43 protein-coding genes (1 of these 43 running past the window's edge) are annotated in these 57,671 nt (G+C 52.8%); 12 read left to right on the forward strand and 31 right to left on the reverse strand.

From position 1 onward, the window contains the following. The first annotated feature begins 411 nt into the window (after positions 1-411). Together DQG23_RS29490 and DQG23_RS29495 are read left to right on the forward strand one after the other, a co-directional pair. Positions 412-1,455: an HD-GYP domain-containing protein gene (locus DQG23_RS29490; RefSeq protein WP_113034642.1), complete on the forward strand. Its 1,044-nt coding sequence runs from the start codon at positions 412-414 to the stop codon at positions 1,453-1,455. Positions 1,456-1,711: 256 nt separating this feature from the next. Then, on the forward strand, positions 1,712-2,098 hold the full coding sequence (locus tag DQG23_RS29495) for a helix-turn-helix domain-containing protein (RefSeq protein ID WP_113034643.1): 387 nt from the start codon (positions 1,712-1,714) through the stop codon (positions 2,096-2,098). Positions 2,099-2,112: 14 nt separating this feature from the next. On the opposite strand, the gene DQG23_RS29500 is transcribed toward DQG23_RS29495, so the two are convergent. Beyond that, positions 2,113-2,493: a gamma-glutamylcyclotransferase family protein gene (locus DQG23_RS29500; RefSeq protein ID WP_113034644.1), complete on the reverse strand. Its 381-nt coding sequence runs from the start codon at positions 2,491-2,493 to the stop codon at positions 2,113-2,115. 124 nt (positions 2,494-2,617) lie between these two features. Then, positions 2,618-3,898, reverse strand: a complete 1,281-nt coding sequence (locus DQG23_RS29505; RefSeq protein WP_113034645.1) for an adenylosuccinate synthase — start codon at positions 3,896-3,898, stop codon at positions 2,618-2,620. A gap of 135 nt (positions 3,899-4,033) precedes the next feature. Here DQG23_RS29505 and DQG23_RS29510 point away from each other — a divergent pair, with 135 nt between their 5' ends. Further along, entirely contained in the window at positions 4,034-4,927 is an 894-nt protein-coding gene (locus DQG23_RS29510; RefSeq protein WP_113034646.1) for a LysR family transcriptional regulator, read from the forward strand. A gap of 153 nt (positions 4,928-5,080) precedes the next feature. Here DQG23_RS29510 and DQG23_RS29515 read toward each other — a convergent pair whose 3' ends face one another. From DQG23_RS29515 to DQG23_RS42320, 5 genes are all read right to left on the reverse strand, one after another. After that, positions 5,081-5,371, reverse strand: a complete 291-nt coding sequence (locus DQG23_RS29515) for a CD3324 family protein (RefSeq protein ID WP_113034647.1) — start codon at positions 5,369-5,371, stop codon at positions 5,081-5,083. A 632-nt stretch (positions 5,372-6,003) separates the two neighbouring features. Beyond that, positions 6,004-8,892 carry a PAS domain S-box protein gene (locus DQG23_RS29520; protein WP_113034648.1) on the reverse strand — a complete coding sequence of 963 codons (2,889 nt, stop codon included), beginning with the start codon at positions 8,890-8,892 and terminating at the stop codon, positions 6,004-6,006. 249 nt (positions 8,893-9,141) lie between these two features. Further along, positions 9,142-10,065 (reverse strand): polyprenyl synthetase family protein, encoded by a 924-nt coding sequence (locus DQG23_RS29525; protein WP_113034649.1) that lies wholly within the window; start codon positions 10,063-10,065, stop codon positions 9,142-9,144. Positions 10,066-10,067: 2 nt separating this feature from the next. Continuing rightward, positions 10,068-10,718, reverse strand: coding sequence for a response regulator transcription factor (locus DQG23_RS29530; protein ID WP_113034650.1), 651 nt, complete (start codon positions 10,716-10,718; stop codon positions 10,068-10,070). After that, positions 10,715-12,082: a sensor histidine kinase gene (locus DQG23_RS42320; protein ID WP_158560755.1), complete on the reverse strand. Its 1,368-nt coding sequence runs from the start codon at positions 12,080-12,082 to the stop codon at positions 10,715-10,717. Before DQG23_RS42320 ends, DQG23_RS29530 begins: the two co-directional genes overlap by 4 nt. Positions 12,083-13,121: 1,039 nt before the next feature. On the opposite strand from DQG23_RS42320, the gene DQG23_RS29540 reads away from it, so the two are divergent. Both DQG23_RS29540 and DQG23_RS29545 read left to right on the forward strand, forming a co-directional pair. Beyond that, positions 13,122-13,301 (forward strand): hypothetical protein, encoded by a 180-nt coding sequence (locus DQG23_RS29540; RefSeq protein ID WP_113034652.1) that lies wholly within the window; start codon positions 13,122-13,124, stop codon positions 13,299-13,301. Positions 13,302-13,699: 398 nt separating this feature from the next. After that, positions 13,700-13,852 (forward strand): sporulation histidine kinase inhibitor Sda, encoded by a 153-nt coding sequence (locus DQG23_RS29545; RefSeq protein ID WP_113034653.1) that lies wholly within the window; start codon positions 13,700-13,702, stop codon positions 13,850-13,852. A 432-nt stretch (positions 13,853-14,284) separates the two neighbouring features. Here DQG23_RS29545 and DQG23_RS43850 read toward each other — a convergent pair whose 3' ends face one another. Together DQG23_RS43850 and DQG23_RS29555 are read right to left on the reverse strand one after the other, a co-directional pair. Further along, positions 14,285-14,503, reverse strand: a complete 219-nt coding sequence (locus DQG23_RS43850) for a type II toxin-antitoxin system RelE/ParE family toxin (RefSeq protein WP_113034654.1) — start codon at positions 14,501-14,503, stop codon at positions 14,285-14,287. 67 nt (positions 14,504-14,570) lie between these two features. Next, complete coding sequence (locus tag DQG23_RS29555; protein ID WP_113034655.1) at positions 14,571-15,848, reverse strand: S-layer homology domain-containing protein; 1,278 nt, start codon at positions 15,846-15,848, stop codon at positions 14,571-14,573. Between the two features lie 421 nt (positions 15,849-16,269). Between DQG23_RS29555 and DQG23_RS29560 the strand changes: the two genes are divergently transcribed. Then, positions 16,270-17,931 (forward strand): FAD-dependent oxidoreductase, encoded by a 1,662-nt coding sequence (locus DQG23_RS29560; RefSeq protein WP_113034656.1) that lies wholly within the window; start codon positions 16,270-16,272, stop codon positions 17,929-17,931. Between the two features lie 128 nt (positions 17,932-18,059). On the opposite strand, the gene DQG23_RS29565 is transcribed toward DQG23_RS29560, so the two are convergent. From DQG23_RS29565 to DQG23_RS29575, 3 genes are read right to left on the reverse strand one after another with little or no spacing between them, the layout of a single operon-like run. Then, positions 18,060-19,211 carry a PAS domain-containing sensor histidine kinase gene (locus tag DQG23_RS29565; RefSeq protein ID WP_113034657.1) on the reverse strand — a complete coding sequence of 384 codons (1,152 nt, stop codon included), beginning with the start codon at positions 19,209-19,211 and terminating at the stop codon, positions 18,060-18,062. Next, positions 19,201-19,854: a response regulator gene (locus tag DQG23_RS29570; protein WP_113034658.1), complete on the reverse strand. Its 654-nt coding sequence runs from the start codon at positions 19,852-19,854 to the stop codon at positions 19,201-19,203. Before DQG23_RS29570 ends, DQG23_RS29565 begins: the two co-directional genes overlap by 11 nt. A 42-nt stretch (positions 19,855-19,896) precedes the next feature. Further along, entirely contained in the window at positions 19,897-20,346 is a 450-nt protein-coding gene (locus DQG23_RS29575; RefSeq protein ID WP_158560756.1) for a GAF domain-containing protein, read from the reverse strand. Between the two features lie 338 nt (positions 20,347-20,684). On the opposite strand from DQG23_RS29575, the gene DQG23_RS29580 reads away from it, so the two are divergent. Next, a complete protein-coding gene (locus tag DQG23_RS29580) occupies positions 20,685-21,437 on the forward strand; it encodes a Crp/Fnr family transcriptional regulator (protein WP_113034660.1) in 753 nt (250 codons plus the stop codon). Between the two features lie 77 nt (positions 21,438-21,514). On the opposite strand, the gene DQG23_RS29585 is transcribed toward DQG23_RS29580, so the two are convergent. The 12 genes from DQG23_RS29585 to DQG23_RS29640 all read right to left on the reverse strand — a co-directional run bounded on the left by DQG23_RS29585 (position 21,515) and on the right by DQG23_RS29640 (position 36,885). Then, entirely contained in the window at positions 21,515-22,300 is a 786-nt protein-coding gene (locus DQG23_RS29585; RefSeq protein WP_113034661.1) for a helix-turn-helix domain-containing protein, read from the reverse strand. A gap of 218 nt (positions 22,301-22,518) precedes the next feature. Then, on the reverse strand, positions 22,519-22,656 hold the full coding sequence (locus tag DQG23_RS43495) for a type II toxin-antitoxin system RelE/ParE family toxin (protein WP_113034749.1): 138 nt from the start codon (positions 22,654-22,656) through the stop codon (positions 22,519-22,521). Between the two features lie 23 nt (positions 22,657-22,679). Then, positions 22,680-26,036, reverse strand: a complete 3,357-nt coding sequence (locus tag DQG23_RS29595; protein WP_238178101.1) for a hypothetical protein — start codon at positions 26,034-26,036, stop codon at positions 22,680-22,682. After that, complete coding sequence (locus tag DQG23_RS29600) at positions 26,036-27,454, reverse strand: glycosyltransferase family 2 protein (RefSeq protein ID WP_113034662.1); 1,419 nt, start codon at positions 27,452-27,454, stop codon at positions 26,036-26,038. Before DQG23_RS29600 ends, DQG23_RS29595 begins: the two co-directional genes overlap by 1 nt. Then, the gene (locus DQG23_RS29605; protein WP_113034663.1) at positions 27,438-28,505 is read right to left on the reverse strand and encodes a HEAT repeat domain-containing protein; all 1,068 of its coding nucleotides are present in this window, start codon (positions 28,503-28,505) and stop codon (positions 27,438-27,440) included. Before DQG23_RS29605 ends, DQG23_RS29600 begins: the two co-directional genes overlap by 17 nt. 1 nt (position 28,506) lies before the next feature. Further along, entirely contained in the window at positions 28,507-30,126 is a 1,620-nt protein-coding gene (locus DQG23_RS29610) for a diguanylate cyclase (RefSeq protein ID WP_113034664.1), read from the reverse strand. A 326-nt stretch (positions 30,127-30,452) separates the two neighbouring features. Beyond that, entirely contained in the window at positions 30,453-33,068 is a 2,616-nt protein-coding gene (locus DQG23_RS29615; RefSeq protein WP_113034665.1) for an Ig-like domain-containing protein, read from the reverse strand. A gap of 484 nt (positions 33,069-33,552) precedes the next feature. Beyond that, on the reverse strand, positions 33,553-33,987 hold the full coding sequence (locus DQG23_RS29620; RefSeq protein ID WP_113034666.1) for a Dps family protein: 435 nt from the start codon (positions 33,985-33,987) through the stop codon (positions 33,553-33,555). Positions 33,988-34,114: 127 nt separating this feature from the next. Further along, positions 34,115-35,230, reverse strand: a complete 1,116-nt coding sequence (locus tag DQG23_RS29625) for a YeeE/YedE family protein (RefSeq protein ID WP_158560757.1) — start codon at positions 35,228-35,230, stop codon at positions 34,115-34,117. Between the two features lie 24 nt (positions 35,231-35,254). After that, a complete protein-coding gene (locus DQG23_RS29630) occupies positions 35,255-35,515 on the reverse strand; it encodes a sulfurtransferase TusA family protein (RefSeq protein ID WP_113034668.1) in 261 nt (86 codons plus the stop codon). Beyond that, entirely contained in the window at positions 35,515-35,907 is a 393-nt protein-coding gene (locus DQG23_RS29635) for a rhodanese-like domain-containing protein (protein ID WP_113034669.1), read from the reverse strand. Before DQG23_RS29635 ends, DQG23_RS29630 begins: the two co-directional genes overlap by 1 nt. A gap of 15 nt (positions 35,908-35,922) precedes the next feature. Beyond that, complete coding sequence (locus DQG23_RS29640) at positions 35,923-36,885, reverse strand: sulfurtransferase (RefSeq protein WP_113034670.1); 963 nt, start codon at positions 36,883-36,885, stop codon at positions 35,923-35,925. Positions 36,886-37,019: 134 nt separating this feature from the next. Between DQG23_RS29640 and DQG23_RS29645 the strand changes: the two genes are divergently transcribed. Both DQG23_RS29645 and DQG23_RS29650 read left to right on the forward strand, forming a co-directional pair. Next, positions 37,020-38,084, forward strand: a complete 1,065-nt coding sequence (locus DQG23_RS29645) for a YVTN family beta-propeller repeat protein (RefSeq protein ID WP_158560758.1) — start codon at positions 37,020-37,022, stop codon at positions 38,082-38,084. A gap of 490 nt (positions 38,085-38,574) precedes the next feature. Next, complete coding sequence (locus DQG23_RS29650) at positions 38,575-39,108, forward strand: TlpA family protein disulfide reductase (protein ID WP_113034672.1); 534 nt, start codon at positions 38,575-38,577, stop codon at positions 39,106-39,108. 389 nt (positions 39,109-39,497) lie between these two features. On the opposite strand, the gene DQG23_RS29660 is transcribed toward DQG23_RS29650, so the two are convergent. Beyond that, a complete protein-coding gene (locus tag DQG23_RS29660; RefSeq protein WP_158560759.1) occupies positions 39,498-43,571 on the reverse strand; it encodes an Ig-like domain-containing protein in 4,074 nt (1,357 codons plus the stop codon). Between the two features lie 888 nt (positions 43,572-44,459). Here DQG23_RS29660 and DQG23_RS29665 point away from each other — a divergent pair. Then, a complete protein-coding gene (locus DQG23_RS29665) occupies positions 44,460-45,689 on the forward strand; it encodes a WD40/YVTN/BNR-like repeat-containing protein (RefSeq protein ID WP_238178102.1) in 1,230 nt (409 codons plus the stop codon). Between the two features lie 247 nt (positions 45,690-45,936). Here DQG23_RS29665 and DQG23_RS29670 read toward each other — a convergent pair whose 3' ends face one another. Then, complete coding sequence (locus tag DQG23_RS29670) at positions 45,937-47,502, reverse strand: HEAT repeat domain-containing protein (protein ID WP_113034675.1); 1,566 nt, start codon at positions 47,500-47,502, stop codon at positions 45,937-45,939. A gap of 132 nt (positions 47,503-47,634) precedes the next feature. Between DQG23_RS29670 and DQG23_RS29675 the strand changes: the two genes are divergently transcribed. Both DQG23_RS29675 and DQG23_RS29680 read left to right on the forward strand, forming a co-directional pair. Then, positions 47,635-48,501, forward strand: coding sequence for an AraC family transcriptional regulator (locus tag DQG23_RS29675; protein WP_113034676.1), 867 nt, complete (start codon positions 47,635-47,637; stop codon positions 48,499-48,501). Positions 48,502-48,840: 339 nt separating this feature from the next. Beyond that, complete coding sequence (locus tag DQG23_RS29680) at positions 48,841-50,079, forward strand: alpha-L-fucosidase (RefSeq protein ID WP_113034677.1); 1,239 nt, start codon at positions 48,841-48,843, stop codon at positions 50,077-50,079. Positions 50,080-50,201: 122 nt separating this feature from the next. On the opposite strand, the gene DQG23_RS29685 is transcribed toward DQG23_RS29680, so the two are convergent. The 5 genes from DQG23_RS29685 to DQG23_RS29705 form a co-directional block, all read right to left on the reverse strand. Beyond that, on the reverse strand, positions 50,202-51,944 hold the full coding sequence (locus DQG23_RS29685; RefSeq protein WP_113034678.1) for a sigma-54-dependent Fis family transcriptional regulator: 1,743 nt from the start codon (positions 51,942-51,944) through the stop codon (positions 50,202-50,204). 1,029 nt (positions 51,945-52,973) lie between these two features. Continuing rightward, positions 52,974-54,569, reverse strand: coding sequence for an N-acyl-D-amino-acid deacylase family protein (locus tag DQG23_RS29690; RefSeq protein WP_113034679.1), 1,596 nt, complete (start codon positions 54,567-54,569; stop codon positions 52,974-52,976). Continuing rightward, entirely contained in the window at positions 54,562-55,737 is a 1,176-nt protein-coding gene (locus DQG23_RS29695) for a YgeY family selenium metabolism-linked hydrolase (protein WP_113034680.1), read from the reverse strand. The genes DQG23_RS29690 and DQG23_RS29695 overlap by 8 nt, the downstream gene beginning before the upstream one ends. Next, positions 55,734-56,996: a diaminopropionate ammonia-lyase gene (gene dpaL / locus DQG23_RS29700; protein WP_113034681.1), complete on the reverse strand. Its 1,263-nt coding sequence runs from the start codon at positions 56,994-56,996 to the stop codon at positions 55,734-55,736. Before dpaL ends, DQG23_RS29695 begins: the two co-directional genes overlap by 4 nt. A 48-nt stretch (positions 56,997-57,044) precedes the next feature. Further along, positions 57,045-57,671: the 3' portion of an aspartate/glutamate racemase family protein gene (locus tag DQG23_RS29705; protein WP_113034682.1), read on the reverse strand. It continues 114 nt past the right edge of the window; 627 of the gene's 741 nt are visible here — the last part of the coding sequence; its start codon lies off the right edge, out of view; the stop codon is at positions 57,045-57,047.

Here is a 57,671-nt window from a genome sequence, read left to right on the forward strand (position 1 = left end):
GTCCACCAACTCATTGATCTGACGCAACATATTATCCTTAGGCACAATGAGATCGTATAGTGCTGCATAAGGACTTAACGTGAATGAGATTTGAGGTTGAAACATTGGACTTCACGCCTTTCGCTTTAATACTTTCATTATACAGCAAAGAAGGCACTGCTCCCTCAATAGAATTGAGCTACAGTACCTCTTTAGATAACGGGACTTTTTCAGTGGCCTCCAGCTAAAGCGGGGATGGAAGCTTATTTGTTTGCTATATAGCACGTTAAGCGGCGCATGGAAACGGGAAAATGACATTCCCATTTTTGAACTCGCGCCTATAACTACTTGTCAGTTATCCGATTTCCAGTTACATTGGAATGGTGCAGGTAAATTGTTCCATGCTTATTACCAACATTCGGAGGAACCTACATGAACCAATCGCTCATCGGCCGACGCTTGAAACATGATATTGTAAACGATTTTGGAGCCGTTCTGATAGCCGCAGAAACCCAACTTAAACCCGAACATTGGCAAAAGCTGATTCAGCACCGCGTCGAGGTAAGCCCTTACGATCTATACCCGGAAGAGCAAGAAACGCCGGCAACTAGCGAAGCCGCACAGCAAGAAGCGATTGTAGAGCAAGCGACGGAGCGAATCCGGAACATTTTCGAAGAGATCCGCGACAAGCAGATCATACCGGTTCACGATATCCACGAGCACGTCATCCCATCGCTTGAAAGCGCTACCCAAAATTACAGGGATCTGTTCGTGCTGCTGACCAACCTGCAGTCGAAGGACGACTACACCTACCGTCATAATATCGGCGTAGGCGTGCTCTCCGCGCTGCTGGGCAAATGGCTGAACCTTTCCGAGCGGGACCAGTCCCAGCTGATGATAGCCGCTACGTTATACGACGTCGGCAAAATGCTCATTCCCGAGTCGATTCTGAACAAAAAAGGCAAGCTCACCGCCGAAGAGTTCGATCTGCTCAAAACGCACACCGTACGGGGGCACGATCTTATCCGCGCATGTCCCGGCACAACCGAGGAAATGGCTCGCGTCGCCTTGGAGCATCACGAGCGCAATGACGGGAGCGGTTATCCGTACGGCAAAAAAGGCGAAGACACGCATCTTTTCAGCAAAATCGTCGCGGTTGCCGACGTGTTCCATGCGATGATTTCGGACAGGCCTTATCATCACGCGATTCCATTCCACGAAGCGCTGGACCAGCTGCGTAAGGATGCCTTCGGTAAGCTGGATTCAACCGTCGTTTTTGCGCTTTTGAACAATATTATGAAGCAGTTCGTCGGCTCCAAGGTTATTTTGACGGACGGCTCCGAAGCCGAGGTCGTGCTCGTTCATCCGGACGATCCGTTTAATCCGCTGGTCAAAACGATTTCCGCTTTCATCGACTTGAAAAAATTGCCCGATCTGAAAATTTCTCGCGTACTCGGTTTTGCCGCAGGCCTCTAACGGCTGCCGCAAGGCATAATTGCCGGGAAGCTCAAAAGAACATCGAATGGACATACAAAAATTACCTATACAAATACCATTTTCAATTTAATATGATAAAATAGGAGACGTGGTCTATTAGTCCTAGATAAAACTTGACGGATCAGACGATGTCTCTTTTTTTCGTCCTTTTTGCTTGAACAACGAGAACCTTCAGCATTGACTAGATTACCGTATACGCAACTGTTGTGGCTTAACGGAAAAGGAATGAGGTATTATGGATCATACTGAAAAAATGTCGGGAGCCTTCAAAGCAGCCGAAAGTCTGGCAGAATTCGCTGCGGAGATGGCAAGCGGACAGCCGCTTACCTTAATTGACTCAAAGGAATACGCCTCCGATTCTAAAAACGAGCTGTTCAGAAGAACGTTCCAATCCGAGGAGGTTAGTTCCGCCTGCGAAAAAATCGCCCACGAATTTCAATTGACGTTACGCGAATTCGAGCTGCTTTTTCATTTGTCCCTGTACGGCTTCAGCAATAAAGAGCTCGCCAGCGTCCTCGTCATTTCGGAAAAAACGGTAAAAAACCATATCGCCAACGTCCAGCGCAAAACGAACACAAAATCGACCAGAGAGCTGATGTCCCTGGTCATTAATCGAATATAGCGTCCGATGTCCGGTCAGGAGCCGCATTTCCCATTGCGATGAAGCCGCCATGAGGCGCAACCGATTTCCGGGTAGCCTGCCGAGCTTGGCCAAACGTATACCCAACCTTCCCCAGGCCCGTATGCGTCCTTGATCCAGACCCGCTCGTAAACGTTCATTTGTCCGGGCCCGTAGTATTCTTCCAATTCGTCCATCGCCTGCAGGCCTTCCTCCGATACGGAAATCCATTCCCCCGGGACATCGGCGCCATCCCCGCTTAACACGAGCGCCGGGTATGTCCCGATATCGTACAGCCTGCCGCGTACAATGCCGGGAATTACCGTTTTCGTATGAGGGGCCGCTATATGGTGATTCGATTCGCCGGTCAAAAGAGTGCCGTATACGAAAACGTTCATCGTCCGTTTCCTCCATCATCCCGCAAAGATACAAGCTTTCCGGCGTCTTGGACGCCGGCGGTTACCGCAGGTTCAAAGCCGCTCTACGTTATGCTTTCAGGCTTACTAAATTACGCCTGCCTGTTTACGAACGGAGAATCACTTGGTCCCGTCCCGGCCCGACCGAAACGCATCCGATCGGAATGCCGCACCGGCGTTCCACGTAGAGCACGTATTCCCGGGCTTCCTTGGGCAGCTCGTCGAAGCTGCGGATATGCGAAATATCGCAGCGCCAGCCCGGCAGCGTTTCGAAAACCGGCTTAGCCCGCTCCAGCTCTGCGGAAGCCGGGAAATCGGCCGTATTCCGGCCGTTGATTTCATAGTAGCCGCAAACCGGAATTTCATCAAGATAACCGAGCACGTCGATGTTGGTCAGCGCAATTTCCGTAGCTCCCTGCACCTGGCAGCCGTATCGCGTCGCCACCGCATCGAACCAGCCTACGCGCCGAGGCCTTCCCGTTTTTACGCCGTATTCGCCGGCATCGCCGCCGCGCTTGCGCAGCTCCTCGGCCTCCATGCCGTCCAGCTCCGTCACGAATGGCCCGGCGCCTACGCAGCTGGAGTAGGCCTTCGTCACGGCGACGACGCGCCCGATTGACGCGGCGGGAACGCCGGCACCCACGGCACCATAACCCGCGAGCGTCGAGGACGACGTCGTAAACGGGTAGATGCCGTGATCGGGATCGCGCAGCGCGCCGAGCTGGCCCTCCAGCAAGATGTTGGCGCCGCGTTCCATCCCTTCGCGCAATAAAGCAGTCGTGTCGCAAACGAAAGGCGCCAGCTCCTTCGCATCGGCAAGCAGCTGCGGCATAAGCGCTTCCGCATCGATCGCCTCTTCGCCGTAGAGCTCGCGAAGCAGCACGTTCTTGGCCGCAAGCGCCGCTTGCAGTCTTGCCCGCAGTCTGTTTTTTTCGTATAAATCGGCCACCTGCACGCCGATCTTCAGAAATTTATCCGCATAAAACGGGGCGATTCCGCTCTTGGTCGAGCCGAATGCCCGATCGCCAAGCCGCGCCTCCTCCAGCTCATCGAACCGTTTATGGTACGGCAGCACAACCTCCGCTCTGTCCGACACGCGCAGCTGCGGCTCCGGCACGCCGCGTTCCAGCAATCTAGCCCGTTCGCCGAGCAGCTGCCGGATGTCGAGCGCAACCCCCGGCCCGATCACATTAACCGTATGCTGCCGGAAAACGCCTGAAGGCAGCAGGTGCAGCGCAAATTTGCCGAACCCGTTAATAATCGTATGCCCCGCATTGCCGCCTCCCTGGAACCGCACGACGAAATCCGCATCCTCAGCGAGCAGATCCGTCATTTTCCCTTTTCCTTCGTCTCCCCAGTTCGCTCCGACAATCGCCGTTATCGTCACTTCCATACCCCTTTCCGTTCGCAAAATATCGATTACATGTTTATTGTAGCGAATCTCCTTATATAAATAAAATTGATATTTTGAATATCAGGCATTAAAATAACTAATACAAAGAAAGAGAGAAGGTGCTTCGGAATGATCGCCAATATGGATTGGTACCGCGTCTTTTACTTTACCGCCAAAGCCGGGAGTTTATCCAAGGCGGCGGAGCTGTTGTTCATTACGCAGCCTGCGGTCAGCCATTCGATCAAGCAGCTGGAAACCAAGCTGGGGGGCGCCCTCTTCTTCCGCACGTCCAAAGGCGTGAAGCTGACGGCTGAGGGAGAAGTCTTATTCAAATACGTAGAGCAAGCATACCGTTTCGTCGAAACCGCCGAAAAGAAAATCGCCGAAATGCATCTCCTCCTTGCCGGCGAGCTGCGGATCGGCGCAAGCGATACGCTTTGCAAGCATTTTCTGCTGCCTCATTTGTCGGATTTTCATCAAGAATATCCGCAGGTCAACATCCAGGTAACGAACCGGACGACCCGGGAAACGGTCGCCTTGCTGAAGGAAGGCCAAATCGATCTGGGGATCGTCAACCTGCCGCTGCCTTCGAGAGACGATCAGCTGAACGTACAGGAAAGCATACCGCTTCAGGACGGCTTCGTTGCCGGCGAACGGTACAAGCATCTTGCAGACAACCCTCTCCCGCTCGGGCAATTCCGCGAGCTGCCGCTCATTATGCTTGAGCAAAATAGCGCTTCGCGCCAATATGTCGACCGCTTTTTTCTGGAGCATGGGATCTTGCTGCGGCCCGAAATCGAGCTGGGCAGCGTCGACCTGCTGATCGATTTTGCCCGAAGCGGCTTTGGCATCGCGTGTATTATCGACAACTTTATCGACACCCCTGCAAGCGGCGGCTCCGCGCTATACCGCATCGTTCCCGAGCAGCCCATTCCCTCCCGCAAGATCGGATTGATTACGCTCAAGGACGTCCCGCTTTCGCCGGCCGCCAAACAGCTGATCGCCCTCCTGCCTGGAGGATAGGGCCATTGCTCGCATGCAGCTTTTGCACAGAAACGCAAGAATAAACATCTATACCCCGTCGGATCATAGGCTAAGATGGAAATTCAGCTCAGCGATCGCGTATTTTCGTAAACGTACATAAAAAAAGAAGCAGGGGATAGGAATCCTCTGCTTCTAAGTCGCCGTATTCGACATGACATCCCGCGTTTTCACGATGATCTTGCGGATGCTGTCCTCCGATAGATGGTAGCTCTGGATCAATTCCAAAATCGTCCAGCCGCTTTTGTACAACCGGTATATTTCTTTGTTCCGCCGCTCGATAATAAGTCTCGTTCCGTTATTTTCTCCCCAGCCCGCGCGTTTTTGTTCTCTCTTGGGGATATATACGATTTCTCCCTGAATGTACTCCTGAAGCTGCTTAAGCAGGCTAGGGGGAAGAATATCCTTTCCGTTTTTGTAGCTCACTGCGAACTACCTCCTCGATTAATGTGCTTTGTTTGATAGCTTCGTTAAATGCAACTCCTGCAGTTCCTGCGAAATTCAACTCTTTCATGCTAAGCCTCTCCTTTCTGGTGGATTATTTTTTGGATTGAAAAGACAAAAAAAACACGATAACCAGAATCGTGCCTGTGCGTACTGCATATGCGGTCAGGTGACGGTTACTTCGACATGCGCGGTTATTCAGTTAACACCCCAATAGGAAATGCACGCTCAAATGTTACCACTGCAATCACTCCTTTCACCTGGATTTAAATTCTTTGTTTAGGGAAACGTTCCCATTATATAACATAAATGGTGCATTCGCAAGTTTTATTTCCTTATGTACTCGCAAAAGCCCGGAATTGTTATGTATCGCAATGTCTCCGATGAAGCGAAATATTATCGAGGGAGGCCCGAGAGCCCCCCTCGCCAGAACGTCTCTTCGCTGTTAAGCGAAGATCACCTCAGCTGTTGTAATCAAATCGACCACTCCTTTCTCTATCCAACCCCGGGCGCTGTTCCCGAAGCCGGACAATGGGATATGCCGGCATCTATATTAACGCATTAATGCAACCATCCTATCAAGGGAGAGAACGTTTATACTCGTTTTCTCCCGGTTACGTGCAGCCCGTTCTTGACTCGGCGCCGTCCATGCTGGAGTCTTCTGGGCTTGCAAGCGGCATCGTTATTTCGACGCACGTCCCCCGGTCCACTTCGCTTTCGACTTTGATTGTGCCTTGATGCTCCTTAATAATTTTATAGCAGATCATCAAGCCGAGACCGGTCCCTTTTTCCTTCAGACTGTAAAAAGGCTCGCCGAGATGGGGGATCCTTTCTAGCGGGATGCCGCAGCCTTGGTCGGTAAACCGGACGGAGACCGTACCCGGCTGAATCCGTTTCAGATCGATTTCGATCCGGCCGCCCAGCGGCATCGCTTCTATAGCATTTTTCAATATGTTGATAAAAACTTGCTTGAGCTGGTTTCCGTCGCCGTCGACGATGGGCAAATCTTCTTCCGATTCCATCATCATTTGCACATTGTTCATGGTTGCGTACGGGTAAAGAAAGGTCGAAACTTGATCGATCAGCGTCTTCAAATCTTGGCGCAAAAATCTTACCGCTTGCGGCTTCGCTACGGTCATAAACTGGCTGGTGATCCATTCCATCTGCTCGATTTCGTTCCGCATAGTGTTTACATACAGCCTGTTTTTATCGTTCAGCTGAGGCTCCAGCAAGCTAAGGAAGCCTTTAAGCGTAGTAAGAGGATTTCGTATTTCATGGGCGATTCCTGCCGCCAGCTGGCCGACGACGGCAAGCTTCTCGGATTTGCGCAGCAGCTCTTCCGTGTGCTTAAGCTCCGTAATATCACGCCCGATGACTACAAGCCCTTTGGGTGTTCCGTCCTCATGATAAATCGGAATTTTGATAATATCGCAAATCATGTCCCTGGCGTTCTGCCGCGCGATGCGTTCTTGAATTCTGACCATACCGCCTTTATCCCATACCATGCGGTCGGAAACGATGCAATTCAGCAGAGTCTCCCGGTACAGTCCGTTCGTTTCTGCAAGTTCGCCGTCCGTTCTCCCTTGATAATAGGCGCTCTCCAACTCGAAGGTCAGCAGCGCGGTATGATTCGCTTCCATCCATCTTCCCTGATTGTCCTTGAACACGACGATATCGGGCAAGGCGTCAATCAAGGTTCTTAGCCGCTTCTCGCTCTCGACAAGCGCTTCGCTCATTCGCTTGCGTTCCGTGATGTCTTTGGATATAAGCACGAAAACCGCGGGATTGCCTTTGCTGTCAAAGATCGGCGAAGCGAAATTGCTGACATGGATCTGACTGCCGTCCTTCCGCTGCCTGACGGTTTCATAAGCGGTAACGCGCCGCATCTTGAGCAGTTCGGCGTGAATATCCGCGATCTCCCGTTTCTGATTGTCGGGAACGGTCGGCAGCGCCTTGCCGAGCACCTCATGCTCCGTCCAGCCGTAAATCGTTTCGAACGATTTATTCGTTTTGACGACCCGAAGATTGGAATCGACGACAATGACGGCATCTTCGGTGTTCTGCAAATAAAACTCGAGCTGCTCCTTGGTCGATTTCAAGTCCTCGTATATCATCTCGTTGTACGTAACGTCCCGCACGGTTTCAAATATACCGACAATCTCGTTATCCACTATCATCGGGAAGCTTTTGATGACCACATCGAGCTCATATCCTTGCTTATGCCGAAAGGCCGATTCATATTCATGCTGCATGCCTCTTGCCGCATAGGCAAAAGCCCGCAACCGTTTATTTTCGTGCTTCAGGCTAAGCAGGCTTTGCAGCCTCTCGTCTCTTAATTCATTGACGTCATAGCCGAGCATTCGGGCAGCCGCCGGATTAGCCTCGATAAGCCGCCCATTGACGTCATAGGAAAATATGGCGTCCGGATGATGGTCGAACAGCGACTTGTACATGTTATCTTGTTCAGGAGCTTTCGGTTTTGAAGCAGATTCGCTTTCGGCGGGCTGCGCCTGTTTCGAGGGGAGACGGTGAAGCACGGGCAGATCCTTGAAACGTCCGATATCCGGCGGCAGGACATGCATGACGGAGCCGATCGGCAGTCCTCCGTAATAATAGGGCAGCAGCTCGAAACGATTCGCGTCGAAATCCACGCTCACCGAAGATGGCAAAGATTGCTGGTTGTGAAGAGGGTTCTGGAACCGTTTGCCTTCCACGACTAACCCTTCCTCTATCAGCTGCGGGGACGCTTTGATGACGCGCCCTCCGCGGTCCAATACCGCCAAAGGAAAGGGCGTTTTTCTCGATAATTCCGTAAAATGATGAAGCAGCCGATAACGGTCGACCGTTAATTGAGAGCGAAGCATATGCTCGATGTCATGGGCCGTCGATATGACGGCATGCAGCATTTTCGGATGAATGGACGTCCAGAAGCAGGAAAGATTGACGATTCCCAGCGTTTTCCCTGTCGCAGGATCTCGTACGGGAGCGGCGGCGCAAGACCAAGACTGGATATCGTGGCAAAAATGCTCGCTCGCATACACTTGAACGGGCGAACGAGTGGCCAAAGACGTACCGATCGCATTCGTTCCCGCGCTGCCTTCGCTCCAATCGGAGCCAAGCGCTAGGTTAATATCGTCCGCTTTTAATAATAAGGACAATTCGCCGTCCATATGGACCAGCTCGCCCTCCGAATTGCAATACGTCATTAAATAACCCGTGTTGCTGGCAACTTCCTTTAATTTTTTGAGAATCGGCTTTACCATTCGGAAAAAGGGGTCGGTCGTTACATAATCCTGAATTTCATCGATCGATAAATTCATGGAGGCCTTGCCGTAGAACGGATTTACGCCTTTATCAAGACAGCGCTTCCAAGAATCGTGCAAGGAGGATCTGATGTTAAGCTGCGTCCGGCTCCCGGTCACGAACTTCTCCCATTCGCGTTCAAGGTTCGCACGGTCCGCTTTTAGAGGTACATAATTACGGAGGAATTCATTCTTTTCCATAATAAACCCCTCTCTCTATTTTTATCTATTTTTATATTCTATAGAATGCAGATTTATTTTACCATACGAAATGCCAATACGAGAAGATAACGCTTTGGTTGCCTGTTACAGCGAGCTTTATTATCGGCTGCAAATAAAAAAGCATTGCGTTCCCTCAAAAGAACTGCAATGCTTGACCTCTATGTGGTTATCGTCACTTCTCTATTAGAAAATTCATAAATTCGTTAGCGAAAATAGTACCATTTGCTTTTACTTCGCAAGCATCGTTTCGCAAAACTGTTCCTTCCAAGGCGACAGCGCGGGAACGCCTTCGAGAAGAGCTTCAGCCCGCTGTATATACAGCGATCGAATCACATTCGCATATTCGATGCAGCCGGATTCCCGGATATAAGCGGCAACCGCCTCCGTATCCGCCAAAAACTCCTCCTCCGATAATCGTCCCTCATAGTAGTCGGCGATGGAAGGGAACTCTTCCCGGCTGTGCTTGAGCAAAAAGAAGACGGGCAGCGTCCGCTTTTTGCGGCGGACATCGCTTTTGTCGTCGAAGCGCACGACGTCGCGCGCGTCATTGCGGATTTGCGAGGCAATTCCGATGCAGCAAGCCACTTCGTCCATCAGCTTGGCTGTCGGCGCATCCGTGCAGCCGGTCGAAGCGTATCCCATATAGCTGGCGAAACGAAGGAGCCCTCCGGCTTTCTCCGTTACCATGTCGATATAAGCCTGCTCGCTGTTCACCGAGCCGTTCACGTCGCTGTGCTGCCCGTTTACCGACTCGGCGATGAGCCGGCAAACGTCGGCATAGGGCATGCCCGCTTCGTTCTCCTGCGGCAGCAGACGCCCGAGCTCCGCCAAGGCGCCGACGAGAAAAGCGAGAACCGCATTCCACGCATAATCCGGCGGGCAAAGCATCCAGCTTTTGCCCGTATTGTCCCGGTCCTGCAAATCGTCCGCAATGTCGGCAGCCAGGGCGATCATTTCCGTCAATGCGCCGATCCGGTTTATAGAAGGGGAATTTCCGCCCAGCATCCGATGAACGAGCAGCGTGATGTCGGACCAAGTAGAACGTTCGCCCGCTTTATCTGCGGCAAATTTCTTCAGCCATTCGCGCAAATCGCCCTGCTTGAAATAGGTGTCGATAACCGCTTCTACTTCGGACCGAACTTGCTCCCTCATCCTTATTCCCTCCAGGCCGATTCGGCTCCCGCTTTGCTTTGCACGAATTTCTCGATGGCTTGCGCTTTCGATTTGACGCCGAGCTTCTCATATATTTTTTTGAGGTAATTGTCCACGGAACGTTTGCTCATATGAATCTTCGTCGCGATCTGTTCGTGCGTATCGCCGCCGATAATCAAGTTCATGATCGTCAGCTCTTCAGCCGTCAGCAGCGTTTCTCCCGCTGCACGGGGATTAAACATTCGCATTTGCTGAAACATCGAGATCGGAATGGCCGTCTGCCCGTCCAGCAAGCACCGGAATGCATTGAGGATCGTCGTTTCACCGGATTCTTTGGAAATAATGCCGCTTACCTTCAGCTCCAGAAAAGAGTTGACCAAATCACCGATGTCTTTTCCCGTGAATATGACTACATGTATGTTCGGAAACCGCGATTTGATCGCTTCCGTTACGTACGTCCCCGGGTGATCGGGAAGCTGGTAATCCAGGAAAACGATATCCGGCTGACTGTTCTCCAAAAATTCGAGGCATGCTTGCCCGGTTCCCGCCATTCCGACAACTTCCACGCGTTCGATTTGTTCAAGCAGCTGCTTGGTTGCCTGCGCTACTAAAGGATGATCGTCAACTACAAGCACTTTGACACTTTCACTCATGCCGTTAACCCTCCATCTATGCCTTTCATCGGCAGCGTTATGGTGTATTTGACGCCCCTTCCGACTCCCGTATCCAGCTCGAAAAGACCGTTAAGATAAAGCACGCGGCTTCTCAACTGCTCCATACCGATGCCGGAACCGCCGATGTCCCTCCTGACGACTCGCTCGGTGTCGAAGCCGACTCCGTCGTCTTCGTACATTAAGCAAAAACCCCCTTCCACCTTAGTCAGCCTGATGCTGACATTTGATGCCTGCGAATGCTTCTTTGCATTGTTGATAAGCTCCTGGACCATACGGAATACGTGGCGTTTCGTCTCCATATCCCTTAATTCGATCTCCTCCGCCCCATCCGCATCGAATTCAAGCTCGAACGAACAAAGCAGCGCTTCCTGGTCGACAACCTTATGGATCGTACGGATCAAGCCGACTTCCTGAAGCAGGTGCGGATGCAGCTCGAAGCAGCTCTGCCGCAAGTTCGTATTGATAATCTCGACGTATTCGATCAGCCCGTTCATCTGCTCCGTATCCTCCTTCGATAGCGCATATCGGCTCATAACCGACGCAATCCGCCTTTTCAGGAAAAATAAATCCTGCATGGTCGTATCGTGCAAATCATTGGCGATGCGTGTACGTTCCTTCTCCTGAAGCTCGAACATCAGCTTGCGGAACCAAACGATCTCGTTAGACGATTGCTCGCTTGGCATATTCGCCGCCAACTCCTGCATGCGGACCGTTAGCTTGCGGATCAGATGAAGATTCTCCAAACTGACGGCCAAATAAGAAATGATCAAATTCAGCCACTGAATTTCTTCCATGCCCAGCATTGTGCTTGTCTTCTTCTTGGTCATGATCAGAAAGCTCGTATATTCCTCGTGACGGTTTATTTCGAAGCACGTAAAGCCCGGGTGATCGAGCTTCTCCGAAGCGATGAGTTTTTCCACCTCCTCCAAATCGATTTCGCCGGCGCTGATCAACTCGATGTTGTCTTTATATTTGAAGGCGATAACGCCGCCGTAAACCTGCAAAATGCCGACAAGGTCGACAAGCACGATATCCTTCAAATCGCGAAAGCTGGAGATGGAGCCGAGTGTTTTCGATATTTTTTTCAAAGCCAGGTTCAAATGATGCTTTCGCGGAAAAACGGCAGGCTCCAGCTTCGTTGTAAAATATTCGAGCCCATATAACACAGCGGACATAATGGAGACGATGAAAATGTAGAGCAGCAGCAAACGCTCGATTGAGGATTCAACCGGGAAGCTCAGCGCGACTAAACCGACTACTAGTGCACCCGGAATGACAGAAATAATAGTCGTCAGCATCATACGGCGCATAACGGTATCGATATCGTACATTTGCTTGGTCATGATTAAATACGCGAAAGAAACTGGGAAAAATAAAATAAACCAACTTGTATATTGTGACGGCATCCACGATTGTCCGGTTAACAAGATGGGGACAAAGGAAAAGAACGTTATAGGAAAAAATGAAATAAGTAAGGAAAACCAAACGATTTTTATGAGCTTTGACGCAAACGTTTTCTCTTTCCAATGTTTTATTGTGAAGGTAGTCAGTATATATAGAACAAATATAAACACCACAATAAAATAAAAAATATCTACATTAGAAGAAACTTGGTAAACCGTATAGGCAATCTCGTTTACATAGAATGAACCCGCACGAACCAGGGCACCTATTAAAGGAATACCGTATAAAAATATGAGAAAACGACTTGATAACTCAACATTGCCTTTTTCTCTAAAGAAAACGATTAAAAAGTGCAAAAACACAGTTGGAACAAGCGCTACCGTACTGGCGATGACCAATTTCCCCAGCACGTCGCCTCTAATAGAAGCGCCATGACTCATAAAGGCAAGAGCACCGTCAAGAAATACCAATCCTAAATAACGGGCCGACTTGGAATGACCCTGTTTGAGAAAGAGTAACGCAGCAAGAGAAAAGCATATGAACTCAGCTGTTATAGGCAATATATCCATATAATTCGCTTGCGGAGATTTATTCGTAGAAACTAAAATATGCTCTCCGTTCCGTTCAATCTCGATAGTGTATGCTTGTTCAATATACCGCCATTTTAGGACTGACGAATGCTGGTCCGGATCCTTACCGTTGATCTTGTAAACAATATCGCCAATCTGAATATTTAATTCATTTGCCTTACTAGCTTTGTCAAAACCATCAACAACCCAAGTACTGTTCTCGCCGGTTTTTACGACAATACCAAGATAAGGATATTTAAACGTAATATATGCAAACCAAATCTGCGCGAAAACGCATACAGCTAGTATATATACGAAAATTTTCTTTCCTTTCATAAAATCACTCCTTTTCTATTAATTCATTTGATATAATCAAATTGTTAAAAATTGTCGAAGGAGGTCGTATAACATGCAAGCTATAGTCTGGTCGCCAAATTTAAGCGATGTTATTAAGAATCTCAAGCAATCCGAAAGATTTGTCGCTTCCGCTTTCGAGCAAAAAGAACTTTCTCAAGGGGAACAAAAAGCAATTCGTAAGACCTTCTCTTCCGATTCTAAAAAGGTGGAAGCTGCAGCAGAGTGGTACTAAGCGGCATAATTCAATATTTTACCAAACAAAAACGAGATTGTATATTGGGCGCTGCCTATTATACAGTCTCGTTTTTCATGTTTCGAGCAGGCTTTTGCGCAAAAACACCAAGTTTTTTACGGTTGTGCGCATCCGTTTTGTGCTGATATTGGGACAAATTACCTGTAAACTATTAATTATAAATCTGCTAGAAACGGATGACGAGCCTATGGACAGTAAACAATTTAACAAATGTTTCGATCAAGCCTTCCGCGATGTATTAACGCGGCAAACCGCGCAAATCGAGTTACCGCCCGAATCCGTTATTCAAGCTTCATGGTCCGTTGTCAGCAAACGGCTGGAGCAAGAAAGGCAGCTGAAGTTACAACAAAATGTGTGGACGCAAGGAGAATTGTTCAATGCAAGTATTAAGCAATGAAGCACTCATTCATGTCTACAACCAGGCTGTAGAACAAAAATTGGACGCAGACTTCATCCATTTGCTCCAGGAAGAGATGAGAAAGCGTCAGCTTGACTTCCGCAGTGGCGGAATCCCCAACCAGCGCTCATAATAAGGACGACTGCATGCATGCAGCCGTCTTTTCTTTTGTTATTTTCGAATGCGCTTACACGAAACGGCCGGATATGCCGCGGTGTATTCTGACAATCAGCGAAACAATATCGGTAGAATACTATGTACGATGTCATTCTGTCAATGCACTTTGATGAAGATTGCTGTCCGAATATGCAGAGGAAAGGCGGGAATCGTCGCGGTTTCCCGGGAGTGTCTATAGCTTGAAGTTTCATATGGGCAGGATTACCGTATATGTACTCGCACGGCGGCTGCATATAATCGGGACATTGAGGATATATCCTCCATCCTAATTCCGCAGCGGCCGGGAGATAGGAAGACCGACTGGAGAGACGCTCTTCTGATTGCTCAACATCTTCAGGAAGGCGATAACGTCAAGTTCGGGGTGAGACGCAGTTTATTACTCTCAATGCTAAAGCAAACTGTTCCAATTTCTTTTTCCGTAAAGAATGCGGATAATCGTGACCGTTTTCTCCTTCTCCGAGACTGTGTAAAAAACGATGTACGAATCCACAAGCAAGCCTCGAATACCTTGCCGTGCCAATCGTTCATCACGAACCAAGCTGCTACGGATTTTTTGATTTTGTACGCATACAAAATCAAAAGCTCCACCCCCGCGGCAAAGCCGCAAGAATGGAGCTTATCGAAGAAAAACTTGCCGGAATCTGCGGGTACCGGCATGTTAGCCTATGCTTCGATTATTTCACTTCGATCGATTTGACGAGGTTGCCTTCGCCCTTCAATTCAACGTTCTGGTTGACGTTGATTTGCGCGCCTGTCGGCTTAACGACTGCATCGGGAGCAACCGGATAAGTCAACTGCGTAGTAGCTCCGTTAATTACTTGATTAAGCGTGATTTGAACGATTTTTCCGTTGCTGCTCACTTGCTTATCATAAACGGTGCCTGTAACCGTAAATGCGTTAGTCGAAGGCGTATCCGTAGCCGACTTCGTCACTTCGACGAAAATCGCTACATTATTGAAGGAACGGATTTTCACTTCGTCGCCGACCTTCAGGTCCGTTGCGTTGATACGAGTTCCATTGCGGTAAATGAACGCGCCTGGATCGACGTTTACGTTAACCGTTTGACCGTTTTTCAGGATCGACAGTACACCATTGTTGAACGCTGCGCTTACTGTGCCGGAAACGGCAGCTTGATCGCTCATTTGATCGCCTGTGCGGTCAAGAAGAGCGGCCAGTTCGGCGCGGGACACTGTGCGGTCAGGACGGAACGTGTTGTCTTCGTAGCCGTTGATCAAACCTTTTTCTACCGCAACCGCAACATAACCTACTGCGCCGGCCGGGATTTTGTCGGCATCCTTAAACGTCAGCTTCGTATTCATTTTGGCTTTCGCTTCGCCGTCGAGCTTAAGCGCTTTAACCAGCAGCATCGTTGCCCAGAGGCGGTCCGCCGATTTCTCAGGTTGAACGGAAGTATCCGTTTCGAGGAACAGATCGTTTTCCAATGCAACAGCTACATAACCGACAGCCCACGGATACTTGCTTGTGATTTTCTCCGCGTCCTTGAAGTTGAGCTGCTTCGCCATTTCCGCTTGCGACTCGGCTTTATCGCGAAGTCCCATCAGACGAACGGCAGCCGTAATGGCTTCGATGCGTGTAATCGCTTTACGCGGTTGGAACGTTCCATCCTCGTAGCCTTCGAATACGCGCTTGGATGCGAGGCTTGCGATATTTTTGATCGCCCACTCGACGTCACCGCCGCGAACGTCGTCAAAATCGAGAATGATTTGGACGTTATTATTGCCGTTTTGAACGTAATTGTTCGAACCGCCATTGTTATTGTTATTATTATTTTTATTGTTTTTGACGATCGACGGACGGTTTTTCCAATCGTCCTTATCCTTGTCATTGCCTTTACCTTTGCCGTCGGCAAATGCGGAAGCGGATCCGCCCAGCACCATCGCAGCGGCTAAACTCGAAATCGTCAGCTTTTTTACCACGTTGAACTTGTTCATGTTACACGCTCCTTGGAATTTTTCGAAATAGTCTGGATGTATGTTCCATTCGAATCCGGCGGCCATGACGGTTCGTAGGAATGGAGGGAACTGAACTCTCTTCGCGAAGGAGGTTCCGGTTGCCCGGTTATGCTACAAGGTTTCGCCGCCTGTTTTTTGTTTGGGGGGGTACGCGACAAAATGCAACCGGATACCGTCGCCGTCAACCTGCTGAAGCCTTTGCGGGACTAGGACTTTCTCATTATCCGCGAAAAATGGTAGACTAGTGGAGGAGTGTCCGATTTTGTCGTACGTCGGGCGCTTCCTTCGATGATTGGCGACAGCGATACATAAGCGTCTTTGACGCTGGCGTTTTCCGTAGGTGTAGAGCCGCTTCCACGATTTACTTTTCGACTAACTAAGAAAGCAGGGGATTGTTCATATGCGACAAAATAGGCAAGACACACGCGCAAGCTCGAGAGGCAAACGCCGAACGGGCAGGTTGATCGGAGGGGTCGTTTTCGCGCTGTTATTGCTCGCCGCCGGCCTGTTCGCTTTCTTAAACAACAAGGGCGGCGATGAGCCTAAGAGCGCTTCGGAAGCGTCGCCGTCTCCGATCGGCGTAACGGCTTCTCCGAAAAATTCCGCGTCGCCGACGCCAAAGCAAGAAGCGCAGCTTCCTGAGGAGAAGGTCGATGTCGTGCTGATCGGCAGCGAGATGGAGGGCATGTACTTAGCCCGCGCAGCCAAAGACGAAGGCTTGACCGTGAAGGTGCTCGACCCGCGGGCCCAACCCGGAGGGCAGCTTATACAGGGCGAGATGCTGTTTCTTGACGAAACGAAGGACGAAGCGGGCCGCCTGATGGTGCAAGGACGCGCAAAGGAGCTTTTTGACGGCTTCCGCAACGGCAAAATTCGCAAGCTTACCGAGTTTACGTCTTATTTCGAAACGCTCGGCAAAGACATTCCGATCGAGTCCGGCATCGTCATTGACAAAATCGAGACGGCCCCCGGCCTGAACGGAAGCCAAGCGATCCAATCGGTCGTTTATACCGACAGCAAGAAGGTGCAGAAGAAGCTAACCGCCTCCTATTTCGTTGAAAACAGCGATTTTGCGGCGTTCGCCAGCAAGCTGCAGGTGACGCGTCTGCCCGGCCTTGAGAAATTTTACGGTCAGGACAACATCGAATACATGAGCGCGGGCATGATGATGAAGTTCAAAAATGTCGACTGGAAAAAATTCAACACATCATTCAATGCATTGTCGCAAGCCGAAAAAAGCAAAAAATACGGCGGCGGCTACGTCAACGAGAGCTATGCCATCGGGCTAAGCGGCATGACGAGCGCATACAAGCCGTCCAACGACCGCGTTTTCCTGCGCGGACTCAATGCCGTCAGTCAGCGGGACGGCGAAGTGATCATCAATGCATTCCTGATTTATACGGTCGACCCGTCCGATCAGAAGTCCATCGATGAGGCGCTGGAGCTCGGGAAGAAGGAAATGCCGCTCATTCTGAACCATTTCCGCAAATCCATCGTAGGCTGGGAGAATGCGGAGCTGAACGGCTTCCCGCCGTATTTATACATTCGCGAATTCAACCATTACGAGACGGACTATGTGCTGAAGGTGTCGGATGCGCTAGGGGCGCGGATGTTCGAGGATAACGTCAGCATTGCGGGGTATCCGCTCGATCTGCAAGGTACGAGCGCGAATAAATGGGGCATCGAAATGGGCCGTCCGGACAAATACGGCATGCCGCTACGGAGCTTCCTGCTCAAAAATTACGAGAACGTCATCATGGCGGGCAAAAATGTCGGCTCCTCCGCCATCGCTTACGGCAGCGCGCGCATTCAGCCGAACACGGCGCTTGCCGCCGAATCGATCGGCGTCATCTTAGGCCAGATCAACGGCAAGAAAAAGCTTCGCCAGCTGGCAGCAGACGACTGGGCAAAGCTGCATCCGTATTTGGAAAGCAAATACCAAATCAAAGTGACCGGCGTGAAAGGAAACAACAAAATCGCAGGCTGGAGCCAAGAGGAAATCAACAAGCTCGATACCGGCGAAATCGTATACCCTTCCTATAGCAAAACAAGAAAGCCGTAGCAATCCGCTGCGGCTTTCTTTTTCGTTCATCTGCTAAGCGTTTGTAAAAAAAATGAAAAACGCCATTCGTCAAAAGACGCCGGCAAGCGTTACTCGCGGCGCGAATCTCCTGCGGGAGACTAAGCGCTTTATTCAATACGGGAGCCGATATTCGTTTCAGCTCCGTTCGCTTTATTTTTGGGTAAAATCAGCGATACGACCGTCCCTTCTTCAGGCAGCGAACGGATCGTGAGCTGGCCTCCGACGCCTCTCGCCCGCTCCTCCATGCTAAACAAGCCGACTCCTTTCGTATCCCGCTGGCGGATGAATCCTTTCCCCCGATCTGCCACGTACACTTCCAGAGCTTCTTCGCTCTCCGTTACTTTCACTTCCGCCTCGGATACGTCGGCATACTTGGCAATATTGGTCAGCGCCTCCTGAATGACGCGATAAATAACCGTTTCCTCCTGCAAGCCGGGGCGTTTCTTCAAGCCGGTGCTGAGCTGGACCCGAATGCCGTAATGCTGGGAGTAATTTTCCACATAAGTGCGGATCGCGGGTACGACGCCGAGATCGTCGAGCACGGACGGACGCAGCTCCCAAGCCAGGCTCCGGACGTCCTCGATAATGCGGGAAACCTCCTCCCTTAGCTTGAGCAGCTCGGCATTCTCCGAATCGGATGCAAGACGATCGAGCCGGATTCGCAATGAAAAGAGGCTTTGCCCGATTCCGTCATGCAGCTCTCTGGAGAAGCGCCTGCGCTCCTCCTCCTGAATGCGCATCACCTGCGTCATCATCAGCTGCAGCTCTTCTTCGACCCGCTTCAGCCTCGTCACTTCGTTGCGGATCGCCAAATATTGATAAGGCCGTCCGGCTTCGTCGAGGAACGGCACGATCGTCGTGTTCACCCAATAATACGAGCCGTCCTTCGCCTTGTTCTTGATATCGCCGCGCCAGACGTTTCCAGACGCGATCGTCCGCCATAGCTCCTGCATGAACGCTTTCCCGTGAAAACCCGAATTAATGATCCGGTGGTCGCGGCCGATCAGCTCATCCCTTGGGTATTTGGATATTTCGCAAAACTTGTCGTTCACATATTGAATCGTTCCCCGTCTGTCCGTTACCGCAACGATCGACGATTCGTCAAGCGCAAATTTCACGTCTGCAAGCTGCTTCAGCGACTTCGTAATTTTATCGCGAAAAAGAGGATCGGCAACCTGCTCGTGAAGCCCCGCCATAAGCGTGTCTACGCTTTGCGCGATGACCTCCGGATAGCCTTTCTCCCGATCGTTAGTCTCCATGCAGCAGCCCCTTCTTCAGCGCGTATTTCACTAGGTCGGCTCTCGTCTTCAGTCCGAGCTTCTCCATCAGGTTGCTTTTGTGCGTCTCGACGGTTTTTACGCTTATGATGAGCTGCTCGGCGATTTCCTTATTCGCGTAACCGAGCGCCACTTTGGCCAAAACCTCTTTTTCCCGCTCCGAAAGCGAATCGTACGTGTCCGCGTTCTCGCCGTTCTTAAGTCTATCGACATACTGGCTCATCAGCCGCTTCGTCGCATTCGGGTATAAATAGGCGTTGCCGCCCGCCACGGATTCGATCGCGACGAGCAATTCCTCGTGCGGAGCGCTTTTGAGCACATAACCGGAAGCGCCGACCTGGATCGACCGGAACAAATATTCATCGTCGTCGTGCATCGACAAGATGAGCACGGACGTTTCCGGAAGCAGCTGCTTCAGCTCAGCCGTCGCCGTCATGCCGTCTTTGCCGGGCGGCATGCTCAGGTCCATAAGGACGACATCCGGCCGAAGCTCCAGCGCTTTCTTGATCGCTTCATCGCCGTCCGCCGCCTCGCCGACGATTTCTATCTGATGTTTGCCGTGCAATAGCATCATGAGGCCCGATCTTACGACCGCATGATCATCGACAATCAAAACACGAATCATGATTCTCCTCCCGTCGGCAATTTCCTATATCATAACAGATTTCTACAAGGTGAGCTCGCCTTTGGAGATGAACGCCGCCAAGCGGCCGCCCTCCCCGGCCAAAAAGTCGATATCTGCGCCCGTATACGCGTTTTCCGTCCTTTTGCCCGCCAATAACACGCCTCGTACCTCTCCATGTTGGACGATGGGTACGGCGATGACGGAAAGAAGTTTCTCGGCCAGCATTAGCGGATCGTCTTTACGCGCCTTGGATAACTCGGCGGGCGACGCATCGGTGCTGAACGGACGTCCCGTACGGATGACCGTTCCCGCAATTCCTTGGTTCGTTCTATGTGCTATATGTTTGGAGCGTTCGTTATCGTTACCCGACATATGCAGCCAACGGATGCGCTGCTCTCTTCCTTCCAGCCAGGCCAAAGCCGCTATGTCGCTGAAAGTCGCCGCCTTTATCGCATCCATCTCCCCGTTCATTGTCGTCCGCTCGTTTCCCATATGTTTTCCTCCTACGGTCCGAATCCGCATCCCTCTTTATTCTAAACCTTATCCTTCGCGAAGTAAGTCAGGGAAAACCCTGAAAATGCGGTGGGGGCATTTCCCCTTTTTCGTCTGCTCTTGTGTTAGGGAAAATCCGGCTGTACGCTCGAATCGGCTATGGCGGCCTCATGTTTCCGGCGTTTGCCGGGGCGATTAACCGTTTTCGGAGCGATTTCAAACCCGTTCGTCAAAATAGGGGAATGCGCCGCCGATTTTCAGTAGTTTCCCCAATAACGAACGGACGCGCGATCCCGTATGATAGAGAACATGGAAGGCAAACAAGGGAGGAAGCAAAAATGGCAATCATCAGTCCGGCAAAAGCCGCAAGCGAACCGACAAATCGAAAGGACCACGAATTCGAAGGTGGGATTTCGCTTTTTTTATCCGGTGAACATCGCGAGCTGCTGGCAGGCATTATGCTTCCCAAACGTGTGAAATCGGGTACGTATTTGCTATGGGAAGGCGAAGACGCGCAAAATCTTTATTACATTCGCTCGGGACGCGTCAAGCTGCGGAAAACGACGGAAGAAGGAAAGGATCTTATCCTTTCCCTCATGCAGAAGGGCGACCTGATCGGCGAAATGGCGCACGGCGGCAATGTCACCTACAGCTTCAGCGCCGAGGTAATCGAGGATGCCGAGGTCGGCGTTCTGCCGTGGAAAGACTTGGAGCGCTTGCTTGCGGCAAACGGGAGCCTCGCTTTTCCATTCATGAACTGGCTCGGGCATATGAATCGGGTTACGCAATCGAAAATTCGCGATTTGCTGCTATTCGGCAAACAAGGCGCCCTGGCGTCCACGCTGATCCGGCTCGGCAACAGCTTCGGCATCCCTTGCAAAGACGGAATTGTGCTGGACATCAAGCTGACGAATACTGAAATAGCCGATATGATCGGAACCGCGCGCGAAAGCGTCAACCGGATGCTCTCGGCTTATAAGGACGAAGGCGTAATCGATATTCGGGAAGGCAGAATCGTCATTCTTCGTCTAGAAAGCTTGCGTAAAATATGCAATTGCTCGGCTTGTCCGCTGGAAATTTGCCGGATGTAGCCGTTTTACTTAAATAAATGGGGCTGCCCGTCATTTATATGACTAATAGGGCAGCCCCGTTTTACGCAACCGGCGGTTTACTCGGCCAGCTTTTTCCGGATTTTTTTCCAGAAGCCCGCGTTCCTCCGATTCACATGCTTCTCATTGTAAATCAGCAGATCATAAGAGGCCCACAGCGTAAATGCAGGAATGAGTACATATGCGCCTATGGCGATCAACACGATGCAGACCGGATAATACGGGACCAATGCGCCTTCGGCGATCCCTTTTTTCTCCAGCATAAAAGCGATTCCGCCAATCGCCACCATGCCGGCCCCGGCGATGATCATTGCCGCGTATCTCCTCTTCAATCGATTCAACCGTTCCGTCAATAACTTCACATAACCTTGATCCAGCATAAGCGCTTCTTTCGCCAGCACATGGTACCGCTCCTCGTCCCCCAGTATGGCGGAGACGAAAACGACGACGCCCGCAGCCGCCAACAAAATGATCAGAAAAGAATAAACGACCGGCTCCTGACGAAACATGAAGTACGGCACGCAAGCAAGAATGAGCAGGCAAACGCCTGCCGCAATGCGATTTGATAACTTCCGCTGAAAACTCAAATAGCCTTCCGCCATTTCTTGGCTGACATAATACCCCCGCTCTTCGCGGCCGGCCTTCTCCTCGGTTTCCTTCAGCAAATAGTCGATGGACACCTCGAACAAGTTCCCGATCATAAGCAGCTTTTCGGTTTCCGGAAACCCTTGCCCGTTTTCCCACTTGCTGACTGCTTGTCTGGTTGTGCACAGCTTTTCGGCCAGCGCTTCCTGGGAATAACCCTTTTCCTTTCTTAGCCGCAACAATTTTTCACCAAATGACATAAGCTTGCTCTCCTTTGCTGTCTGTTACCTGAATTATAGAAAAACATCGGATTCCATGCTATACGCTTGAGGTTGCGTTTGCGCCACTTGCGGTTGCGAATGCGTAACATCGGGGATTTATCGGTTTCTTTTGGCTCTCTGACGAACAAAAAGAGGGGCCGCCCCTTAGGCCAGTGTATGACCATCCGGGACAGCCTCTTCTACATTCACAAAATCCTTTATTCAAAGCCTCCGAACAACTCGCGAAGGTAGTCCCGACGTCCATGCAAAATACGATGAATAATTACGGTATTTTCCGTTATCCTATAGAAAGCCGGATAAGGATGTACGATGATAAATCGATAGCCGCGCTGAATAAACGTATAGTCCGCTTATTGCACTATTTCTTCACGTCGCTGACTTCAAATTTCTTCTGCATGATCCCGTAAGATTGCTTCAGACGCTCCTTGAACACAGGCTCCTCCCACGCTTTCCATGCGTATGGGAGTAAGCCGTTCTCCGGCAGCATACCGCCTTGGAGCTTCGGAACAGCGTCCGCAAGCTCGCCGCCTTCGGACCCGCCGGACTCTCCCGAGGGCTTTACGGTAACCGCCGCAAAACGAAGCCCCGACACGGTTTGGCTGCTGTCGATCCCGTTTTCCCATATATCCCCTGTCGCTTCGTGCATGCTCGGATCTTTGATGTTCAGCAGCAGCCACGGAATGCGAATTTCCACCGTATGCCCGTCCCCGTTCACCGCAACATCCGTCAAGGAATCGTAATCCGGAGCTGCCGGGTTGCCGTTGCCGTAGCGCAATTTCCCCGTCTCATACGAGTCGAACGGAAGCTTCAGGCCGCCGTCTTCGCCGGGAATCGTCAGCTCCTTGTTCAAGGTCAGCCGGATCGGATGAAACACTCCGTTATCTTTGGACGAAGCGTAGGAGAGCTTCGGAATCATCCCGAGCAGCTGCCCGTAGTGATAATAAAACGTGTCGTAATAGCTGTCGATCAGCATGCTGGAATGCTCGGGTCCTTTCAATTGAATGGCGAAATCGAAGCCCGCTTCGGACTGCAAGCCGCCGTTAACGAAAGAGAGCCGCTTCTGCCCCTGATCCGCAACCGAATCGATCAAAATATAGGCGTTCAACTTACTCCAGTCAAGCGGTTTGCCGGGGTTGCCCAAATCCAGCCGCAGGTAAACGTATCGTTCGTCGCTCGCCGCATAAAACGCTTTAATTTGACGCCCTTCGTCGTATTCGTCCAGCTTGCGCGTTTCGGAAGCTTCGGGCGCCTTATATAACGGAGCTATATTCGCTTGCTCCCAATCCTGTGTGCTCCCGTCCGTCTGCACGATGTAACCGGACTTGCCGGGATCGAAGGCCAGCAAGCCGAATTGCTGCTCGTTCGTTTGGGCGTTCGACCAGAACGGCCTTCTGTCCGGATTGTCGTAATCCATCGTATTCCACGTTCGCTTGAACCATTCGTCCTGCCACGTAAAAACAAGCCCGCCGGCCATATCCGCCTGCACGATATCTTCAAACAGCCTCGCGTCGATTTCCCCCTGCTCCTTCTCGGAAAGAAAGCCCTGGTTCCAGCCGCTCACATTGCGATGGGTCAATCCGCGGGATGACGGAACGCCGAACTCCGCTACCAGAAGCGGCATTTTGTGCGCCTGGCATAAGTCGTCCAAGTATCCGGCATAATTGTTTCGTTCGCCCCTATGGTCGATATATTCCGTATACGCCTTCTCGTAATTCATGAAATCCGGATAATACGGATATACGTGATAGGCCGCAAAATAACCGCCCTTCCACGCCGCTTTCGGCAAAATGACATTCGGATTGACCGTAACCATATCTTCTTTCTCCGACGGCTCGGCCGGATGGCTCAGCAAATCCGTCGTGACCCAATTCGTAAAGCTCATCGGCCGCTGCCAGCCGTAGCGCTCATTTTCGTAAACGGCGGCCACATCGAGCATTTCGGCCAGCCAAGTCTCGAACGGCGGAGCCGACTTCGTCTGAAAGAAAACGCCGTCGTAATCCGCGCGTCCCGCATGCTTGGCATTCGTCGATTCCACCATGACGGGATCCCATTCGACCCCGAGCATCCAGCCCAAAACATACGGAGAAATATCTGCCGCATAGCGGCCGCCCGCATGCCCGGGCTGCTTCGGCACCTCGGCGGCTCCGTGCACCACATCGACGATCCGCTTGATTTCCTCCTTGAAGGCATCGGTATTCACCGGATCGATCGCATCGCCCGTCGTAAGCAAATGCTCCTCGTTGACCCACACCCCATGCATGACGTACAGCGGCTTGTCCGCCGTCCGGTTATACTCCAGAAGCGCCTCATAAAAAGCCGGGGGATGCAGGGTGTAAACCCGGATCGTATTGGCGTTCATCTCTCCGATCATCCGGAACCATCTGGCATATTCCTGCTTGGTAATCGCCGTTTCTCCGGGAAAATGCCCCGGCTTGGCAATCCCGACATTCACGCCCTTGATCAGCAAATCGTGCCAAGCGCCGTCCCGGTAAACCTGCAGATAACGGTCGCCTGCGCGGCTGTTCTGCTTCACGCCTTCAGCCTCCGTCATTTCCGGCTCGCGGGGCTTAACCGCCTTATTCTTCTGCGTCTTCGCATCCGCCAAAATCCGGTTTACCATCGGAACGTATACCTTCCAATGGAAGGAAGCCGGATCGTCCGGCCGCAAGCGGGCAAGCCAAGACTTCAGCAGAGGAAAGCCGGCTGCCTGATAGAGCGACGGCGATTCCGCAAAATCCGCATAGTCGCCCGCGAAATAATAAGCCGTCATAACCTTTGTGCGCTTCTGCAAAACAGCCGGAAACTTGAGCGGGATTCCGTTCGCTTCCAGCTGCTTTCTGCCGGCCTCGCTTGTTTTTAATTCATAAAATGCCAGAGAATCCGTTCCTTCATTCGGCGTTACCACATCGAACCAGTATCCGTACTTCGTTCCGCCGGATAAGCCGAACATCCGCTTGCCGTCCTCCGACCAAACGAAATCAACGCCATCAGGCATCTCGTTTTTGTCCAGCACGACGATCTTATCGCGGTCGCTCAGCAGCAGAAGGCCTTTGCCGGCAAACGCCCAGCTCTTCCCCGTCTGCTTCTCGTAACCGTCTCTCACCCATGCCGGCACTTCGCCGCCGCCCAGGTCGTTGAAGTAACGGCCTGTCCAGCCGGTTTGCGCTAGACCGAGCATGCTTTGCATATCTTGCGAGGCGTCGCTTGACGTCGGATCGGACAGCACGTTGAACTCGGCGATCAAAGTGCCGCCGCGCTCCGCAAGCGCGCTGCGAATTTTCCCCGTCTCTTCCGTCGTCAGTCCCCCATAAACTAGCGTCGAGCGGTCGCCTGACGGATTGCCGTCCTTAAAGTCGCTCTCATAAACGCCGTAAGCATCCGCGACATAAATGACGTCGGCGTTCAGATTTTGCGGCAGCTCCCGCACGTCTCCCTTGCCGCCGTTCGCCCCGGGCACATATCCGTAATAGTCCTCGGAGGCGTTGTATCGCCCTCCTCCGGATTTGACGAACTTGCCCTGGTTCATTGTCCAGATGAGACCGCTGTGCTCGCGGAATGAAGCGTCGGGAACCGTTTTATCGATAATCGCCACCTCAAGCTCGTGCTCGGCGAACAGTCGCCAAAGCCAGAATGGCGACAGCAGCAGCGCAAGAAACGCCAGCATCGAAATCATGACGGCTTTCCGGCTGGCCGCCATCCGCCTTATCCATCCCATCAAGCCGATATCCCCTTTCTTTTCATGTCTCCCCATGTCCGTTTACCGATCGCCTGCTGAATAAGCCCCTCGCATCTCCAAAAGACGGTCAGCGGGCGGTACCATAACGATTCGGTCAAGCCGAGCAAAAACAAGCGCACGATATCGAGCACCCGCGGATATTTGCGCAAGCTCCATTCCTCAAGCAGCACGGCCCCTGCAGAGAAAAGCGATCCGTATACCACCGACGTTATAAAAAGAAGCAAGGCGAATTCCGTGTAGACGTTCCCCAGCAGCAGCGATACGATCAGCACGAAATAGGCCGACAATTCGACGAGCGGACCGAGCAGCTCGATAAAAAGAAAATACGGCATGGAAACGAGTCCGACCAAGCCGTACTTTGGATTGCCGAGCATCCGCTTATGGCTCCAAAGGCTTTCGAATAGTCCGCGATGCCAGCGGTTCCGCTGCCTGCGCAAATATTTGACCGACTCCGGCGCTTCCGTCCAGCAGACCGGTTCGGGGATGTAGACGATTTTTTTGTCCAGCTTCCTCTCTTTGCACATGCGGTGCAGCCGGACGACGAGCTCCATGTCTTCGCCGACCGTGTTTCTTTTGTAGCCGCCGGCCTCGACGACCCAATACTTTTGAAATACGCCGAAAGCGCCCGAAATGATCAGCAGCAAATTATGGCGGCTTAATCCGATACGCCCCATCAAAAACGCCCGCAAATATTCGATTTCCTGCATCGCTACAAGGGAGTTTCCGGACAGCCCGATCTCCATGACTTCGCCGCTTTCGATCTTGCAGCCGTTCGCAATCCTGATGCTGCCGCCCGACGCGATCACGTTGTCGTCGGAGTCGAGAATCGGCTTCATCACCTTGGCAAAAGCGTTTCGCTCCAGCACGGAATCGCCGTCGAGCGAGCAAAAATACGGATAAGACGAATAATTGATGCCGACATTCAGCGCGTCCGCCTTGCCCCCGTTAACCTTGTCGATCGCGTACAAATGATCGTACAGCTTGGAACGGTATACGGCCCGCACAGGCTCCGTGTCCAATACGCGCCGGACCGTCCGCTGAACCTCGACCATCTCGAACCGGTCGATCAACATTTGCAGCGTATTATCGGTCGAGCCGTCGTTTACGACGATCACTTCATAGCTCGGATATTCGATGGATAGCAGCGAGCGGACGCTGCCGTATATTCCTTTCTCTTCGTTGTATGCAGGCACCAGTATCGATATCGGTTTTATATAACTGACATCGAGCAGATCGTCATGCAGCTCGCTGTCGTCGAGACGGTAGCGCCGCCGGAGCTGAATGAGCGAAATGACCAAGAGGAACGTATAAAACGCCAGAATGGCCATCATATAATAAAAAATGATTTTGCCGAAATATTCGAAGCCCGTGAGCAAAATCTCATCCCAGCGATTCATGAAATTCCTCCTTCTCCAGCCACTCGGCAGCGATATCTCTCGCAAAAGCGTCGTCGGAATGACGGGCGCTCTCCTCCAGCAATTGCCTGCCTCCCGGAATGCCCAGCATCGATTCGGCGGCTTGCGAACGCACCCACCAGGAAGTATCCGACAGCATAGGCTGCAAGGCGGCTAAGTAAAAACGGCTGCGCGAGGAGCCGAACAGCTTCGCGGCCATCATCCGCTCCTGCCACGAAGGGGACGACGCATGCCGGACAAAAGCCTCGTCATAGCCAAGCAAGCTCATCCGGCTGAGCGACTTCAGAGAACGGATTCTAAGCTCCTCCCGCCCGTCCTCGAGCAGCTTCCGCAGAAACGGAATATGGGCCTCCAAGCGCTGAATGCCGATCACATCGACAACCGCATACTGCCATTCGGCGGGAATCTCGGCAAAGTCCTTCTCCACGCCGTCGAACATGTTTCCGTTCATATGCGAAAGCAGACTCCGTTTTTGAAAATCGGAAAAGCCGAGCTTGTTCGCCGCCATAAAGGAAAGCAAACGTTCGTCTTCGAACATGCACAATATTTTGCATAGCTCGAACTTCTCGGCATTCGTCAGCGTCCTCGTTTCCTCGTAAAGCAAACGCTCCAGTTCGCCTCTCAAAGCGAGCATGCGGAACTCTTCGATCCGGCGAAGCGCGTTCATTCTTATACTCCATCGCCGATGACGCAGCCGATTCCGGTAATCGTCGGCAAGCACTTCCTCCGCAAACGCGCGCACCCGTTCCCGTACCGTGTCTCCATCAAGCAGCTCGGTCATCTCCGCGAGCAGCAGCTCGATCGCCCGCTTCGAGACGGCGCGGCTTTTCGTTCCGCTCAGCAGCTTGGAAGCTTCCCCGCCCTGCAAGTATTTTCTTACAGCCGGCTCATACATTCGGATGAGGCCGGCGACCCGGCGCTCGCTGCGAATCTCCTTCACTTTCCTTATAATCAAGTAACCCAAGAGAAGCAGCAGGATGGCAAGCATGATCGCAAGCAGCGTCAGCACAAACTGAATATCGAACGACAGCATGTCATATCACCCTCTTGACCAGACGTTTGATACGAGCCTCCAGTTCCAGAATGCTAAAAGGCTTAATCATATAATCGTCCGCGCCGAGGCGCAGCGCTTTGACGATGTCCTGCTCTCCTTTGCGTCCCGTAAGCATGATCACCGTAAACCGGTCGGCATTCGGCAGCTTTCTGATACGCTGCAGCACCTCCAAGCCGTCCATACGCGGCATCATCCCGTCCAGAATAACCAGGTACGGCAAAGAATCGCTCAGATTCGCCTCTTCGAAGAAAGCTTCGCCGTCGCGGAACGCGCGTACCTCGGGATCGAATTGATCCTGCAGACATTCTTTCACATGCTCGGACAGCATCGTACGGATCATCGCATCGTCGTCGACAATCGCCACGTTGATTTTACGCTTGGAAGGCGCTTCGTCCTGCGACTCTTGCGCCGTTTCCACCCTTTTGCGTCCTGATACCTTCGCCTTGTAAAGCGCATGATCCGCTGCTTCCAGCCATTTGTGCATGCTTTGCTCCGCATCGTCAACCAATGCCGCGCCCGCCGAGAAGCTGCAAGCGAAAGCGCCCGAGGAACTATCAAAGGAAACATGAGAAAAACGATCGATAAGCCGTGTCAGCAGCGTTTTCGCTTCCGATAACCCGGTCCCGGGCAGCAGCACGACGAATTCTTCGCCGCCATAACGAATCAGGCAATCGCCCGCCCGCAAATGCTCCTTCAGGAATGCGGTAAAGCCGCATAACACTTGGTCGCCGATCAAGTGGCCGTAGCTGTCGTTAACCTGTTTAAAATGATCCAGATCCAGCATCGCCAGCGTAAACGGCTCTCCCGTTCGCTTTAAGTCAGCGGCCAACTTGGCAAACAGCTCGTTCATATATTTCCGGTTGTAGGCGCCGGTCAATTCGTCAACGAACAGCAGCCGCTCCAAGCGCCGCTTATTGTTCAGCTGCCGTTCCAGCCTGACCACAAGCTCTTCCATATCAAGCGGCTTGCACATCATATCGTCTACGCCCATTCGGAATGCGGACAACCGGGTTTCCCGCAAACAATCGTTGCTGATAAGCGTCGTCGGTATATATTGCTTCTTCCGTTTTTGTTCCAGCATGCGCATAACTTCGAAGCCGCTCGTATCCGGAACATGCAGATCGAGGACGAGGCAATCGGGCAAAACATCGTGAAAATATTCGATCGCTTTCTGCGCCTGCGTCGTCGCAATGACCGACCAGCCGGCTTTCTCGAGCCCCTCCTTGACGTACATGAGGAATGCCACGTCATCGTCCAGCATAAGCGCCAAGGGCTTATCCGGCTTCTCTTCCAAGCCCGTTTCCGCTTGATCCATGAGCAATTCCTGCTCGCTTACGTGCACGTAGCCGTTCCTGATAAGATCGAGAAAAAATGCCCTGAGCTCGTCGACAGGCCAGCTGCGGGGTACCGAGGACTCTATGCGGTCGAGCAACGCCTGCGCGCTCCGGTTGAGCTCGGGCATGCCCAGCGTACCGGAGGTTCCTTTGAGCGAGTGCAGGAAACGATGCACGTCGTCATGGGAGATCGGGTTCGTTTGGTCGAACCATTGACCCAGCTGCCGGTTCATATTGTCGAGCAGCAGCTCTCTATATTTGTTCACTATGGTCGCCTCCTGGGAAAAACGCGGCAAATTTCGCCATTTTCTTGGTCGCTTCTACAAAATACGACAAGCAATTCCTTCTATTATAGCAATCTTCCAAATAAATAGTAGTGTCGGCGCTCCTGCTCTTTATGGGAATGATAGGGTATTTATCGGACAGCCCTTTCGGCGCATGGAAGCATGTTTGCGCTGTTGAAAGACCTAGGAAACTGCGCATGACCTGCGTTAGCAGCTAACCAATCAGCGGAGAGGCGCCTGTCGAAATTTTCGACAAAAAAACGCCCTCTGCCGGCCGAATGGCTAACAGAGGACGTTTTTCAGTAGCATTAATTAACTGTGACGGTCACGGTCGTTTTCATTTTGCCGTAGGTGACCGTAATGGTCGCTTTTCCTTTGCTGACTGCTCGAATGACGCCGTCCTTGACATCCGCAACGCGGAGGTTGGAAGTCGTCCAAAGCGCAGGAATCGTTACATCCATATCGGTTTGGTCTTCGAACGTGGCGGTCGCTTTAACGTTTTCTTGGCTGCCCGCCGCCATTTGAATGAGAATCTTGTCCGTCTTCAAATATTTCAGCTTATTGATCTCGATCGGGATGGAAATCGATTTGCCGCCGAAGCTTGCAGTAATGTTGGTATTGCCGGAAGCCATCGCCGTCACCATACCGCCGTCCGTGACATCCGCAATTTTGTAGTTGCTGGATTTCCAGGTCGCTTCCGCGGTCACGTCTTTTTTGCTGCCGTCAGTCAATGACGCGTTAAGCTGAAGCTGAACCGTTTCGCCCGTTTTGGTCGTAATAAATTTCTTATCAACGGACAGGGACTGCACGACGCCGATCTCGAGCGTAACCGACACGGATCTGCCGCCGTATTTGGCCGTTACCGTCGTTTTGCCTCTCGAAATCGGGGTGATCACGCCTTCGCTAACCTGGGCGATCGCCTCATTCGCCGAGCTCCATTCCGCATCCTTGGTTACGTTCGTGTCTTTGCCTTTGGCGTCAGTCGCCGTTACCGTGACCGACTTCGTCTCGCCAATATCGAATACGAGGAGCGTAACGCTCGCTTTAAGCTTGTCGGCCAAATCTACCTTGACGGTAACGGAGACGGTTTTGCCGCCGTATGTTGCCGTAATTTCCGCTTCTCCGGCAGCAATCGCCGTTAACGCGCCTTGATTAACCTTAACGGCTTTTTCGTTCGAGCTTGTCCATACCGCTTCCGACGCAACATCAGAAGTCGTGCCGTCCGTGTAAGCCGCAGTCAAATCGATCGACTTCTTGTCGCCTTTATTGAGCGGCAGCGTCAGCTCGCTTGTCGTCGTTAAGCTCTTGAGCACGCCAACGGATACTTGAACGACTGCCGTTCTTGTTCCATATTTGGCCGTAATCGTAGCGGTACCGGTGCCGATGCCCGTGATCAGGCCGTTGCGCACTTCCGCAATCTCGGCGTTGCTTGTCGTCCACTCCGCTTTATTCGTAATATCCGCGTCTGACGCGTTCGTATAGAGCGCCTTCAAGGTGACCTGCTCGGTGCTGCCGATCTGGAAGTTAACCGTCTTCGCGCTCGCCGTAATGCGCGTCGGGATATCGACGAACAGCTTCACCTTCACGGTTTTGCCGCCGTACTTGGCCGTAACGTTCGCCTCGCCGGCTTTGTAGGTTTTTACTTCGCCCTTGATTACGTACGCCACGTCTTCATTGTCGGACGACCATTCGGCGACATCCGCAACCTTAGCCGTGGAGCCGTCCGCATAGGTCGCCGTCAGGATGATCGAATCCGGCTGATTGATTTGCAAATAGCGGGAATCGCTGTCCGCTTCCAATCTTCTCGGCACATCGACATCGACGAGCGTCGAAACCGATTTTTCGCCGTATTTGGCCGTAACCGTCGCTTGTCCGCTGCCGTTAGCCGTCAGCTTTCCTTTCACGACGCTAACTACGCTGTCGTCGCTGGAGCTCCACTCCGCACGGCTCGTAATGTCCGTGCTTTCTTGCTCTTCTTCGCCGTCGCTGGCAAAGGTCGCAGTCAGCTTCAGCTGCTCCGCTTTATTGTCCTTCATTTTCATAAGTACGTTCTGCTTGTTAAGCTCCAGCTTGATCGCCTTGTCGACATCGACCACGATCTTCGCCGATTTCGTGCCGTATGTGCCTGTTATTTTGGCCTGACCGGCGCTGTAGCCGACGATTTCGCCTTTAATGACATCAGCTACTTCCGGGTTGTCCGACTCCCATGTCGCAATGTCGGTTACGTCCTTGACCGTACCGTCAGGATACGTCGCCTTCAGCGTCACTTTGTGAGGATCGTTCAGAAGCAGGGAAACGGCGCTTTCGCTCAAGTCGACCCGCTTCGCGATTTCCACGCTGACCGGAATGTTCACGGTTTGGCTGTTATATTTGGCCGTTATGGTTGCGGTACCGGATTCAAGCCCTTTGACAAGTCCGTCGAATACGGTTGCCACCGAGCCGTTATCGATGCTCCAGACGGCTTTCTTCGTTACGTCTTCTTCCGTATTGTCATCGTAGTATGCGGTAAGCGTAATTTGCTCCGGCTGCCCTTTGCGCAAATTGAGCGATTGCTTGTCTTTCACGAGCGAGCGCACGGACTTGCTTACCGTAACGTTGACGAGTACGGGTTTCCCCATATAAGTAGCGGTAAGGACGATTTTGCCCTCTTTCTTGGCCGTAATGACGCCTGCATAGACGGATGCGATCTCGGGATTTTCCGAACTCCATTCGGTCTTAAGCGTTACGTTCTCCGTGGATCCGTTCACATATACGGCTGTGGCCGTAAGCGAGGCGGTGGATCCGGCCTCGAGCGAGACTTCGTTCTTGTTGAGCACCAGCATCGATATTTCATTGGCCGCCCCTGCTTGAAGCGCCCCAAAGCTGCTGATAATCAAAAACATGACGAGTAGCATTGCCGTCAGCCTTGTTTTTCTGAAACTCATTGCATGATCTCCCTCCGCTTTCTATCATGGTCTAACTGCCTCTGTCCGGCCGGGCAAGGAATAGCGTTCACTGCAAATAAAAAAAACCTGACAGGACAGATCTATAGCTACTCTATCGGCAAATGGAGGCCAATTGTTTAGTTTTTGGCACAAATTAAAGGCGGAGATTTTCAAAAAGATCATAAAATTGTCACGAACGGTTCGTGGTAGAAGCCGCGTCTGGATTGAGCGCTGTCCGCTCGCTTTCAAGTCTAGCTGCAACTAGTTTCCTTTTCCTCATTATCTCTAGAAATCGCTTGTTGCGGACAGAATTAGTGAAGTTTACCTCACTGATAATAGCCTTCTCCTCATTAAACGACCAACTCGCGATGCTTAACGTCGCTTCAATAAATCCCACATTTTCCCACTCGTCTTTCCGGAGACATAAAAAGAAAAGAGCATCCAGGGATGCCCTCGAATGCTCTTCCTATTTGATATACATAGCTTACTTCAAGAACGAGCGCAGCATCCAGACGTGCTTTTCCAGCCCGGTGTGAATAGCCAGCAGCATATCGGACGTCGTCTCGTCGCCGAGCTCCTGGGCAATCTGCATCGCCTTTTTCAATTCTCCGATCAGCGTCGTAAAATCGTTCGCGATCGCTTCCACCATTTGCTCCGCTTTCTCGGTACCGCTTGCTTCCGTGATCGAAGACGTGTCGACGTATTCCTTCATCGTAGCGATCGGACGCCCCTGCAAAGCCAAAATCCGCTCCGCGATTTCATCTACATGCAGCGCGGCTTCCTCATACAGCTCCTGGAATTTCGCGTGCAGCGTAAAAAATTGCGGGCCGTTCACATACCAATGATAATTGTGAAGCTTTACGTACATGACGCTCCAACTGGCAAGCTGTCTGTTCAGTTCCTTAAAAAGTCGTTCCATTGCAAAAACCTCCATCCTTGGTTAACGTACCTTCCGGTAGTTTGAGCAGGACGGAGGAAAATTATTACTTATTTTATTTAGTTTGTTACTTGCTTCTTGGCACTTATCCCTGCGCTCGGCACCTAACTCATCCGCGGGCTTCTTCGCGCTGGAACAGCATGAGCGGCATTTTGAAGACGAATGCGACGACGATCACGATTCCGATGATCATCCCGATCAGCACGATAACGCTGCTAAGCGAGAGGCCGCCAATCCCCGTAATGACGTTGGCGATGTTGCACCCCGGAGCGATCCGCGAGGAAACGCCCATCAGCAGGCCGCCGCCGATGGCTGCCGGCAATCTGGACAGCCGCGGCTTGCGAATTTTGAAGCTGCCGCTAAGCATCGATGCCGCCATGGAGCCGATCACGAGAAAAATGACGAGCGTTTCCTCCGGACCGAGCCCGACCCTAGGAAATTCGGCGAACAGCGCGTTCAAATACGTATTGCCGAGCACGACGTCGTCCCCGAATAGTTGCGCAAGCGCTACCCCGGCGATTCTCGTCTCCGGACCGGTAATGCCTACGTTGGACATCGCTACGAACTGAATCGTCGCGATAACGCCGATCAGAAAGGCGACAAGCCGAATATCCCAATGCGACTGCCTGAACGGATTGCGTTCCCAATCGGTGAGCGATTCCTTGATTCCTTGAAGGAAACCCTTGAAGCCGTGCAAATATACCGCGATACCTACCATTAAAACAACGATAACGATAGGGATGACGAGTGCCGGAAGCGGCCAGTCGTACAGCGTATACCCGCCGTCCAGAACCGTCAGCGGTTCGATGGCGTTTTTGGCCCAAGGATCATAAATGAAGGCGAATAACAGATTCCCTGCAAGCGCCGCAGCAAGAACGATCCAGAACTGCACGTAGCCCATTCCCGCGCGGTACAGCGTCCCCGAGCCGCAGCCGCCCGCCCATGTCATCCCGATGCCGAACAAAATGCCGCCGAGCAGATTCGCGCCACCGAGCGGAACCGTCCAGACGTCGGCCGCACTTTTCATGCCCGTCGCCAGCGCGATGCCCCAGCCGAGCAGCGACGTTGCGATCAGCACCAGTACGCCGTTCATGATCCGCGTATCCTTGACGCTGATCCAATCGCGGACGGATGCGACGAAGCAAAAATCCGCTTTTTGCAGCAAAAATCCGTATAAAAAACCGAAGACGGCGGCGAGTATGAAAAAGTCTATTGTAAATGACATGCGAGCCATCCATCCTTGTCGAATCTAGTGTTTTTTAACGAAAATATGATAATTGCCTTTATGCTTGGCAACGCCGAGAAATTCGCCGTAGTTGTTCATTTTGACGGCTGCCGGGATCGTTTTGGTCGCGATCGAATGGTCGGTGATTTCAACCACGATTTCTCCGGGTTTCGCTTTTTTGAGTCCGGCCAGCGCAAGATTTAACGTATGCGGGCAAACCTCCCCGATCGCGTCGACGACATGGTCGGGCTTCAGTTCCAACAGTTCTTTTTCGCTTAAACTCATTATGATCTCTTCCTTTCCAGTTGTTCGGGACTGAACGTTTCGATGATGTTGTCTTCCCCTGCGGCTACTTCCAGCCCTTGCTCCTGCCAATCCAGCATGCCGCCTTTGAAATTGTGGACGCGCTCGAAGCCGTTAGCCCGAAAAAACTTGGCTACCTCAAAGCTTCTTCGCCCGCTCCGGCAAACGAATACGTATTCCTTCGACTTGTCTAGCCGATCGACGATATCGATAATATCGCCCATCGGAATGAGAGGAAGCCCGGCAATATGGGCCTCCGTATATTCCTCGGTTTCTCTGACGTCAATGACGACGACCGGATTCGCCGGATCCGCCACGATCGCCTGCAGCTCTAGGGAATCGAGATGCGAGATGCCTTCAATCAGTTCCGCCATGCTTCCCGCCCCCTCTTATTTCACGACTTCCGTATCGCTGGCGTTGCCCCACTCCGCGAAGGAGCCCTCATAAGGACGCACGTCCTTGTAGCCGAGCAAACGAAGCGTCAAATACGTATGCGCTCCGCGCACGTTCGTTTGGCAATAAGGCACGACCGTTTTATTTTTGTCTACGCCCAAATCGCTGAACGCGGCTTGCAAATCTTTGGCTTTCTTAAATACCGGAACGCCGTCGGCATTTTGCTCGATCGCGTCGCTCCATTCTTTGTTGACCGCCTTGTCGATATGCCCGCCCTTCTGGTTTCCGCGCAGGTCTTCGCCCGTATATTCCTTGGAGGAACGCACGTCGAGCAGGACGCACGCCTGGAGGTCCAGCTTCTTGATCTGATCCTTAGTCGTAATCAAATCGGGATTGGCCTTCGCGGTAAAATTCCCTTTCGCTGCGGCAGGAGCTTCCGTGGAAACGTCTTTGGAAGCTGCAGTCCAAGCCGCATAGCCGCCATTGAGCACCTTCACCTTATCCTTATGACCGTAATACTCCAGCCCGTAGAAGACGCGGCCCGAGTTGAGCGAGTTGCCCTCGTCGTACAGCACGATTGTCGTATCCGAGTTGACCCCAGCGTTCTGAAAAATTTCCTGGAATTTGTCGACGGTAACGATCGTATTGTTTTTCGCGTCCTTCAGCAGTCCCGAATTCAGCGAGACGGCGCCTGGAATATGTCCTTGCTCATACCCTTTCGCACGGACGTCGACGATCTTGACCTTGCCGTCCTTCGCGTGGTCTTCCACCCATTTCACGTCGGCAAGCAGCTGAGCGTTCTCATAAGTATCGGAAGCCTTGGAAACCTGAGCGCTTTGCTCGGGTTTAGCCGATGCGCCGGCCGAGGCGTTTTTGCTGTCGCTGTCTCCTTTGTTCCCGCACGCAGCGGTCACCAATGTCAAAGCAGTTAATGCTACGAGCGCTAATTTCATCTTCATATTGTTGCTCTCCTCCCCTGATAACGAACGATGATGTGCTTGATTTTTTTACCTCTTGCCAAGTATAATACATTTATTCCGATAGTTTTACAATGATTAATTTCAAAAAAAACATCCGCCTAGGAGAATGCCCCATGTCAAACCGAAAAATAACTTTATCGCTTGCTCTTGCCCTTACCCTGTTCGCGAGCGGCTGCGCACTCGAAACGAAGGAAGAAGCCGCGCAGCGCTTGAATGCCGGCTCGGCCGCAAACGGCCAAAGCTCCGTTCAGACAGAAGCCGGCAAGCTGACGAATATACAGTTTTACGTGCCCAGCGAGAAAGAGAATAGTTTGTCCGTCATCGACGTTCCGACAAGTAAAGTCGTAGGCAAAGTTCCTTTGTCGGAGGCGCCGTCGACCGTTATTTTCTCCAGCACGATGCGCGAAGCGTATGCGGCGAATATGAACAGCAGCACCATCTCGATCATCAATACGCAAACACTGAAGGTTGAGAAAGAGGTGCCGGTCGGCCCTATGCCACACGGCATGGCGCTATCGCCTGACAATAAAACGCTGTATGTCGCCGCGGTGGCGGACCAGTTCATTTATTTGGTAGACACGAAGGCGGGCAAGGAGGCCGGAACGATCGACCTTGGAACGGGCGCGCACACGAACTATTTGGTGCTATTCGGCGACAAGCTGTACGTGAGCGACCATGAAAACAATAAAGTCTACGTCGTGAATGTCAAAACGAAGCAAACCGAGCTGACCATCCCGACCGGACGCACGCCGCGGGCCATCAAGCTGAGCGACGACGGCAAAAAGCTGTTCGTCCCATGCGCCGGCGACGGGACGCTGGAAACCTACAATACCGCCGACGGGAAAGCGCTGGGCAAGGTTGCGGATTTACAAGGCGCAACCGATGTCGTCGTGACCGAAGACGGCCAAACCGCCGTCGTGACCGGCATGGAGAGCAGCCAGGTAAGCTTCGTCGATTTGGCGGGCGGCAAGGTCCTCTCGACGCTGACCGGACTGGAAGGCGCGAGACATATCTCGTTCAACCGCCAGCAGTCGAAAGCATATGTTACCCTAAGCGGCACGGATGAAGTGGCCGTTATCGATACGGCAACCAAGCAAACCGTAGAGCGGATCAAGGTCGGGAAAACGCCTCACGGCATCCAGATCAAAGCGCTGCCGGGCATCGGCGGCAGCTGCTGATGAGCGGGGACGTATTGTAAAGCCCTTAGAGCATCGGACAAAGCAAGGGCGGTGTCACGCTGGAGTCCGATTTTGTCCATTGGAACGAGGAAGAAAGCGCTGTGTTGCGCTGGAATTCGATTTCGCCCAATTGGAACGCGGGAGAAAGCAATTTGTTGTGCTGGAGTCCGATTTCACCCAATTGGAAAGCGTAATTTCACCGGGTGATGGTAAAACCCGCTCTGTAAGCGGGTTTTATCGGACTGGAGGGGCAAACATGGACGATGTTCCTGTTCCAATTGGGCTAAATCGAACTGCGGGAGCGACTAACAACCTGACAACCTTGCTGCCCGCCCTCCATAAGTCAGCAACTGCGCATCACTAATGATATAAACTGGGTAATCAGACGACGGATGCTTATAACAACGAGAACGGTTCGGACGCCGCGCGGACGGAGGAAGTTTATGACGGCGAGAAATGTTCGGACAGCGCGCATAAACGGGGGATGCTTATGAAAAGAAATTGGATCGTACTCGCCATTGTGGCCGTGCTGGCAGGCGGAGCCGTTTATCAGCATATGGGCGAGCTGGCCCGTCAGTCGGCTTTACCTGCCGACTCGGCGCCGAAGGTCGGCTTTGTCGCACCGGCTTTCGAACTAACCGCCCTCGACAGAGCGGCGTATCGCGTCGGAGGGGAGCGCGACAAGCCGCTGCTCATTAACTTTTGGGCCTCATGGTGCATTCCTTGCCAGATCGAAGCACCGGATATGCAGGCGCTGTACGAAAAGTTCGCCGGCCAGTTCGACCTGTACGGTATAAATGTAACGAGCCAGGACACGCGCAAGGAAGCGGAAGCGTTCGTGAAGCAATACGGATTCACCTTCCCCATTTTGCTGGATCAAGAAGGCTCCGCTCTCGCTTCGTACCGTTTCCAATCGATCCCGACAAGCTTTCTGGTCGACCGAAACGGCAAAATTACGGACATCTTCCACGTTCTCGAGCCCGCGGAGCTGGAAAAGAAGCTTACACGCCTGCTTAACGGGTAGTGTGGAGCTGACGGAACGGTTCGCTCAAGCCTTTGTCGGCCGATCGCATGGCATAGTCAAAAACGCCTCCAATACCACTATTGTGGAGATGGAAGCGTCTTTTTTCATGCATGATGTGGGGACAAAAATCTCAAAATTGAGATTGATTCCGCCAAATGGCCGCCATGTTGAGCAACAAGAGTTTCCGGGCTGCGCCTGGCCGATGTTCATGAGGGTATCCCAAAAGGGGATACTCAAGTGAGCGAACCCTATAAATGATGCAAAAAAACCTTCAAAACCACTATGCAAGTGGAGATGAAGGTTCTTTTGGTTAAACGAATTCACGTAGGAAGTGGGGTCCGAAAATTCCGATAGGGACTACTGGGACAGCCCACTTCTTTCGGAGTTTGTTAAATCAAACCGGCTTGTTTGAGCAGCCGCTCTATAATAACTGCGACCTCTGCTCTAGTGATATTGGCTTTTGGTGCGAGCAAAGATTCGCTTCTGCCCGATACGACTCCCGATTTTACGCTGCTTGCTATGCCGCTTCTCGCCCAGGCGGATGCGTCGGCCGCGTCCGTATACGAACGCAGCGCCTCCTCTGCCGCTTCAGCAGTCATCGTTATCGCTGCAGGTCCATTTGTAATCTTCATAGCCTTGGCGATGATAGCCATCGCTTGCTCGCGTGTGATTTTGTCATTCGGCCGGAAAGTCCCATCCTCGAATCCGTCGATCAGGTCATATGCATACGCCACATGAACGGCGTCGCTGTACCAGTCGGCGGATTTCACATCGGAGAACGCTTCCCGATCATTCTCAAGCTTCAATCCCAGGCCGCGCACGATAATCGCCGCGAATTCCGCACGGGTAATATCATTGTCAGGACTGAATCGCCCGTTTCCTGTACCGTTGATGACCATCCGAGAGCCCATATCGTTGACGGCATCTTTGGCCCAGTGGTTCGCCATGTCGTCAAATTCGAGCGGATGCCATACGAGCGCATACGTACTGTTCGTCAGGCTATTGATACGCGCGATATAGCTCCCGCCGCTTGCTTCAATCCGGGTCGGGACATGGCGTATTGTTCCATCCGGTTCAACCACGACTCCCGTCGTAATTCTGCTCGGGTCCGTACCGTCCGGTAAAGCGATCGTCCGTTCAACGTATAAATTGAACTTGGATATTTCCGTGCTCGTCCCCGCATACGAAACTTTTATTGAGAAACTCATCGGGGAAGCAACGACGGTAAATGCTCCTTCCTCCGCGGCACGCTCCAGCAGTTGTACCATATCTGTTGTCGGAGCTGCAATCTCAATCTGTATAGTAATGTCTTGCAGGTTAACCGGATTTGCAAACTGTTCAGACAGCGTGTCGATGTTAAATTGCTGTGCAGGCAGCGTATACGTAGCGTGTTTTGTTTTAAACTCCACTACCGCTTGCATCTGCTCCAGATTTTTAATTAATTGAGCGTTCAGTTGTCCGATCAGAACGTCAGAGTCCGTATTCAACGGAATGGTAAGCACTGCACCCGTCCCTGCTCCCGCAAGCATCCTCTCCAGTTCACGCTCATCTATCGTGAGTGTAGCAACCGACTGACCATTTTGCCGGCTGGTTATCAGCTTCCCGATCCTGGACGGTTGACCATTAATCAAAACATCCGCATAGGTGTCATTTTCCTTAGAGGTCTCAGCATCAGGTGTATACTCCGTATAGATATAGATGATCAGTTCAGCCTGAACCTCGCTGCTGTTCCCGGCAAGGTCAACCGCCTTCACTGTAAATGTGTGCTTGCCATCAGGCAAGCCGTTTTCAGGCCTGTACCGCCATTCGCCGTTGCTGTCAGCCTGCACATGGCTCTCTTTGCCGTTGATTGTAATCGTAACCGTACTTCCCGGTTCCACTGTTCCTTTAATCTCCGGACGACTATTGGTCATTTCTGCTTTGTTGCGCGGACTTACAATCACCGGTTCCGGAGGCGTCTTGTCGAAAACAACAGAGCTGGCGTCTGTCGTATCGACGACCGTTGTGCCCTCATTTCCCGCTATGTCGCTGAACACGATCCGCAGGGGAATTGCACCTTCCGCCTCATCATTCGTCATTGTGTATACTGCCGTGTATACGCCGTCAACTACGGTGACCGGAACAGCATGTCCCGCAATGGTCACCTCCAGCGATTCCCTTAGCATTTCGCTGACGCTGAAGGTTACCGTCACCGTATCCCCAACCTTCGCAAGTGAAGGAGTCGCGTTATTGCTGGCGATGCTCACGGATGTTAATACAGGTGCCGTAGCGTCGTAGACGGTGCTGTATGGCGCTGCTGCGGTGTTGAAGTTGCCCGCTGCGTCAGCCGCCACACCAGCTGCAAGATTCACGGTTACCTGACCGTCTGCCGTTGGCGTAATATCTGCCGTGTACGTCCGGCTGTTTACCGTCTGCAAATTCCCTGCTCCCCCGTTGTTCACCACAAGGTCACCGAGTTCAAATCCGTTCACCGCCTCGCTGAAGGTGATCGTTACACTGAACGGCGACTGATTCGTCGGATTCGCTGCCGCCGATGTAATGGCTACCGTCGGCGCCGTAGCGTCGTAGACGGTGCTGTATGGCGCTGCTGCAGTGTTGAAGTTGCCCGCTGCGTCAGCCGTCACACCAGCAGCAATATTCACGGTTACCTGACCATCTGCCGTTGGCGTAATATCTGCCGTGTACGTCCGGCTGTTTACCGTCTGCAAATTCCCTGCTCCCCCGTTGTTCACCACAAGGTCACCGAGTTCAAATCCGTTCACCGTTTCACTGAAGGTGATCGTTACACTGAACGGCGACTGATTCGTCGGATTCGCCGCCGTTGACGTAATGGCTACCGTCGGCGCCGTACCGTCGTAAACCGTGCTGAACGGAGTTGGTGCTGTGGTATTGGTATTGCCCGCCGCGTCGTTGACCACGTCCGCCTCCAAATTAACGGTTACCGTTCCATCACTCGTCGGTCGGATGACTGCGGTATACGTCAGACCGTCCGCTGATTGCAGTTGGCTTGCTGTCCCGTTCGTTACTGCAATATCATCAGCCGAAAAGTTGAGCGGCGGCTCGTTGAAAGCTAACGTAACGACAAAAGACAACTGATTCGTCGGATTCGCCACCAACGAGAAAATATTCACTGTAGGACCAACCGTATCATAGGTGACGACATGCGGCGTTGCCGCCGTATTCCCGTTGCCAGAGTTGTCTTCCGCCGCGTCAGCGGCAATGTTGATCGTAACCGGCCCGTTCGCTGTCGCAGTAATGTCTGCTGTGTACATAAGATTACTCAATTGCTGGAAATTGCCGATACTGCCATTATTGACAGAGATGCCTGCCGCCGAGAACCCCGTTACCGGCTCGCTGAATAGAATCGTAATGCCGAATGTAGCTTGAGCGGTCGGCCTATTTATACCCGACGAGATCGTTACCGTCGGCGGCGTGACATCATTTACAACTACATGTGCGGTGCCGCTCTTAATGCTTGCCGGCTTCATGCCGACAACAGTATTCGTCACCTCTACATAGTAGTACGAATCTTGGGCTGCGCCTGTCGGCACCGCATAGGTGCTCCCTGACTGGTCCAAAACCGGATAACCGCCCGAATTATTATCGACCGTATTGCGATACCACTGGTAGCTTAGCGTCCCGGTTCCGCTAGCCACGACGCTGAGAAGCGGGCTTGGCGCGCCCTCGTTCACGTCTGCGTCGGCCGGGCCCGTTGAAATCAACGGCTCGGGGGCTACCGGCAGCGCGTTCACTATAACGTGGGCGGTGCTGCTCCTTGTACTTGAGGGCTTCTGGCCGGCAACAGTGTTCGTTACCACTACATAGTAGTACGCATTTTCGGCTCCGCCTGTCGGCACCGAATAAGTGCTCGCTGTCTGGCCCGAAACCTCAGAACCACCCGTATTATTATTCAGCGTATTGCGATACCACTGGTAGCTGAGCGTCCCGGTTCCGCTAGCCACGACGCTGAGAAGCGGGCTTGGGGCGCCCTCGTTCACGTCTGCGTCGGCCGGGCCCGTTGAAATCGATGGCTCGGGAGCTGACGGCAGCACGTTCACTATAACATGGGCGGTACTGCTCCTTGTAATTGAGGGTGTCATGCCAGCAACAGTATTCGTTACCACTACATAGTAGTACGCATTTTCGGCTGCGCCTGTTGACACTGTATACGTACTATTTGTCTTATCCAGCAGTCCAGAACCGCCTGTATTATCATTCAGCGTATTGCGATACCACTGGTAGCTTAGCGTACCGCCTCCAGAACCTGAAACCTCGACTTCAAGAACCGGGCTCGGGTCTCCCTCGTCCACGTTTACGCCGGACGGACCCGTAATCGACGGTACGGGAGATGCCGGCAGCGCGGTCACGATAATGTGGGCGAGCTGACTGGTTACTGTTGTTACACCGTCAGTAACGGTAACATAGTAATAATTGTCGTTGGCTGCAGTTGCCGGGAGCGTCAAAATAGGACTCTTTTGGGGCTCTAATGCAATGGTGTTATTCCTTTCAGCATTCGTTCGATACCACTGATAGCTTAATGGACCACTACCGCCTGTTGCCACAACATAAGTTGTTAAAGTCGGGTTAGCGTTTTCAACTACAGTAACATCATGCGGTTGCACGGTAATCTCCAGTTCCGGGGCTGCATACACATTCCCCACCGCTGATGACATGCTCCAAATCACGATAAAAAAAACTAAGAGTGCGGCGAATATTCGCCTCGACAATCTGCTTGTACTACTAAATGCGGCGGCTGTTCCCGATGCCATAAACTTCAAACTCCCTCTCCTCTGTACACACAGAAGTTTTAGTCGATTTTTGACGACTATTCCATTCTATCCTATTACTTTAGTCCTGAATAGCTAAAAATTTCCTGTTAGAAAAAGTAATTTAAAAAGAAAGAAAGGTTCGGAAGAGTGACTAATTATTCATCCTATCTACATCCCAATCGCTGTTCGTTTTTTGTAAAATTCAACCTGAATTTCGAAAGCTCGCGATCCTAGCAACTACCTAAAAAATCAACGAAATAAATCAGTAAACGCCAGGAAAAAATCCTAGTACTCAGAGCGTAGAAAAGCAATAGAGCTATGGGACTTGTTGCGCTAAGCTTTCTAGCAAGTACTATTTTATAGTGAAAAAGGGGCCAATTGATGCTCTCTATAATCGCATTCGTGAACTTTGGCAGTATTAACCAGAAAAACTCCAGGTATTTTCGCCTAAAAATTGAGAAATAAGCTTTCTTCCCTCCTTGTTCCGTTTATACGCGCAGATCGAATGCCATACTGGTAAAACATATTTGCCGTTTGCCGCGTCTATAAACATATCCCCTACTCAAACAAGGAGGGATCGACATGTCCTTTGCACGAAGCATGAAACTTTCAATCGCTGCATCCACCTTTTTGATCGCCCTGACCGGCTGCCGGGGAGCGTCGGTAAGTCCGCAGCCCACGGAGGCAAATACAGCTGCGCCGTCAGCGGCTCCCACCGCTGCTTCGGATGCAAGCGTGTCCCCTGCCGATACGGACAAAAGCACGCCTAGCGCCAAGCCGACTGCAGCGGCAGCAACCGGCATGGTGACCGCCGTAAGGCTGGCCGATCCGAAATCCGGCTGGACTGCCGGAGAAGGCTGGATCGCCAGAACCGACGATGCAGGGAAACATTGGAGCATGCAATACCAAGGTTCGGGAACCATCCGACAAGTATTTGCATTAAACGGCACAAATGCATGGGCCGCTGTTGAAGGAACAGATACCGGAGCCGGAGGCGCAGGTTACTCCCTGCTGGGCACCGCCGACGGCGGCAAGCACTGGACCAAAGCCGGCATGGTGCCGAATAAAGGATTTTTGCACTTCGTCAATAAAACCGAAGCTTACAGCGCCAATGCCAAAACGACCGACGGCGGCAAAACCTGGAGCACCCTTCCGGTGCCCGAGCGCCTTGTCGGCGATGCTTATTTTCATGACGCCAAGAACGGCTGGGCCGTCACGCAAAATAAAGACGCCGCCGCTATCATGCGAACCGCTGACGGCGGTAAAACATGGAACACCGTCATGTCCAGGACGCTTGCCGGACAACTAAACGGGGCGATCATTCGATCAGCCGGAGCCGAGGACGCTTGGGTCGAATGGATCGGCGACTCCGGTATGACGCAAACATCGTATTCGCTGTTTCATTCCGTTGACGGCGGCAAGCAGTGGCTAACCGTTCTTGCCAATTCGACGGCAGGCGCCGGCCCCGCACCGGGATTTACAATGGAAAATACGGAAGGACATAAAAATTCCGGTTCGGGCCCCGGACCTTTGTACGTCGTTAACCCGAGCACCGCTTTTATGGGAGGGTACTGCGGAGCGTGCGATTTGCCCAATTCGGTCGGTAAGACTACAGACGGCGGCAAAACGTGGATCAACGGCACGCAATCGATCGAAGGTTATGCCGGAGCGCTTCTCGCGATGGCGGATGATAAGCAAGGCTGGTGGATCGGCACCGATCATACAACCCCATCCGTTATGTACACCACCTCAGACGGCGGCGCTCATTGGACAAAAGCGCACACCTTCGACAAACCGAAATCCGCTTCTTGAGCGGAGCTGCAAGGCGGAATATTGACGCAGGCGGTATCCGCAGGTTGTCGCCGGAGCCGTGACTGTGGAGAGACCTCGGATGAAACATCGCGTTATCTCCTGGCTGTACTCCCGGTCGCCGCCACTGTTTTCCGGCCACAGCTTTTGGGCCAGGCTGTTCGCGCATAAAAAGGCCGGCAAAAGCGCAATCATGCGCTTGCCGGCCTTTTTCGCGTTGGTTCCGTCTATCCTCTGCAAACCAATCGTTCTAAAACGTACTCGCCTTATGCGTATCCGGGCACCACCGTGAAGAACGGTAAAACCGGATCAGCACATCGATCGCTTCCGGCGTGCGAAGATGAGTGAGCGCTTCCGAGGCGTACGCCCTGACATACCGGTCTTTGCTGCCCAAGGCTTGCCGCAAGGCGTCGACGACGATTTCCGGGTCCCCGTCTTTACCTGTGCGGAGCAAAGAAAGCGCAGCCGTATAGCCGATTTTATTGGCGATATATTCTTGATTGATCACATAGGAATCATTCGTCCTTGCAGCTCCGGCGGATTCGTCCCGCAACGAGTCTGCCAAGGCTGCCGCTAAGGCGGGAACGACCGATTCAGCAGGCTGGCCGATCATCCCCAGCGCTTCGACCGCATTACGGCGAACCCAAGCGCTTTGGTCACGTAAAACGGCGATTAGCGAAGGTACGCTCCCCTTAGCGGACGAGCCAAGCATCCCAAGCGTAAACGCGGCCAAAGCCCGGCGTCTTTCATCCGCAAGGCCCAGCGCGGCGATAAGCCCCGGAACCGCCTTCGTGCCGCCGCCCTGCAATCCGTAAGCGGCTCGCAAAGCGACGAGATTGGATCCGTTCGCCAAATGCCCTAGCAGCTCATCGACTCCTATCGCCCCCAGATGCCCCAAAGCATAGCTCGCGTTCAAAGCTACGCTTTCCTCCGGGTCGCCAAGAAGCCGCCCGAGCGCCGACGCATATCCGGCTGCCGCTTCTCCAAGCAAACCAAGCTCGTCTGCTGCGCGTCCCCGTTCGGAGACGTCATCCGATGCCAGCCCGGCTGCCCATTGACGCAAAAGCGCTTCGTCCACCGCCTCCCCGCTCCCCGCAGCAGCCGTTTCCTCGCCGCGCAACCAGTCCCAAACGTCTCGCCAAAGATTACGGTGCAAGGTTGAAACGTCTTCCGGGATGATCATTTCCTTAGCTGTATGATTCCAGCTTGGCGCTTCGGGAGCACGCATCCTGACAAATTGGAACTTGAGCATGTAACGGTCAAGATTCGATACGTTAAGGGATGCTTTATGCCACAGGTCGAAATGCACCAAAACCATCGTTCCCGCCTTGCCGGTCGGCAGAATCGTCTTCCCTCTGTCCCCGAGGAATTTCTCGTAATATTGCGTACCCGGCATAATCGCCGTCGGCCCCAAAGCTTCGGTCACATCCTGCGTATAATAGAAGATCATCGCCCACCACGGCCTATGGCTGCGCATAGACGACCAGTACCCGTCTTTGTGCCATTGTCCGCCGCCCGGACTTTGGTTGCCCGGCTGATTGTAGTGGCAGTGCCGGTGCGGATGCATGTAATAATCCGCTCCCAGCACGCTTGTCAGGGCGCCTCGTACGACCGGCGTATCGAAAAACTGCTGAATGTCCGGCACACGCGGCAAAATGTTGTTCCCCGGGTTCCCCTCCTCATGCAAAACGTTATAAATAATGCTCATAACGTTCTCATGAAGCTCCTGAGGCAGGTCGTTCCGCAGCACGAGATACCCTTTTGTAATAAACTCCGCCATTTGTTCATCCGTCAACAAATAATTTGGATCCAGCATGCAGCATCTCTCCTATCTCCATTCATTATTACAGTCACATTCTAGCAAACGGCCGATCACTTGTATTTACAGCAAGGTCATCCTTTTATACAATTGTCAGGTGAAATTGAAAAGAGATGAGGAAAACGATCGATGAGCTTCGCGGCTTTTCATCCGTATGTTTACTACGCAACCGAATATCCGTTTTCCAAAGGGCAGTCCAGCAGTCCGCGGATTTGCTACACCTCCTCGCTTTACCTCATCAGCGCAGGCAAAGGCGTCATCACCACCTGCGGCCGCATGCACGCAGCCGTTCCCGGCTCCCTCGTGTATATCCCGGCCGGACAGCCGCACGAATGGATCGCGGACACGCACGAACCTATGGTACATGTATGCTGTTATTTCGACTGGTCTTATACGAACCGAAGCGGCGTTTTCGAAAGAGCAAGCACGATCTGCTACGACTTCTCGCAGCTGCGCGCGTCCCTCGTCGGCCCGCAATTTCCTTACCCGATTCCCGAGCATATGAGCGTAGAAACGCTCCGCGTATGGACCGATTGGTTCGAGCGCTTTTACACAGCCAATGACTATACGAACGAGCGAACGTTCATGCGCAGCCTGAAAGTGCAAAGCCATTTCCAGCAGTTTATCGAGTTTTTCCTCTCCTACGCCCTGCAGAGCGACAAAATTCCCGATCCCCGGATGAACAAGCTGCTGGACCGGATCGAGCAGGATCTCGTACGGGGCAATCTGGAGCCGCTGGAAGCTTACTATATGGATTTGAAAATAAGCAGAGGCTATTTTTTCGAGCTTTTCAAGCAGTCGACAGGACTTTCCCCCATGCAGTATATCAATAATTTTCGTATCAGCCGGGCGAAGGACGACTTGCGGTTTTCCGATTTGAGTGTCACCGAGATCGCGGAAAAGCATCGTTTCTCGTCGATCCACTACTTCTCCAAGCTGTTTCGGCAGCTTACGGGTTTTACTCCGCGGGAGTTCCGGGAAACACATCAAGTGTAAGCGCGGCAGCCGCTTACTTTTGCACGATCGTTATGACGTACAACCCCTATTGCCGCTCTTCTTCTCGTTAAACTAATCGGGGCTCGCCTTACAACCGGTACGTTATTCTCCATTTTGTAAACGGCTGAACAATTGTTAAGAATCCTCCTGTTTTCCAGCAGTACCGCGGCTTGACAATCTTCGGGCGTCGCATTAGGGGGACCAAGAAGCTTACGACAGCAAGAAAAAAGGATAATGACACGGCGCGTTGAAAGAAGAGGAGAACGGGATGGACGGTCGTTCATTCCGTTTCTTGTTCAATATAAGGAATTAACGACCGATAACGGGAGGTATTCGACAATGGCGATTCCGATTCCGGAGCCGAGAATAGCGAGGTTTGAAAAGCAGGCGTGCGGCATGTTCATTCATTGGGGCTTGTACTCGCAATTGGGGCAAGGCGAATGGGCGCAGCACATTCAAAACATTCCGATGGACGAGTACGCCAAACTGAAGGACAGGTTCACGGCCGAGCATTTTGACGCGGAGCAAATCGCGATGACGGCCAAACGGGCCGGGATGAACTATGTCGTGCTCACAACCCGCCATCATGACGGGTTTTCCTTGTACGACACGCGCGGATTGTCCGATTTTGACGCGCCGCACAGCGCAGCCAAGCGGGACTTGGTCGCCGAGTTCGTCGAAGGGTGCGGAAAAGCCGGCGTTACGCCATTCTTTTACCATACGACGCTGGATTGGTATCAGCCGAGTTTTAACGAGAACTTTGAGGAGTACCTGGATTATTTACGCGCCTCCGTGGAAGTGCTGTGCACGCATTACGGGCCGATCGGCGGCCTGTGGTTCGACGGCAACTGGAGCAAGCCTGATGCGGACTGGAAGCTCGACGAGCTGTACGGCACGATACGCCGGCTGCAGCCGGAGGCGATGATCATTAACAATACGGGATTGGATCACCGCGGTGCGCTCGGCCATCCGGAAATCGACAGCGTCACCTTCGAGCAGGGACGTCCTGCGCCGATGAATCGGGAAGGCATGAGCAAGTACATCTCCTCGGAGATGTGCCAAACGATGAACCGCCACTGGGGAATCGGCAGCCGGGATTTCAACTATAAATCGTCGGGCGAGCTGATTGAAAATCTTTGCGCATGCCGCAAAGTCGGCTCCAACTATTTGCTTAACGTCGGTCCGACAGCTGAAGGCCGAATCCCGCTTATGCAGCAAGCCCTGCTGGAAGTGATCGGCGACTGGCTCGCACTGCACGGCAAACCGGTTTATGAAGGCAAACCGAGCACGATCCGAGGGCAAGGCGATAATTTTGCGCTGGAAACGGAGGACGGCTCGACCTGCTTGTTCATCCACCGCCTATCGATCGACGGTCATGCGAACGTCACGACCGGAGATGGCGGCACGGGTCCGAAATCGTTCACCGGCGTAAAACGCCCCGTCCGAAGCGTTCGCTGGCTGGACAACGGCGAAGAGCTGAAGTTTACGCATGATCCCGAGTCCGGGCTGCTCTGCTTCGAAGCGACGGGTTACCCCTATGGCGATAATCTAGTTGTGCGGGTCGCCATTGTAGAGTAACCGGCCGACTCGAGTCACATTTACGGCGGCAAACCCGTCATGCGAGGCTCTTTTGTGCGTAATCGGCCGATTCGATGCGCTCCCTTACGGAAAACCGTGAGGGAGTTTTTGCGCGTGTTCGTTTACAGCTCGTATTCCTGCATTTTGCGGAACAACGTCGCTCTTCCGATCCCTAGCAGCTCCGCCGCTTTATCCTTCGGCTCGCCTCTTTCCTTGACAAGCAGCAGCGCGCGTCGAATCGCATCCTTTTCCACCATACGCAAGTTGCAGGAGGCTTCCGCCGGGTAGCCGTTCGCATCGACCAGCACGACGTTCCTCAAATAATCGGGCAAGCTGTTTTTGGACACGACCGTCCCGCTCTCCACATTGATGGCGTATTCCACCGCGTTCGAAAGCTCGCGTATGTTGCCTTTCCAGTGATAGGAAAGGAATATCTTTTTGACCTCTTCGTCGAAGGCCCGGATATACTTCTTCGTAAAGGCGCAATGCTGCTGCAAAAAATGGCTGGCGAGCGCGAGAATATCCTCTTTCCGTTCGCGGAGCGGCGGAATATAAAACGGGAAAACGCTCAGCTTGTAAAAAAGCTCGCGCCGGAACAAGCCTTGATCGACAAGCTGATCCAGATCCTGAGCGGTCGCCGCGATCAGCTTGACGTCAAGCTGCCGCTGCGCGCCGGGAATCGTTTTGTGCTCGAGGAAGTTGAGCAGCTTCAGCTGTGTGGACAACGGCATATGCCCGATATCGTCGAGAAACAGCATGCCGCCTTCCGCCGCTTCGATCATCCCCGGCTTGCCCTCGCCCTGCCCGTCCCGCTCCTCTGCGCGTCCGAACAGCTCCCGCTCCAGCAGCGCTTCGGGAAGCACGGCGCAGTTCAAGGCAAGAAACGGCTTGCCGCTTCGCTCGGAGTAACGGTGGATGCATTGCGCGAAAAATTCCTTGCCCGTCCCGTTCTCTCCCCGGATAAGTATGGAGGACGGGCTGTTGGCCACCTTCCTGGCGAGATCCTTCAATATTTTCATCGACGGGTGGTTGCCGATAATTTGCTCGAAGCCCTTGACCGAATCCTCGGTCAGCCTGGAGGCGATATGCGTAATTTGCTCCGGATCGTTCAGGAAAACGACGAATTCCTTCATTTCGGGGTTGATCGAAAGCGTCTGCATCGAAACCAGCAGCTGTTTGACCTTGCCGCCAAGCTTCAAGGCCACCGGCTCGTCCGACCATATACCGTCGGCGTTATGCAGAACGGCGTCCGCGATTTGTCCGATGACGCCGGCATCCGGCTCCGTCTCCGCCGGTATGTGCAGAAGACGGCGCGCCGCAGGGTTCATATAGCTGCATTCGCCTTGCCGGTTCAGAATGACGGCCCCATTCTCCATATAGTCGATGAGCATCGATACTTTTTTCTGAGCCATAAGCTGCTGCAAATAAAATTCATGCTCCATCACTTTGGATGCGATCAGCTCGGCCATTTTCTGCAGGAAGGTCAAATTCGCCTGCAAATCTGTAAAAAGACGATTGCGCTGCTCCTGAGTAAAAGCGATCAGTCCGATGACGCCGAGCGTGCGATTGTCGGTTTTGATCGGGCAGCAAACTTCCCCGAGCTCCCGGCAATTGCGGACATGCACGCAGTTCCGGCACAATTCGTGAAAGCCCGGTGACTCGATCACGACCGGCTCGCCGGTTTCCAGACAGCGGCGATAAACGTAGTCCTCGTTGCTCATCTCTTTCCATATTTGAGGCTTGATCGCCCCGGTTCCGGCAATCCGGAGCAGGTGACGGTCCGCAATCTCCACTTCGATCTTCAGAACGGCGGAAATCGCTGAAACGATCTGCTGGATCGTCAACTGAATCGCTTTCAATTCCACGTCGGTCTCACCTCCAAAGAGTAACGGCTGCGCGTATAGTAAGGGCAAGCGTTTACAGATAATCCGAACGATATGCGAAATGTTTCCTTTGCACAAGCTCTTCTTTCCGCACCGTGCGCCTCCCGGAGCGCGGTGTCATCGCGGCACGCGGTGTTCGGTCACACGTCGGCGGTCAAACCTCGCCAAGACAAAAATGTTTCAAGCCACTATGGGTACAAACTGTAATGGCTCATTCTCCCCCGCATGCCATTGCCATTCCACGGCACTTGCCATAACGATCATTAGCCCCGCAACCGATTCCATAACTTATGCCATGATGATTATTGGCCCCTGCATCCGATTCCATAACTTATGCCATGATGATGATTGGCCCTGCATTACACATTATCATATAATCGATCGCCGCTGCGCACTCTGCAACACCCGCACTCCCGTAATGCAAGAGATAGTGATCATCATATTGAGGAAAAAATTATTATTCGTGAGGCAAACTCCACTATTTCAAACCGAAAATCCGTGTTTTGGTGAGATAATGAGGCAAACGCAACTAGTAGTGAGGCTAACCTAACTATCGCCCCTCGAAAACCCGTGTTCCAGTGCCCTAATGAGGCAAATGCAACTATCAGTGAGGTAAACGAAATGAATAGTTTCGTTTGCCTCACTGACGGGCGAGAACAAGCATTTTACCTTAGGAATAGTGAGGACAGCCTCATTAACAATGAGGTTTTCTACACGAAGCGCACGATTCGTTGCATAACCCCAGTCCGAGCGAGTTTTCGTAACGTTCTCAGCCTTTGACGCAGCTTCACATAAATGAACCGGACACTGCGTCTCGTTTGTGCATGCTTCAGCTTAAGCCTGTCAACCGCGGGTTTCCCGGCGGTTGCCTCGAGCGGCCCCATTAGCTAGGTGCAGCTAACTTACCAATTGTCGTTGACTTACCTATTGCCATTCCGCACGCCGTTTCCTAAGCTTCGCCTTTAAAGCAAGAGCCTTAACCCGCATAACGGGTTAAGGCTTCGTTCACATTTAACGATACGTCCTGCGCAAAACCTCGCCTGCCGGGACGTGATGTTCGGTGCCGTTCTCCAAAACCGGCTGCCCGTTCACGATCACGTACTGGATGCCCTCCGGGTAGGAGCGCGGTTTTTCGTAAGTCGCCGTATCTTTGACGGTATGTTCATTGAACAATACCAGGTCCGCCTTCATCCCTTGGCGAATCAAGCCGCGATCGGAAAAGCCGATAATGCGGGCCGGCTGCGAAGTCATCCTCCGGATGCATTCCTCGAGCGTAAATACGTTCTCGTCTCTCGTATAATGGCCGAGCACCTTAGGGAAGGAGCCGTAAGCCCGCGGATGCGGTTCGCCGCCCAGCAAGCCGTCGGTGCAGATCGTCCCTGCCGGATGGCTCATGATCGCGGATATGGACGGCTCATCCATGACGAAGTCGATCATGCCGACGGCGTTCCGCTCCTCGAGGATCAAGGAAAATGCCGCTTCGATCGGATCCTCGATACCTTTCAGCTCGGCGATTTCCTTCAAGCTTTTGCCTACCAGATTCCGGTTGGCTTCCGAGCCGGTAGAAGTAACGAATATGCCTTCCGGACCTGCCCATGCATAGATGCTGTCCCAGCCCTTCAGGCCCGTGCGGATTTCGGACGCCATTCTCGCTTTATCCTCCGGACGCGCGAGCCGCTCCAGCAGCTTCGGCGTCCCGCCTTCATGCGCCCATCCGGGCAATATGGCGCTAAGCATCGTGCTTCCCGCCGTGTACGGATACTGGTCGAAGGTAACCTCAAGCCCCTCCGCCCGGGCAGCATCGAGCTTCGCAAGCACCGCCGCGGTTTTCGGCCAGTTCAGCCTGCCGCAAACCTTGAAGTGCGAAAAATGCAGATGAACGCCGGTTCTGCGCGTAATATCGATCAATTCGTCCATCGATTCGAGAATCTCGTCGCCTTCGCTCCGCTGGTGCACGATGAACGGTACGCCGTACTCCGCGGCTACCTCGCAAAGCCCTTCAATTTCCTTATAGTGTGCATACATGCACGGCAAATAAATCAGCCCGCTGGACAGTCCGCAACCGCCTTGATCCAGCCCTTCCCGAAGCAGCAGCTTCATTTGTTCGATTTCTTCATCCGTCGCTTCGCGATCGTCGAGGCCGATGACCATCATCCGCAAATTGCCGTGCGGCACGAGGTACGCCATATTGTAGGACGGCTTCGCTTTTTCGATTTTCGTCAAATAGCTGTCGACATCCGTCCAATCCCACTCGATTGCAGGCGTCCCGTCCAGTCCCGACAAATTGCCCTGCCAGTGCTGCAGGAAAGCGTGCGACAGCGGAGCCGCCGAAATGCCGTCCTGTCCGAGCAGATCCGTCGTGATGCCTTGCCGGATTTTGGCCGCCAAATATGGCGTTTCCATAATGAACAGATCGGAGTGGCAGTGCATGTCTATAAACCCGGGAGTGACCGTCAAGCCGTTCGCATCAATCGTTTGGCGCGCTTCCGATGTTTTGATTTTGCCGATGTGAACGATTTGATCGCCAACAATGCCAATATCGCTATAATACCAAGGACTGCCGCTGCCATCTATAATTTTTCCACCTCGAATTACAAGATCATACATGCGCGATCCCTCCCGACTGCAATGAAAATGCTTTAGCCATAGCATAATAGCCTTCCGCCGCCCGAATCAACTGGTTGATTTCGACATACTCGTCGACGATATGCGCCATATGCTCGTACGACGGTCCGAAACCGACGGTCGGCACGCTCGCGATCCCCGCGCTGTAGCTTCCGTTCGTGCAAAATTGATAGCTGCCGATTTTGGACTGGATACCGGCTTTATGGAGCGCCTTCAGGCTCATCAGCACATAAGGATGATCGACCTCCATCAGCCATGCCGGATAGAAGCGCTTGCTGCTCAGCACCACTCCCGTATAGCAAGGCAGCGATTGCTCCGCAAGCGTTATGTCCACTCCCGCCTCCGACATCCGGCGGTATTCTTCAAGCACGCTTTGCTCGTCTTCACCAACCAGCAGTCTTCTGTCTATCGTAACGGTGCATTGGTCAGGCACGACCGATTTGCCCGGATACGGAGAGGAGATGATGTCGGTTACAACCGAGATGCCTTGACCGAGCTGAACATGCTCCTTCGGAGGAAGCAACGCCAGATTGTTCAGGAACGGCAGCATGCCGGTAATCGCATTGACGCCGAATTGCGGATTCGAAGAATGCGCCGTTTGCCCGTAGGCTTGCACTCTGATTTCGGCGCGGCCGCGCTGGCCGATATTCAAGTTTAACCCGGTCGACTCGCCGATGACGACGAGGTCCGGCCGAACGGCGTCCATGACCGTTTTCAGCGAAACGCCTTCGAACACTTCCTCATAAACGGTGCCCGAAACGTAGATGTCGCCGGGCCATTGTCCCCCGCCGCGCTTCAGCTCCGCCGCTGCGAAAACCATCGCCGCGACCGCGCCCTTCATATCGGAGGTGCCTCTGCCGTATATTTTGCCGTTATCGATTTCGCCGCCGAACGGATCGAACGTCCATTTGGACGGATCGCTGACCGGCACCGTATCGATATGACCATCGAACAGGATGGAGGGGCCCGGGAGGCCGCCGCTTATTTTGCCGATGACGCTCCCGTTCGGATCGATCCATGCTTCGTCGAAGCCGAGCTCCGTCATTTTCAGCCGGATCGCCTCCGCCGCTTTTTGCTCTGCGCCCGATAGGCTTTCTATAGCGACAAGTTCCCGGCAAAACTGAATAAGTTCGTCTTCTCTTGTAATCATAAGGTTATCCTCTCCGTTCGCTCGATGCTGATAGGTTCACTTTCGCTTTCGCTTGAGTAACCGCCGTTCCAGACAATTTTTCGGTAGTGCTCGGGATCCGTATCCCCTTCCGTATTGATCAGCAAAATCGTGGAGTCGGGACCTAAACCCAGCCGCTCCTTGGCTTCCTTCAGTCTGGCATCGGTCATCAAAAGGTGCACGATGCCGGCCGTAACGGCGCCGGACTCGCCCGCTATCACTCTCGGATCGTCCGCAAGCGGATTACCCAATACCCGCATGCCTTTGGCTGCGACATAATCCGGGCAGGAGACGAACAGGTCGCAATAGTCGTCGATGATGCTCCACGCGATCGGGTTCGGCTCGCCGCAAGCAAGACCGGCCATAATCGTGTTCATGTCGCCTCCGACCATTCTCGGCTTGCCGTCCATCGCGAGCGCCGAGCGGTAAAAGCAATCCGCCTTGTCCGGCTCAACGATCACCATCGAAGGCCTGGCCTCGCCGTACATGGAAACGAACAACCCTTGGATCGAAGCCGCGAACGAACCGACGCCGGCTTGCAGGAAAATATGCGTCGGCTTTTCCTTGCCGAGCTCCTTCATCTGCTCGATCGCCTCGAGACCGATTGTCGAGTAGCCCTGCATAATCCAAGCCGGGAACTGCTCATACCCTTCCCAAGCGGTATCCTGCACGACAACCCAGCCGCGCTCGGCCGCAAGCTCTGCGCACAGGCGGACGCATTCGTCGTAATTCATCTCTTCGATGCGCGCTTCCGCGCCATGCGCTTGAATCGCATGCAGCCGGATCAGCGAGGAACCCTTCGGCATGTAAACGACCGCTTTCTGTCCGAGCTGCTGCGCCGCCCAGGCGACGCCCCTGCCGTGATTGCCGTCGGTGGCCGTCACGAATGTGATATCGCCAAGCTTGCGCTTCGTTTCCTCCGACTTCAGAAGCTCGAACGACAGCTCCTCGATCGGCATTTCGAGACGCTCCGCCAAATATTTGGCAATAGCGTATGCGGCGCCCAGCACCTTGAAAGCGTTAAGGCCGAACCGGTACGATTCGTCCTTGACGAATATATCCGAAACGCCGAGGTGTACGGATAGCCGGGATAAACGCCTAAGGGGCGTTATGCTGTAATCCTCGCAGGTTCTGTGGAAATTTCTCGCTTTAGCCGCCACGTGCTTGCTTAGGAAGCCGGTCGGACTTTTGGGCGTTTTCTCTCCCGCTTTCTCGTTAAACTTATAGTTAATCGTATTCATACCGTCTATCTCCTCGTAGTTGCTTGTGATTGCGATGTCACCGATCGCTTAAAGCGGATTGCCGAAATCCCGTAAAATGCCGGCGTAGGCTTTCGGCTGCGGTTTGGCAAACGTCAGTACCTTGCTCGTCCTCGCGCCGAGCTCGGCGAATGCTTCGCAAAACTTGACGGCCGCAAGCAAACCGTCGATGACCGGTATGCCGGCCTCCCTTTCTATCGCTTCCCGATGCAGCGAGAGGGACGCGCAGCCCAGAATGACGGACTCCGCGCCGTCCTCCTCGACCGCTTTCCGGCACAGCTCCACCGCTCGCCGGATCGAGTTTTCGGGATCATTGTGAATATCCAATACGCTGATGGAAGTCGGACGTACGCTGCGAAGCTTTCTTTCCATCCCGTAGCGATAAACGAGCTGCTCCATCATCACCTTCGACCGGTTAAGCGCGGACAAAATCGTGAAGCTCGGCGACAGCATGGAAGCCATATGCATAGCCGCTTCCGCAATACCGAGCACAGGCTTGCTCGTCAGCTCGCGGGCTCCCCATAAGCCCGGTTCTCCGAAACACGCGATGACATAGCCGTCCGCCGGGTCCTCTTGCTCGCTCCGGGCAATTTCGTGAAACACGCCTGCAGCGGCCAAATGATCGTCATAGTAGGATTCGATGGAAGCCGGCCCCAT

The organism is Paenibacillus contaminans, assembly GCF_003285015.1.
Lineage (GTDB): Bacteria > Bacillota > Bacilli > Paenibacillales > NBRC-103111 > Paenibacillus_V > Paenibacillus_V contaminans.

Excerpts from the sequence above, each read along its gene's own strand:
- DQG23_RS29530 (WP_113034650.1), bottom strand. The coding sequence starts at position 10,718 with ATGAGTGAAAGTGTCAAAGTGCTTGTAGTTGACGATCATCCTTTAGTA.
- DQG23_RS29565 (WP_113034657.1), bottom strand. The coding sequence starts at position 19,211 with ATGGAGACTAACGATCGGGAGAAAGGCTATCCGGAGGTCATCGCGCAA.
- DQG23_RS29635 (WP_113034669.1), bottom strand. The coding sequence starts at position 35,907 with ATGGCGGAACTGATTGAAGGCATCTCGCATCTCGATTCCCTAGAGCTG.
- DQG23_RS29510 (WP_113034646.1), top strand. The coding sequence starts at position 4,034 with ATGATCGCCAATATGGATTGGTACCGCGTCTTTTACTTTACCGCCAAA.
- DQG23_RS29695 (WP_113034680.1), bottom strand. The coding sequence starts at position 55,737 with ATGATTACAAGAGAAGACGAACTTATTCAGTTTTGCCGGGAACTTGTC.
- DQG23_RS29570 (WP_113034658.1), bottom strand. The coding sequence starts at position 19,854 with ATGATTCGTGTTTTGATTGTCGATGATCATGCGGTCGTAAGATCGGGC.
- DQG23_RS29490 (WP_113034642.1), top strand. The coding sequence starts at position 412 with ATGAACCAATCGCTCATCGGCCGACGCTTGAAACATGATATTGTAAAC.
- DQG23_RS29680 (WP_113034677.1), top strand. The coding sequence starts at position 48,841 with ATGGCGATTCCGATTCCGGAGCCGAGAATAGCGAGGTTTGAAAAGCAG.
- DQG23_RS29645 (WP_158560758.1), top strand. The coding sequence starts at position 37,020 with ATGTCAAACCGAAAAATAACTTTATCGCTTGCTCTTGCCCTTACCCTG.
- DQG23_RS29690 (WP_113034679.1), bottom strand. The coding sequence starts at position 54,569 with ATGTATGATCTTGTAATTCGAGGTGGAAAAATTATAGATGGCAGCGGC.
- DQG23_RS29670 (WP_113034675.1), bottom strand. The coding sequence starts at position 47,502 with ATGCTGGATCCAAATTATTTGTTGACGGATGAACAAATGGCGGAGTTT.
- DQG23_RS29525 (WP_113034649.1), bottom strand. The coding sequence starts at position 10,065 with ATGAGGGAGCAAGTTCGGTCCGAAGTAGAAGCGGTTATCGACACCTAT.
- DQG23_RS29495 (WP_113034643.1), top strand. The coding sequence starts at position 1,712 with ATGGATCATACTGAAAAAATGTCGGGAGCCTTCAAAGCAGCCGAAAGT.
- DQG23_RS29575 (WP_158560756.1), bottom strand. The coding sequence starts at position 20,346 with ATGGGAAACGAGCGGACGACAATGAACGGGGAGATGGATGCGATAAAG.
- DQG23_RS29630 (WP_113034668.1), bottom strand. The coding sequence starts at position 35,515 with ATGAGTTTAAGCGAAAAAGAACTGTTGGAACTGAAGCCCGACCATGTC.
- DQG23_RS29615 (WP_113034665.1), bottom strand. The coding sequence starts at position 33,068 with ATGAGTTTCAGAAAAACAAGGCTGACGGCAATGCTACTCGTCATGTTT.
- DQG23_RS29665 (WP_238178102.1), top strand. The coding sequence starts at position 44,460 with ATGTCCTTTGCACGAAGCATGAAACTTTCAATCGCTGCATCCACCTTT.
- DQG23_RS29620 (WP_113034666.1), bottom strand. The coding sequence starts at position 33,987 with ATGGAACGACTTTTTAAGGAACTGAACAGACAGCTTGCCAGTTGGAGC.
- DQG23_RS29640 (WP_113034670.1), bottom strand. The coding sequence starts at position 36,885 with ATGAAGATGAAATTAGCGCTCGTAGCATTAACTGCTTTGACATTGGTG.
- DQG23_RS29540 (WP_113034652.1), top strand. The coding sequence starts at position 13,122 with ATGCAAGCTATAGTCTGGTCGCCAAATTTAAGCGATGTTATTAAGAAT.
- DQG23_RS29580 (WP_113034660.1), top strand. The coding sequence starts at position 20,685 with ATGGCAATCATCAGTCCGGCAAAAGCCGCAAGCGAACCGACAAATCGA.
- DQG23_RS29560 (WP_113034656.1), top strand. The coding sequence starts at position 16,270 with ATGCGACAAAATAGGCAAGACACACGCGCAAGCTCGAGAGGCAAACGC.
- DQG23_RS29600 (WP_113034662.1), bottom strand. The coding sequence starts at position 27,454 with ATGAATCGCTGGGATGAGATTTTGCTCACGGGCTTCGAATATTTCGGC.
- DQG23_RS29520 (WP_113034648.1), bottom strand. The coding sequence starts at position 8,892 with ATGGAAAAGAATGAATTCCTCCGTAATTATGTACCTCTAAAAGCGGAC.
- DQG23_RS29605 (WP_113034663.1), bottom strand. The coding sequence starts at position 28,505 with ATGCTGTCGTTCGATATTCAGTTTGTGCTGACGCTGCTTGCGATCATG.
- DQG23_RS29625 (WP_158560757.1), bottom strand. The coding sequence starts at position 35,230 with ATGTCATTTACAATAGACTTTTTCATACTCGCCGCCGTCTTCGGTTTT.
- DQG23_RS29595 (WP_238178101.1), bottom strand. The coding sequence starts at position 26,036 with ATGGGATGGATAAGGCGGATGGCGGCCAGCCGGAAAGCCGTCATGATT.
- DQG23_RS29555 (WP_113034655.1), bottom strand. The coding sequence starts at position 15,848 with ATGAACAAGTTCAACGTGGTAAAAAAGCTGACGATTTCGAGTTTAGCC.
- DQG23_RS42320 (WP_158560755.1), bottom strand. The coding sequence starts at position 12,082 with ATGACCAAGCAAATGTACGATATCGATACCGTTATGCGCCGTATGATG.
- DQG23_RS29500 (WP_113034644.1), bottom strand. The coding sequence starts at position 2,493 with ATGAACGTTTTCGTATACGGCACTCTTTTGACCGGCGAATCGAATCAC.
- DQG23_RS29675 (WP_113034676.1), top strand. The coding sequence starts at position 47,635 with ATGAGCTTCGCGGCTTTTCATCCGTATGTTTACTACGCAACCGAATAT.
- DQG23_RS29545 (WP_113034653.1), top strand. The coding sequence starts at position 13,700 with ATGCAAGTATTAAGCAATGAAGCACTCATTCATGTCTACAACCAGGCT.
- DQG23_RS29650 (WP_113034672.1), top strand. The coding sequence starts at position 38,575 with ATGAAAAGAAATTGGATCGTACTCGCCATTGTGGCCGTGCTGGCAGGC.
- DQG23_RS29585 (WP_113034661.1), bottom strand. The coding sequence starts at position 22,300 with ATGTCATTTGGTGAAAAATTGTTGCGGCTAAGAAAGGAAAAGGGTTAT.
- dpaL (WP_113034681.1), bottom strand. The coding sequence starts at position 56,996 with ATGAATACGATTAACTATAAGTTTAACGAGAAAGCGGGAGAGAAAACG.